The sequence below is a fragment of the Candidatus Binatia bacterium genome, from assembly GCA_036504975.1.
In the GTDB taxonomy this organism is placed as follows: domain Bacteria; phylum Desulfobacterota; class Binatia; order UBA9968; family UBA9968; genus JAJPJQ01.
Genome location: DASXUF010000194.1, coordinates 1 through 55214, shown reverse-complemented (window position 1 = coordinate 55214; position 55214 = coordinate 1). Strand labels below are relative to the sequence as shown.

Below are 55214 nucleotides of genomic sequence, written 5' to 3'. Positions count from 1 at the left end.
TCACGTCGCTCTCCTTTCCGCCTCGCTTATGGGCGCGGGGCATGGCGGGTGAATCTAACTCAATAAATTCAGCAACGGTCATGCCAAATAAATTAAGTAATAATATCGCGCTTGTAGCCGACAACCCCTGTAACCGGCAAGTCAAAAAGTATTAATAGTGGGAATATTTACGTGGGTTCGTGAAGCTGGTTTTAAGCTCAGTGATATGTTGGAGCTCCGCCGGCTATCGGGTGAAAAACTTCGCCGGCGCCGCGTTTCACGAGGGCGTCCAAAAGACTCAGTACATCGTCCGGACTTCCCAATTGAAATCGCGCCCGGGTTAGACCTCTGCCGACCCGAATCGAATAGGCCTTTTCAGGCAGCACGCCGAACGCATCTTCGTCGGTCCGATCGTCGCCGATCGCCAGGACAAAATCGAAACCGCCTTTGGCGAGCCAGCGCTGGCTGGCGATTCCCTTGTGGACGCCCGGATTTTTTACTTCCACCGCCTTATTGGCCTGCAGCACCTGAACGTCGATGTTGGCGGTAAATGCCAGCAGATCGTCGGTCAATTCGTGCGCCGCCAGAGAGCCCCGTTCCGGATCGGCGTTGCGATAATGCCAGACCGCGGAAAATTCCTTCTCTTCGATGAACGTTCCCGCCACGCGATCCGCATACGTTTTCAGTATCGGGATCAACTTTGTTTTCCAATGGGCGGTCAGCGGCTTGACCAGTTCCCACGGCTGAGCGTGTTCTTTGACCAATGCGCCGTGTTCGGCCACAAGATCTATCTTCACGGACCCGAACCAATCTTCAAGCGTCGCCTTGTCCCGGCCGCTCAGCAGGACCAATTGATTTCTTGGGTCCGCAGAAAGGCTGTCGAGTAGCCTCAGCAGTTTGGGCTCCGGCTTCGCGAGATGAGGATGGCTGGCGAAGGGCACGAGGGTGCCGTCGTAGTCCAACAAGAACAGCCGGCGGGCGCTTCGGTCGTAGTGGCGGAGCATTGCGGTTCTCGCCGCGGCGCCGAGCGGCTTCGCGTCCGGTCTCTCCCGGAGGCCGTTGATAGCAACGACCTCTCTCATAAAGCCCATCGCCCAATGGGCTACGTCGGAACGCCTGAGCCGGTTCTGCATGGTCCGATTGCGCCGAATCTGTTCTTTGCAGGGCATCTCCAGCGCAAGCTTCAACGCCTCGGCGATCTCTTCCCGATGGTTGGGATTCACGATGATCGCTTCTCCCAGCTCCTTGGCCGCGCCCGCCATTTCGCTGAGAATCAAAACCCCGGTTCTGTCGGTCCTTGAGGCGATGTATTCCTTCGCCACCAGATTCATGCCGTCCCTGAGAGGCGTCACCAACGCGACGTCGCTCAGGGCATACAAGGCCACCAGCGTGTCGAAAGGCACCGAGCGGTAATGATAGTTGATCGGCGCCCAATGGATCGCGCCGAATTTCCCGTTGATCCGCCCGACCAGCTCTTCGATCTGTTTTTTCATCCCTTCGTAATCCTGAATGCCGATCCGCGAAGGCACCACGATCATGAACAGCGTGACCTTGCCGTGCCAGTCGGGATTCCGCTCGAGCATCGTCTCGAAGCCCTGGAGCCGGTGGATGATCCCTTTAGAATAATCCTGTCGGTCGACGGAGAGGATGATCTTCGTATCGCCGAAGGTTTTTCTGAGCTCGGTCTTTTTCTTGAGCCCCTCCGGACTCTTGGCCGCGGAGTGAAACTTCTTGAAGTCCACGCCCATGGGAAAAGCGCCCACCTTGACCATGCGGTTGCCGACGGCGAGGTGCCCGATCCGGTGTTTATAGCCCAGAATGCGCTGCACGCAGCGGAGGAAGTATTCCATGTAGTCGTGCGTGTGAAAACCGATCACGTCCGCGCCGAGCAGGCCTTCCAAGATTTCCCGTCGCCACTTCGCCGGCAGCAGCCGGAAGATTTCCAATTGGGGAAACGGAATGTGGAGGAAGAAGCCGATCCGGACGCGCGGCAACTTCCGCCGGAGCAGGTCCGGCAAGAGCATCAGATGATAGTCGTGAATCCACAAGATGTCGTCTTGCCGGGCGACTTCGAGGAGCGATGCGGCGAAGACTTCGTTGACCTTTTTGTATTGCAGCCAGTAATTTTCGTCGTATCCGGCGTTGGCGGGGAAATAATGAAACAACGGCCAGATGGTCTTGTTGCAAAACCCCTGGTAAAAATTCTCGAAGTCCTCTTCGGAAAGAAATACGCCGTGGGAGCGAAACTCCGAACGCGCCTTGGCCTGGACTTCGCTCTTTTGCCGATCGCTGATGGCGCCGCCCGGCCAGCCGACCCAGAGATAATCGGGCTTGGTCGATAACAGCGGCGGCATCGTTTCCAGGAGCGATTTAAGGCCGGTCGCCACCCCGCCGGCGCTCTCTCTGAACCTGACCTCCCCGTTCTCTTGCTCGACGGTAAAGGGAAGCCGATTGGAGACGATGATGATTCTCCGGCCGGGAGTATTTCCCGTTTTCATGAGGGGCGGCCTCTACGATCCTAATTTGTAGCTCTTCTGCGGGAATTATGGAAGGCAATAATTGGCAATAATTATCGATTTCAACGGCCGGTCAGAGAGCGGCTCAGGACTGCAATTTCTCCCGCTCCGCGGCGATCAGCTCAAGCGCTTTGTTCCGGAGCTCGTCGTCGGCATTCACCAGCGCAAAGGTCCTTTGAAAACTGTCCGGCGTGAAACCGTACACGTCGAGAGTCTGCTCCACCTTGGCCACCGCCTCGCGCTCGAGCTTCCGAGCTTGCTCGGTCTTCTGACCCTCTCGCACAGGAAGCTCATACTCTTCGATCAGCCTGCGGATCGCCACATAGGTCCGGGCGAACGCCTGCAGTCTTTGGCTTACGAAATCGGTTTTTTCGCTGGGCCGCTGTTCCATTGCCAGTTCTTGGGACGGTCCCTGGGGCATATTTTGGACCGCGGTTCCCCTCGAGGACCACGGGCCCAAAAAGCCGACGACGATGGCGAGAACGATGTTCCACAGAATGAATTGTCTCATGATCCTACCTCCGACGATAGCCGAGCTTTTTGGCTCGGCTCCCGGCGGAAGGCGGTGTCGTGTGACCCCGCCTTCCGCCCCTCCTACTGCAAAACTGCAAACCGACCAGCCTAGCGTGGCGCGACTTGAACCGTGCCGCCTTCTTGCCTGGTGACCGCGATCACTTTGGGCTGGCCGTCTTTCTCGGTAAATTTAATCGTGACCCTCGCTCCTTCTTTGGCCTTGTCCATCCCCTTGCTGCTGCTGTTGACCAACAGCGTTTCCTCCCCTTTATCGGTCTTCACCACCAGGTGATTTTGACCTTTATCCACCCTCACCACCGTCCCCTTCATCTCAGCTTCGGCGAAAACCCACGCTGGCAATAACGCCATGGCGAAGATCATTGCGGCGACTTTTTGAATCATGACCGCGACCTCCTTTTCTCCACGAACAGGTTGCGGCCGATTCTTATCCAGGTCTGCCGGGCTGATCCTGCTGCGGACCCGCTCCGGGGCGCTCCTCGGGCTGCGGCTGAGGGGCCATCGGTGCCTCGCGTTTCTCAGGCTGTCCGGCCAGAGACCGCGATTGGTCCTGAGGGGCCTGAGAAGACTCGTCCTTCTTCGCTTCGCAGCCCGCAAGAAAGGCCGCCAAAACGAAGCCGGAAAGAATACCCATAGTCCAGTTGTGTTTCATCGTTTTCACCTCCTTTCGTTTTAGTATCCGATCAAATGGCACGAGAGTTCAGACCACTACCCTTAAATGACAATATTGCCGCGACGGTCTCGGCCTTGCTCGCGATAATTGCGCGATACTGAGAGGACTTTTTTAGCATACTCTTCGGGCAGCGTGATTTTACTTTCGATTTGCTTCTGCACCCACGTAGGCCCGTGGCTATAGGCTGTCAGCGCGACTTTTAAATCCCCGAACTTTTTTTTCAACCGGCCCAAATAAAAAGCTCCCAGCTTGATGTTGGTTACGGGATCATGGAGGCTTCTTTCACCTTCCCATAAATCTACGTCCGCGTCTTCCACCAGGGAGTGGGCCACGACGGGGAGCAATTGCATCAAACCCCGCGCGCCGTATGACGAGATCGCCGCGGGACGGAATTCGCTCTCTACTTTGATGATTGCCAGGACCAACATCGGGTCGAGCGCATGCTTTTCACTCTCACGCCAGATCGTCTCCGCCACTGCGCTGGCGGAGGAATGATTCAAATCCCGGTTGGATAACCTGAGCGTCAGATAAATCTCGGCTGTTTCATGCAGCCGCCTCGCTTTCGACTCCGCCAGCGGCTGGCTCGGAAAGAGCCAGGGCAATAGAATGAAGCAAGACAGCGCTAAATGGAACGGCGGCTTGAAAGAACGAAGCCAAATGTGTTTTGTGCGCATGGGAGAGTTCAAGCGCCGCGTTGATCGGAAATCAGGCGCAGCAGTTCCTTCTCGCCTGGGTCGATATAACGCCGGACGTTCACGCCTTCCCGGTCGAAGATCGAATAGGCGGACCGGCGATGGATTTCACAGTTCCCTGAGTCACAGGTGGCGTTGAAAATCACCACCGCGAGCTGTCCCTGGTCGCGGCTTACAAACAGCGCCGCGACATAATGTTCTTCAATGAGCGCCGGACTGTCGGGAATCAGCTCGAACCCTTTGAGAAATAGCCAAGGATCCTCCCCGGCGGAGGCGCTGGCGAGCGGAATAAGCGTGAATAACAAGACCGCGATGGCGCACGCGCTCCGGCTTCTCAAGGAAGTTTTCATGGCGTCTCCCGCTGGTTGAGCCCGAGGGCCACCCCAGTTATGAGTTCTTTCGTTCCTCCTCGATCATCTTGAGCGCTTTTCTGCGGAGTTGCTCGTTGTTGTTCACGGCCGTATAAAGCCGGTTGTAAGATTGCGGCGTGAGCCCCTGCTTCTCCAACGCTTTGCTCACTTTGGAATCTCCCTCGCGTTGAAGCTTCTCTTTTTCCTTGGCGTCCTGGACGCTGCCGATCTGCTTTTCATAGGACTGGCGCAGCTTGTGATATTCGACGTACGCCTTGGCGAAGCTCCGGAGTTCCTTATCGCTCAAGTTGGTCGAGGCCTGCTGAGACGGCTTGGGTGAATCTTGAGCCTGAGCGGGCAGGCCCCACAGGCCGATCAGGATCGTCAGCGCACCGAACAAAATCCGACTCGAAAGATAACGGGACATGACATCCTCCTTCAGGGCGAAATTCTCTTCTCACCCTTTTTTAACTCCCGGCGCCTTTAGATCCGGCGCTTTTTGTTGCAATTTTTTCAGCAGCTCATCGAACGACGCGTTGGCTAGAACGCGATTGAATTGCGACCTATAGTTGTTGACCAGGCTGATGTTTTCCACCACTACGTCGTAGACTTTCCACTCTCCGTCGACCGGATGAAGCTTATAATTGATGGAGAATTCTTCGCCTTTTTTCGTGATGATCTTGGTGAACACCTCGGCGTTGTCTTTGTCCTGCTGTTCGCGCGTATAAGCGACCTTTTCCCCGTTATAGCCTTCGATCTTGTCTACGTAAGAACTCTCCAGCAGATCGGCGAAGACCTTGGTGAACTCCTGCTGCTCCTCGGGCGTGCGGCGGGACCAGTGCGGGCCCAGCGACCGCTTGGCCATCTCGGGGAAGTCGAACCTGGAATAGATAGTATCGCGCAATTGCTGGCGCCGTTCTTCCTTCTTCGGGCCCGGTTGTTGCAAAATGCTGATAACTTTATCGACGGTGGCCTTGGTCTGATCGGTCGGCAGCCCCGCCTCGGCCGGGATCGCGAACGGGAGACAAAACAACACAGCGATCCCAGCAAGAAAGAACCGACGCAATTTGTAATCCATACGAAGAAACTCCTTGTGCGACTTGATTGTCATCGCTCGAGCGGTTGTTCCCTCAGGCGCTCGTTCTCTCTGCGTTGCCGTTCGAGTTCCGCCCGGTTGCGATCGATTTGGTGCTGCTGTTCGTCCTGCCTTCTGTCTTGCGCCATCAACTGGTCGCCGATCAAAGCTCCGGCGATCAGCCCGATCGGCCCGCCGATCAGAGCGCCTACTGCTGCGTGGCCGACCGTGCTGCCGATGATGGCTCCGGTGCCGGCGCCCACGCCCGCGCCGATGAGCCCGCCCTGCTCTCTTTTAGACAGCGGCTCGGAACAGCCGCCCAGCACCAGCGTCAGCGCGCCCGCTATCAGTACTCCAAGGATTTTGCTTTTCATCGAATGAGCCTCCTAATCTTTGAAATTCTCGCGCAAACTATCTTCGACCCGGGCGCGAGGGCGTGTTCTCAGCCATCGCCACCGGCGGGATATCGGCCTCGGTAATCTCTCTCGTCTTCTCGACCTCGGCCTGGCGCGCCGACAAGACCCGTACCTGTCCTACTTGCTTCGCGTAGGTTTTAATCAGCCAGACCTTGCCGGTCAGGCGGTTCATCTTGTAGGCCGTATCCACCGGACCGTTCGGCGGCGTAATGGTGTAGAGGCCGCCGGAAAGGAGAAAGAGAAAGAAAAGCAGTATGACCCCAAAAAGCGCCCATAGGGCTCTTTCCCTTATGACGTCTTTCATGAAAGCACCTCCTCGCGGAGTCACGAACGAATCGTCGCATCTATGGCGCTAGAACTCGCGCCGATTGCTAGGACTCGCCACGGCTGTTAGTACTCGCCTTGCTGGCGTCTCAGCCGTTCGATTTCCGCCTGGTTTCTGCGAATCTCGCGGTCCTGCTCGTAATTTCGATACTCCTGACCCTGGAGTTGGTCACCGATCAGCGCGCCCGCGCCCAAGCCCAGTCCACCGCCGATCAGCGCGCCCGCCGCCGGATGACCCACAGCGCTGCCAACAATGCCCCCTGCGGCGGCTCCTCCGAGAGCTCCGATGCCGGCCCCTTTTTCACGCGTGGTCAAAGGCCCGCCGGCGCAGCCCACGGCGAGGAGCGCCGCTACCGTAAGTGCCGAGAAAGTTCTGGTGCAAGCCGTATTTTTCATTTTCTTTCCTCCCTTTTGAGTTACTTTTTTATTCGCGCGAAGATTTATTATTCAAGTAAAGAATAAACGCGTCAGTGCCAGGTTCCGGAGTGGTTCAGAAGATCGCTCAGCATATCGGCCACCAATGCGTTGACCTCATTCTGGTCTTCGGCGACCAAAAAGGCCTCTTCCGTCAGCGCCGCGATCAAGTCACCCAAAGTGGTGTGGATAACCCTTCTTTTCGACGAGATGTTTTCCATCTTCAATAGTCCCAGATAACGCGGCCGGCCTTTTCTCGGGCCGAATTTTCCCCCCGATCGTGCTCGGCCGCGCGGCGCTTTTGTTGCTCCTCCCGCTTATCGCTGCGAATCCAACCCCGCTTGGGGTCGGCAAACCACTTGGAGTTGCTTACGGTTCCCTTGTCACCGGAAGATGCTGCTTTTCCATCGCCTTGTCTGTTGTCCTTCTCGCCCGCGCCGATGTGATATCCCGCCGTGGCAACGAGCAGGAACAGAGCGAAAGCAAGCGCGCCGAAGCGCCATTTTTTTCTCGCACTATTCGCCATAATCGCACCGACACTCAGAGGCTAGAGGAGCAACGGGCATGCCAGCAAAAACTGCTTCTAATTTGGCCTACTTGGAAGGCTCGACTGTAGCGTGGGGCAAGTAAAAAAGTAGGGGTGATAGGGAAAAATTACTTGGCGGTTTCGGGGCCGTACAGCGCGAGCTTGGCGTTGAGCGTCTTGGGGGTGATTCCGAGAATCCGGGCGGCCTGGGTCTTGTTGCCGCCGGTCGCGGCCAGGGCGCGTTCGATCGCCTGGCGCTCCGCCTCGGCCAAGGAGACCGGCTCGGTGTCGGCAGATTCCTCCAGGACTGTGCTCAAGCAAAACTGTTTTACGTCGGCGCCGGTTAAAGTCGGCCCGGAGGCGAGCACGGCAACCCGTTCGAGCGCGTTGCGCAGTTCGCGGACGTTGCCGGGCCAGGAGTGTTCCTTCAAGGCGGATGCAAAATCCGGCACCCAGGGAAGCACCGGCCGGCCGTACTTCTCCGCAAACTGCTCGAGAAAATAGCGCGTCAGGAGCGTGATATCGTCGCTCCGCTCGCGCAGCGGCGGCAGCTCGAGATGAAAAACACTCAGCCGATAAAAAAGATCCGATCTCAGCCGCTCTTCTTTGACCGCTTGCGCGGGCGAGCGGTTGGTCGCGGTCACGACGCGCACCGAGACCGGCACGGCATTGGCCGCGCCGATGCGGCGCACCTGATTTTCCTCCAGCACGCGGAGAAACTTCGCCTGCACCTCGGGCACCATCTCGGTGATCTCGTCGAGAAACAGTGTGCCGCCGTCGGACTGCTCGAAGCAGCCGAGCCGGCGCTCCAGAGCGCCGGTGAACGCGCCTTTCTCGTGGCCCAAGATTTCGCTTTCCATGAGCGTCGGTGGGATCGCCGCGCAGTTAAGAGCCAGAAACGGGCCGTCGCGGCGCGGCGAGAGGTCGTGTAGCGTGCGCGCGACAAGCTCTTTTCCCGTGCCGCTCTCGCCGCTCACCAGCACCGGCGCGTCGGTGGCGGCCACGCGGCTAATGTTCTGGTAGAGTTGGCGCATCGGCGGAGATTTGCCGATGAGCCCGCCGTAAGAGCCGAGCGGGGACTCCAGCCGCTGGCGCAGCGCGTTGGCCTCGCGGGTAAGTTCCACCTGCCGCAGTCCCTTTTCCAACGCCGTTCGAAGTCGGTTGGCTTCCATCGGCTTGGCGAGATAGTCGTATGCGCCGAGCTTGATGGCCTGCACCGCGCTATCGATCGTCGCCTGCCCCGTAAGCATGATCACGGCCATCTGGCGCACCCTGTCTCCCAGAGCCTGCACCAGCTCGAGGCCGGTCATTTCGGGCATGATGAGGTCGAGCACCATGGCATCGGGCTGCGACTCCTCGCACGCCTTGAGCGCGGCTTTTCCGTTGACCGCGGTCTGGCTCTTGTAACCCCATCTTTCCAAGAGCGAAGCCAAACCGTCCCGACTCGCCGGATCGTCATCGACCACCATCACTGTCGGACGCGGGCGGGTCACAGGACGCCTCCGTTCAGCGGTAAGGTCAGGCGAAAAACAGCGCCGGAGTCTGCGCCATTTTCCTCGTACTGAAGCGTGCCGCCGTGGGCCTCGACGATCAACTGGCTCAAGGAAAGACCGATGCCGCTGCCTCCCGGCTTCGTGCTCTGGCCGAAATCGAAAATCGTGGCGAGCTTCTCCGGAGGAATTCCCGGGCCGGAGTCTTTGAAGCGGAGGGTGATTTGATTCCCGTTGTGCTCGCCGCTGACTTGGATGGCGCCGCCGTGGGGCTGCGCTTCCACGGCGTTCCTGAGCAAGTTATCGAACGCCTGGCGCAAGCGGAGCTGATCGCCTTCCAGCATCCACGGCCCGGCGGGGAGATCCATGGTGACGGCGATCCTCTGGGCGGTGCATTGGGCCAACATGGCTTCCACGCTCGCTTCGAGGACCCGGGCCACGTCGAGTGGTTGCCGCTCCAGCGTCACCGGCGTGCTGTAATCGGCGAAATCGCGCAGCAATTGATCGACCTGTCGGGCGCTGGCGTCGAGCGCTTCCAGCGATCGCTGGTGCGTCGCCACTTGGGGCGAGGTGTCGCTGCTTTGGGCGTTTGGAGCGGAGTGGCGCAGCAGCTCCAGATGCACGGTCATGGCGTTGAGAGGAGTTTTGATCTCGTGGACCAGAGTCCGCGCCGCCACGGACACGCGCTGCAAAGGCGCGGTGAGACCGATGTGGCCGCGCTGTTTCATCACCAAACGGTCGATCAAGTCGAGACTGGTACCGATTTCATCCCGGCTGCCGTAACGCGGCCGGGCTTGATACGTGCCGGCCTCCGCTTCGCGCAAGGCCTCGTTGATCAAGCGAAACCGCCGCGTGTACAACGCCGTGGTGAGAAAGGCGGCGAGCAGCGCGACGTCGGCGCCGAGCAGAAACAGCAGGGTGAATTGCCGCCATAGACCCGAGACGAGCCCGGTCCAGTCCGAAGGGTTGATCCATAATCTCAAGCCGCCGGTACCGCGCGCGCCTTCCGGCATCTGCAGCGGCACGAGAACGTCGTAATACGTCTGTTCATCGTCGCTGTACGATTCGATCGTGGTGATTCCTTTGGCAAGGTTTTCGCGCAGCGCCGGTTCCGCCAGCGTTTGGCCTTGTTCCCGGCTTTGGGACGAGTAGAGAATTTTGCCTTCCGAGTTCAGCACCCACATCGCCTGAATGCTGGAGTTGCGGTCGATGTAGGCCTTGATCAAGCCCTGGACCTGCGTGTGACGCCAAGGGGTGGGCGGGGTTTTCGCGGGTGGATTGCTGGCCGCTGGTGGATTGCCTGGGTAGAGCCGCCCAAGAAAATCCCAGAACGATGAAGACGGCTTGTTTTGCTGCTGAGCCGCGGTCGGCGGAGCGTTCGGCGGCGCGTCAGGAGCTTGCTGCAGGCTCTGCGCCAGGGCGATCTCGACTTGCCGGGCCAGAAGCAGGGCAGTCTGGAGCGTGGCTTCCGTAGTCAGCCGCTTCGCGACCAACAAGATGCCTGTGGCGAAGAGACCGAAAATCACCACCACCGTGGCGACAAAGACCATGATCTGCTGTTGGCGCAGGCTCATAAAGCGCTCAATACCATAGCAGATGAACCTTTGCCGTCAACGAGGCGCGCTTGCAGCGCTCCTCCATTTTGTGCGAAGTTAAAGGACGATGGTACGCGACCTATATAACCGCCCGATCAAGGATCTCAGAATCTCGGTTACCGATCGGTGCAACTTCCGCTGCACGTATTGCATGCCGCTCGACGAGTACGAGTGGATCGATAAACGGGAGATCCTTTCTTTCGAAGAGATCGCGCGAGTGGCGCGGCTTTTCGTTCGCGCCGGCGTGGAGAAGATCAGGCTGACGGGCGGAGAGCCGCTGGTGCGCCGCGACGTGGAGTTTCTGGTGGCGGAGCTTTCGCAGCTCGAAGGGCTCAAGGATCTCTGCCTCACGACCAACGGCTCGCTGCTCGCCGAAAAAGCCGCCGCCCTCAAAGCCGCCGGGCTCAAGCGCATCAATGTAAGCCTCGACACGCTCGACCCGGAGAAGTTCAGGCGCATGACCAAGCGCGGCGACCTGGAAAAAGTCCTCGAAGGACTCTTTGCCGTAAAGGTTGAGGGGCTCGGGCCGATCAAGATCAACGCGGTGGTCGAGCGCGGCGTCAACGACGACGACATTATCGATCTGGTCGAGTTCGCGAGAAAGCATGATTTTGCGATTCGCTTCATCGAGTACATGGACGTCGGCAATTCCAACCAATGGACTTCCGACAAGCTCGTATCGAAAAAAGAGATTATCGAAAAAATCCAGGCGCGCTTTCCGCTGCGGGAGATCGGGCGCGACCGGGGCAGCGCGCCGTCGGTCGATTATGAGTTTGCCGACGGTGGGGGGGAAGTCGGAGTGGTGGCGTCGGTCACCGAGCCGTTTTGCTCGACTTGCAACCGGGCGCGGCTTACAGCGGACGGCAAGCTCGTCACGTGTCTATTTTCTTCCGCGGGACATGATATCAAAGTGCTCTTGCGCGGCGGCGCGCCGGACGAGAAAATTTTTGAATTCATCGCCAACGTTTGGGGAAATCGGAAAGACCGCTACTCCTCCGAGCGTCTCGAAGCGCTGCGCTCCTCGACTTACGATCCAGCGAACCACAAGAAAATCGAGATGATTACCTTGGGAGGCTAGATGCCGAGTCCTTCCGGTTCTCTCTTCCGTGAAAGCGCTGCTTCTTCTCTTCGAACTGACCGGTGAAACAGAATTTCGGATCATGGAACGCCACGCGCCGCGTGGGCCTGCTGCTTTTTTCCTTCTACGCCGCGGAGGGCGCAGGCCTGTTGAGCGCACTGGCATGGTACAAGAACGGCGCCAGACCGTTTCTACTGCTTTTAACCGGCCGGTACAGTCCGTTCTTCCTTGGAGGAACGCTGACGTTTCTCGCTTCGAGCGTTTACTTGTTTTCCCGCTATCGTAGGGCGCAGCGAGATAACAGACGAGAGTTTTGGTTTACCCTTGCGCTCAACGTCGTCGTGGTCGGCGCCTTGCTGATTTTTGGCGAGGCTACCGTTCGCCTGTTCCAATCCCGAATATTCTTTGCCACCACATTCATGAATACCGTTTTGCTGCCCCGAAGCTGGGGCGAATCGATCGCGCGCAATCGTGCGCTGCTGGAGCGAGCTCCAAGCAACATTTCTTATTTTATTCCGGACGATCTGTTGGGCTGGACCATCGGGGCCAATCGGCGGAGTACCGACGGCCTCTACTCAAGCAGCGCGGAGGGAATCCGAAGCGCCCGCGCAGGCGAATCTTATGCCGCCCGTACTCGGGCCTATCGCATCGCGCTGGTCGGAGATTCTTTTACTTTTGGCCTTGAAGTTCCGTTCGAGGAATCGTGGGGACATCGGTTGGAACAAGAGTTCGAATCGCGGATTCAAGTTCTCAACTTTGGCGTCGACGGCTACGGCGTCGATCAGGCTTACCTCCGATATTGGAGAGATGTGCGCCCTTGGAAACCCGATCTTGTCATTTTCGGGTTCATCAACCATGACCTCTATCGCAGCATGGCGGTCTACGCTTTCGTCAGCTTTCCAGAGTGGGGCTTTCCGTTTGCCAAGCCGCGATTCGCCGTCGATAGGGGGAAGCTTCACATGGTCAACGCGCCGGTTCTTAGCCCCGAGGCGATCCTGGCACACCGTTCGATCTTCGACCTGCCTTTTATCGAGTACGACAGAGGCTACAACCCGCATGAGTGGGAGTGGCGGCCTTATCATCGCTCTTACTTGGTTCGATTTTTACTTTCCAGATATCCTCGTTGGCCGGAGCAACGCTCGGACGTCGTTTCCGACGAGGCCGTTAAGGTCGTCAACAGCGAAATCCTTACGTCCTTCGCGAAACTGGCCAAAGCGGAAGGTTCGACACCCTTGATCGTTTACCTTCCGAGTCGCATCGGTTTTCAAGACGGCGGGACCGAGGCGAAAGATTCGGTTCTGAGGATGCTACGGGCGAGAGGCATTGAATATGAAGACTTAACCTCCTGTCTCAGGAGATTCAGCGTATCCGAACTTTTCATCGAGGGACGTCCTCATTATTCGCCAAAAGGCAACGCAATGGTGGCGCGATGTTTGAGTCCTATCGTGCGCAGGCACTTGAATAGACGGAGTAGCCAAAAGGTCGACCCGAGCTGATCGCTGCGGACGGTGATTCAGTACATGGTCGGGCGCGGTTCAGCCGGCTTCGGCAATACGCCGCGGCGCTCCAGATCCGCCCGCTCCGCCGCGGTCAGTCTCCCCTCGGGCACGTAACCGTCGGGCTCGTATTTCTTCACGCATTCATCGACCATAACGGTGGCCATTCCCGTCATGAGGCCTGACCCGGAGCCGCCGCATTTTATCGTCGCGCCGGTCCGGGGCTGGACCAGGAGCACGCTGTCACTCGCGCACGCCGCCAGGCCGAGAACTAACCCAACAACCAGAGCCGCATGGATACTCCACATGTTCGTCTCCTTCCATTGAATAATTGTCTAGTGCATGGAGGATGTCTTGGCAATGATCCTTCAGCGAAACGTTGACGCTGACAGCGCGCTGAGATAGCTTTTCACTTCAAAGCGAAGGAGAACGATCATGCTGCTGAAAGACAAAATCGCGCTGGTTACGGGATCGACCAACAACATCGGCCTGGGCATTGCGCGGGCGTTCGCGCGCGAGGGGGCGAAGGTGATCGTCCACTCGCGCCACGGCGACGAAACAAAAAAGATCGCGACGGAAATCGGCGGCGACCACTTTGCCGCGGATCTGTCCCAGCCGGAGCAGGTGGAACGCCTCTTCGCTCATATCAAAACCAATCATCGACGCCTCGACCTTCTCGTCAACACGGTCGCGCATTCGACCAAGAACGACATTTTGGAGACGACGCTGGAAGAATGGAGCCGGATTATGGCGGTGAACGTCACCGGCTACTTTCTCTGCATCCAGCACGGCGCGCGGATGATGAAAGAAAACGGCGGCGGCGCGATCATCAACATCTCGGCTGCATCGGGAGAGAGAGGCAGTCCGGGAACCGCGGTCTACTCGATCTCCAAGGGCGCGATCAACGCGCTCACGCGCCAGGCCGCGGTCGATCTCGCGCCCTATAAGATCAGGGTCAACGGCATTATCTCGGGCATCGTCGGCACGCCGCTCGGAAGAAAAGACATGGGAAACCGGAAACCGGAATACGAGAGCATTCCGCTTAGACGCATCGGCCAACCTGAAGATGTCGGGGAAGCGGCGGTGTTCCTGGCTTCGGAAAAGGCGAGCTACATTACCAACGCGATCCTGCCGGTGGACGGCGGGCGGATGAACTCGATGGGCAGCGCGTCCCGCGGGTAGCCGCTCTTGGGCAGGCCAAATCAATCATCCAGCCGATCCGGCCGTGTGCTGGAGCTTTCGCAAGACGGATGGCTCCTATTGGCCGCCTGCGCCGTCCGCTCATTCGCTTATGGCTTTCTGTCCGTAGTGCTCGGCCTTTACCTTGATGTCATTGGGCTAGGCACGACAGCTATCGGTTGGATCTTTACCGCCGCGCTTGCGGGCGGGGCGATCATGACCGTGGTTCTGACGGGTGTAGCGGACCGCTTCGGTCGCAAGACGCTTCTCGTAATCGGCGCGATGTTGATGGCCCTCGCGGGTCTGGTGTTCGTTGCCACAAACAATCCCCTGTTGCTGGCGGTCGCCGCTATTTTCGGAACCATCAGCCCCTCGGGGAAAGAGGTGGGACCGTTTCTTTCGATCGAACAGGCGATCCTTCCCCAGACGACCGGCGATCAGAACCGAACCGCCGTTTTTTCTGTCTACAATCTTGTGGGCTCGCTCGCCGGCGCTCTCGGCGCGCTGGCGGTCGGGTTGCCGTCGCTCCTGTCGCTGCCTTTGCTCACGGGTTATCGTCTCTTGATCGGAGGTTATGTCGCTGCCGCAGCCCTGATGTTGCTCCTGTTTGCCATGCTCTCACCGGCCATCGAAGCCAGAACCAGACCTACCGAAGTTGCGCGCAGAATCGGCGTCAAAAAGTCACGAGCCATCGTCGCCAAACTGTCGGCATTGTTCGCTCTCGACGCCTTCGCCGGGGGCTTCATCGTTCAGAGCCTGGTCGCCTACTGGTTCTTTCTTCGTTACAAAACCGATATCAAGGCCTTAGGCGGCATCTTCTTCGGCACCAACCTTTTGTCCGCCCTCTCTTTCCTGGCCGCTCCTTTGATCGCGCGGCGGATAGGGCTGTTGAATACGATGGTTTTCACTCACCTGCCGTCGAATTTCCTGCTGCTCCTGGTGCCGCTGATGCCCAACGTGCAGTCGGCGGTCGTCGTGCTGCTGGCACGCCACCTGCTCTCGCAGCTCGATGTGCCTACCCGTCAGTCTTACACGATGGCGATCGTCGATTCCGGCGAGCGGGCCGCCTCAGCGGGCATCATGTCGGTGGCTCGAAACACCGGCGCCGCCGCCGCACCGCTGTTCGCGAGCGCGATTCTCGCGATCCCGTCTTTGGGCTTGCCGTTTTTACTCGCCGGCGGGCTCAAAATTATTTACGACGTTTGGATCTTCGCAGTCTTCCGCCACGTACGGCCGCCGGAAGAGATTGTCGGGAGAAGTTCCTAGCCGGGTCTCCCCGCCACACGCGGCCCACAGCCTCCCCCCGACGGCGGTCAGGACGACCACGAGCCAGAGGAACAAATTGCCATTAGCGCAGTCTCTATGTCCGTACTCGGCCAAGCCGTATGTGGGAGAGTTTTCTCGATGGAATGTTCAGGCAAGCCCTAGCCGCCAGCGGGTCCGTTGGTTCCAATGGGGGAGACCAGCACTTTATCGATCCGCTTCCCATCCATGTCGACAATCTCAAAGCGCAGATCGTTCCACTCGAAATGGTCGGAGACCGACGGCACGCGGCCCATATGGGTAAAGAGAAACCCGCCCAGGGTTTGATAGGCGTCTCTATTTTCTCCCGGCAGGCTCTCCAGATGAAAGATCTCTTTGAACTCATCGACCGACAGCATGCCATCCAGAAGCCATGAGCCGTCGTGACGTTGCACGGCCTTGGATTCCGCCGGACTTCCCTCCAGGGCGATCTCTCCGGCGATGGCTTGCAAAATGTCGTGGTGTGTCAGCAAGCCGTTGATGCCGCCGTGCTCGTCCACGATGAGTGCGATATGGTTCCCGGTCCGCTTGAAAAATTCCAGCAGATGCAGCGCGGACATGGTCCGCGGCACGAACGCCGGCTGCTGGGCCGACGCCTTCAAGTCGATCGGTTCCGCCGCGAGAGCGCGGGCCAATAGATCCTTCGCCTGGACCACACCGACGATATTGTCGAGGTTGCCGTCGCTCACCGGAAAACGGGAATGGCCGCTATCGCTTATTTTCTTCAGAATCTGCTCGGGTGAATCGCTCAAGTCCAGCCAGGCGACCCGGGTTCTCGGCGTCATCAAAGCCCGCGCCGTCCTGTCGCCCAGGCGGAATACGGCTTCGACCATGTCTTGCTCGGTCTCCTCGAAGACGCCGGCCTCGGTGCCTTTCTGCACCAACGTTTTGATCTCTTCCTCCGTAACCGGACGCTCCCGGTGGGGCGCCGCGCCGAACAGCCGGAACAGCGCGTCGGTCGATACGCTCACCAGACGAACCGCCGGCCAAAAAACCGTCGCCAGCGCGCGGAGCGGCAGCGCCACCAACACCGCGACTTTTTCCGGATCGATGGCCGCAAGGCGCTTCGGGATCATTTCACCCAGCGTAAGTAAAAGAAATGCGATCACGACCACGGCCGCGCCGAAAGCGATCACCTGGCTATAGGGCTCGATCACCGGGACGACGCCAATGTATGCGGCAAATTGCTCGGCGATGATTCTGCCGCCGAGCGCGCCGGCCAGGACGCAAACCAGGGTGATGCCGATCCGAATGGCGTGAAGGTAGCGGTAAGGCGCCTCGACGAGCTCCAGAGCTACGCGCGCCATTTTACTGCCTCGGTTGACCCATTCCACAAGCCGGGATTTACGCGCGGTCGTTACGGCAACCTCAGCCATGGCAAGCAAGCATGCGACGATAAGAAGAACCAGAATTACGATTTCGTATCCCATATCGACTGCCTACAACCTCCTAAGCCTTGCCGCACCGGACCGATGGCGGACGCGAGGGAAACCGGCCGTGCAAACTATTGGCGCATTAGGATTCAAGGACATTTTCGGGCAGGAAACCAAGATTAACGTAAAATCATTCGCTTGGCTAGTTGATTGATAAGAACGCTCTTGGTTCCGCTTACATTCCCGAAAGAAGCTTGTAAATAAATCCCGCACTCCCTCCGGCGAGCACGAGCCAGGCCGAGTTGATCTTGAGACGGAAGACCAGCAGCGCCGACAGGAGCGCGAGGGTGAGCGTGAAGGCATCGATCAAAGCCGACCGGCCGAGTTGCCACGTTACCACAGCCATCAGTCCTAAAGACGCCGCGTTCACGCCGTCCAGGAATCCCCCGGCCCACGGCGAACGGCGCAGGCGCGGAATCAGCGGACTGCTGGCGGCGACGAAGACAAAGGCCGGCAAAAAGATGCCGATCGTGGCGAGAACCGCTCCGGGAGAACCGGCGATCAGATAGCCGACAAAAGTCGCGGTGGTAAAAACCGGTCCGGGCGTGAACTGACCGATGGCGACCGCGTCCAGCAATTGCTGGTCGGTGAGCCAGTGCCAACGATCGACCAAATCGGCGCGGAGAAAAGCGAGCAGTACATAGCCGCTGCCGAACAGAACCGAGCCGATCTTGAGAAAAAAAAACGTCAGGGCGGTCAGTGTGACGGGTTTGAGCGCCATGGTAACCGATGGGTCGCCGGCCAATGTAAACAACGGTGAAAGGGCCGGTGCCGTCAGTCCCGCGAATCCGCACATGGTCGAGCCCTGCCTGAGGTTCTGCAAAGCCATCACGACAAAGCCGGCGGCGAAGAGCAGCAGGATCTCGTTGGCGCCGAAGAAAAAGAAAACGATCACGGCAAATCCGGCGAGGGCGGTCAGCGGTCCTTTGACGGCTGCCTTGCCCAATCCCCAAAGCGCCTGAACGATGACGGCGATAATCACGGGCTTGATGCCGTAGAGGAGCCAGGTCGCTTCCGGCATGGAGCCGTACCGGACGTAGAGGGCAGCCAAGCCCCAGACGATGAGCATCGCCGGCAGGATGAAGCAAGTTCCGGCCACGACGAGACCTTTCCAGCCCGCGCGCAGCCAGCCTATATGGATCGCCATTTCCGTGGAGTTGGGTCCGGGAATGAGATTCGTCGCGCCGAGAAGATCGAGAAATTGTTCGTGGCTGAGCCAGCGCCTCCGCCGCACGATTTCTTCTTCCATAAGCGCGACGTGCGCGGCGGGACCGCCGAAAGCGATCGTGCCGAGTTTCAGGAACAGAGTTGCAAGCTCTACGATAGCAGCGCGCATGTTTTATCCCGTCTGCTGTTGTCTTTTATGGACGCGCGACGGTCACCCGGCCCGGACCAACGGCCAGAGTATCAATCCCACCAGTCCCGAAACGGTCACCAGCACCGGCTCCGGCACTTTGAAACGCCACAGGACCGCGAGGCTGACGACTCCGATCGCCGCCGTAGGCAGATCAATGATTGCCCGCGCGCCCAACACGATCACTGCGCCCGTGATCGCGCCGGTCGCGGCCGCCGTCGCGCCGTCAACAAAGGCCTTAAGCTGAGGATTGTCCCGGTGGCGCTTGAACCAGGGCGCTGGGAGAATCGTAAAAAAATAGACCGGCAGGAAAATGCCGATCGCCGCCATGATGGCGCCGGCCTGGCCGGCGACGAGAAAGCCGATGAAAGCGACGGTGATAACCACGGGTCCGGGGGTAATCATCGCCACGGCCACGGCGTCCAGGAATTGGTGCTCGGTGAGCCAGCCGAATTGCTGCACCACTCCCTGGTGCAAAAACGGAATGATCGCCAACCCGCTGCCGAATACAAAAGCGCCGGCCTTGGTAAAAAAAAACAGAATCTGAGCCAGCACATCCGCGGAATCGGCCGCCGTCCCGGCCTGGCGCAGCCAGGCCTCCATCAGCCAAACGGCGAAACCGAGCGCTCCGCCTCCGAGCGCCATGAGAAGACCGCGCCGCCAACCCGGCCACGCGTGGGTGAGCAGAACCAGCAACCCCGAAAGAATAAAGAATTCCGCCAGCTCGGCCTGAGTCCACACGGTCACCGCCGTGAGCGCGACGAAGATGCCCCAGAGCAGCGGATCGCGCTTGTTGGTGCTGCGGGCGAGCTTGTAAGCGGCGATGGCGATGATGGCGATGACCGTGGCGCCGATCGCGTAGAAAAGCGCCTGCATCCACCACAGCCCGCCGTACGCGACGTAGGCCAACGAGATGGCGACCACCATCAAAAACGAAGGCAGCACGAAAGCCAGACCGGCGAGCGTTGCGCCCAGCACGCCGGCCTCGAAATATCCAATTGCGATTGCGACTTGTGCCGCTAACGGTCCCGGCATGATCTGAGCGAGCGCGAGGGACAGCTTGTAGGTATCGTCGGTGATCCAACGTCGTTGCTCGACCAGGTTCCTGTGCATGAAGCCGACCAGCGCGACCGGCCCGCCGAAACCGAAAGTGCCGAGGTAGAGAAAATAACGGACCAGCTTCCAGAGCGGCATGAGCCTGCTTCTATCATATTCGTGCCGGCGAAAGACAACCCACGTTGGAAAATTAAATGGGAGAGCGATATATAAAGAACCGTGCTCGTTCGAGAGATTTATGCTTAAGGTGATACCCGTAGAAGAAGCGGTCGGCCTGCCGTTGGCTCATGATATCACAGAGATCGTTCCGGGGAAGCACAAAGGACCGGCGTTTCGCCGCGGCCACGTGATCCGGCCCGAAGACGTGTCCAAGCTACTCGACGTCGGCAAGGCGCACATCTACGTCATGGAGTTGGACCAGGACGAGCTTCACGAAGAGGACGCCGCGAAAAGGTTGGCCAAGGCGGCGGCGGGGCCGAATATCCGTTTGACCGAGCCGGTGGAAGGCAAGGTCAGCCTTATCGCCGAGTCCCCCGGACTGTTAAAGATCGACGCGGCGCGTCTCACCCGGTTCAACGCTTTAGGAGATTTGATGCTCGCTACGCTCACGACCGACAGGCACGTGAAGAAGGGCGAGGTGATAGGCGGCACGCGGACGATTCCCGTCGTCGTGAAAGAAGAATTGGTCAAGCGGGCCGAGGCGATCTGCAAAGGAAAACCGATCGTGATGATCGTCCTGATTCCGCCGCGACGGGTTCATTTAATCGTCACGGGCAGCGAGGTGTATACCGGCAGGATCAAAGACGGCTTTGAGCCGGTGGTGCGGCGGAAGCTGGCGGATATGGGGACCGAGTTGGAAAGCGCCAAGCTCGCGCCCGACGATCCGGACGTGATCGCCCGGAACATCAAAGAGGCAGAGGCGGCAGGCGCCGACCTTATTTTGGTTAGCGGCGGCATGTCGGTCGATCCGGACGATCTCACACCCGAAGGCATCCGGCGTAGCGGCGCTCAGGTCGAATGCCATGGCTTTCCCGTACTTCCCGGCTCGATGTTCCTCATGGCGTACTTAAAAGAAATTCCGATCCTGGGACTCTCCGGCTGCGTGATGCACGATCCGATCACGGCTTTCGACGTGCTCCTGCCGCGCCTGCTCGCAGGCGAAACAATTACACGCGCGGATATCGTCGCGATGGGTCACGGCGGATTGCAAAGAAAGCACGAACACTAAAACAGCAATCAGGCTGAAAGCTTAACTTTAAGGAGGAACTCATGCTGGTGCTTAAAACTCCAACGGAAAGATGGGATCCGCGCTGGTCGGCGCTTCTCGTCGTCGACGTGCAGAATGACTTCGTGAGCCCGAAGGGCAGCGCGGCCCAGCGCGGCGAGGACGTGAGCGCGTCGGTAGTGATGGTGCCGAGGCTCATCCGTCTCATCGACGAGGCGCGGCGCGTCGGCCTGACGGTCGTCTATATCAAAACGACGCACGGCGAGTGGACCGACACGCCGAGCTGGATTTATCGCAAGTCGCAGCAAAAAGTTTTAAATACCTGCCGAGAGGGAACGTGGGGCGCCGAGTTCTACGAGGGCATTTCACCGCTGCCATCCGAGAGGGTGGTCATCAAGCATCGCTATAGCGCGTTTATCAACACCGACCTCAACACCGTTCTTAAGGCAAAGGGCATCGAGAGTGTGTTAACTACGGGCGTGGCGACCAACGTCTGCGTCGAGACCACGACGCGGGACGCCTACATGTACGATTATTACGTAACGATGGTGGGCGATTGCTCGGCGGCGTACGATCTTAAAATGCACGAATCGACGCTGGAGAATATGCGCCGCCACTTTGGCCTCGTGGCGACGTCGGACGAGATCATTCAAACCTGGCGGGGACTGGGACAGAAGAAAGCGGCGGTTTCTTAACCTTCCGGCATCAAACGACTAGAAACCTTGGCGCCAAGAACGTGGCGGATGCAAGGCGCCGCGAAGCCTCGCGCCGGAGCATATTTCCCTCACCCTTCCCTCTCCCACAGGGAGAGGGTTGGGGAGCGGGGATAAGAAAAATGCCAGGCTGAAGCGGCAACGTAGCAGGCGCCCGTTATCGGCGCCAAGGATTACTTCATGAAGTCGGCGTTGATGCGGTCGAGCAATTCCGCCGGCGGCTGCAGCACGCTCTCCTCCAGCTCGGCGAGCGGCGTGTCGCCGAGATTCAGCTCCGTGGCAAAATCCAGCCGGTTGGGATCGTAGTAGATAAGCCCGGTCAAGAATTTTCCTTCGGCCACCGACGCGTGGATCATTTGGAGCGCCTGCATCCTGCTGGTCGGGTCGTAGTCCTTTCCGAGCTTGTGGAGAACGATGCGCGAGCCGTCGTGCAGCGTAACCGGATGTTCCGTCCCTTCTTTATAATCCACTTCGATATTCTGATAAGGTGGGATGAAGTCGATGTCGTGGATCGGGTCTAAATGCTCCTTCACGTACTTGAGGCTCTTGGTCGAGCCTTCGTGGTTGTTGAACGTCACGCACGGGCTGATCACGTCGAGAATGGCGCTGCCTTTGTGCGCCAGCGCTCCCTGAATCAGCGGCGATAACTGCTTGCGATCACCGGAAAAACTCCGCGCGACGTAGGTCGCACCGAGGATAATAGCCAGCTCGCAGATGTCGAGCGCGGGAATGTCGTTGACCTTGCCCCCCTTCATCACGCTGCCTTTGTCCGCCGTGGCTGAAAACTGGCCTTTGGTAAGACCGTAGACGCCGTTGTTTTCCACGATATAGGTAATGTTCACATTGCGCCGCATCATGTGGCAGAAGTTGCCGAGTCCGATAGCCGCCGTGTCGCCGTCGCCCGATACGCCGATCGGAATCAGCGCGTGGTTGGCGAGATTGACGCCGGTCGCCACTGCGGACATGCGTCCGTGTACGGCGTTGAAGCCGAAAGATTGGCTGAGAAAATAAGCAGGGGTTTTCGACGAGCAGCCGATGCCGGAGAGCTTGACGACTCTCCGCGGATCGACGCTGCTCTCGAAAAACGCCCGCATGACCGATGCCGAGATCGCGTCGTGTCCGCAGCCCCGGCACATCGTCGAGGGCGCGCCCTCGTAGTCCTTCTCGGTTAAGCTTAGGCGATTAGCTTTTTCTCCTGCCATTTCTCTTCCTCTTTTTTTAGCTCGCCGCCGTGATGCTGCCGGATCTGGCGCACGACTTCCAAAGTCGTTACGGGGAGGCCGTCGTAGATGAGAACGCTGACGATCTTTGCGCCGAGGTCCGGCCACTCGTCTTTGAAGATCGAAGCCATCTGCGCGTCGCGGTTTTGCTCGACGAGATAAATCACGTCGTGAGCGGCGACGAATTTTCTGGTTTCTTCCGTCAAAGGCAAAGCCCGCAACAACAGGTGATCGGTCTTAAGTCCCGAAGCCTTCAAGCGGTCCCGCGCTTCGCGCACGGCCTCGTAACTCGAGCCGAAGCAGATGACCCCGGTCTTGACGCCTTCCTGCATTTCGACGATCGGCTTGGGAACGTACTTGCGGGAGGTCTCGAACTTTTTTCTCAGCCGGTCGAGAGTCTCTTTGTAGTCTTTTTCGTCTTCGGAGTAGCGCGCGTCGGAATCGTGGCCCGAGCCGCGGGTGAAGTAAGAAGCTTTTCGATTCGGATTTCCGGGAATCGTCCGATAGGGAATCCCGTCGCCGTCCTGGTCGAAGTAACGGCGGAATTTTTTCCCTTGCTTCTCCCATTGTTCGAGCTGCTCCGCCGTAAGAAGCTTGCCCCGGTCGAAAGGTTCTTTCTCGAGCTTCAGCGGCTCCGAAGACCAGAGGTTCATGCCGAGGTCGAGGTCCATCATGACGAAGACCGGCGTCTGAAAGCGCTCGGCGTAGTCAAAGCTTCGGCGCGAGAGATCGAAGCAGGATTTCATGTCGTGAGGAATCAAAATGATGTGGCGGGTATCGCCGTGCGAGGCGTAGTACATAAGCTGGATGTCGGCCTGCTGCGTCCGCGTCGGTAGCCCGGTCGAGGGTCCGCCGCGCTGGATGATGAAGTAGACACAGGGGATCTCGGCAAAGTAGGCCAGTCCGATCGTCTCGTTCATGAGCGAAAGCCCCGGCCCGGAAGTGGAGGTCATGGAGCGCGCCCCCATCCATCCCGCGCCGACGACCATGCCGGCGGCGGCGATTTCGTCTTCCGCTTGAACGATCGCGTAAGCTGCCTTGCCGTCGGTCTTCCTGAGGCGCGGCATGTAGTACTCGATGGCTTCGGCCAGCGAGCTTGAGGGAGTGATAGGATACCAGCAGATGACCGATGCGCCGCCGTAGATGGCGCCCAAGGCGCAGGAAGTGTTCCCCTCGGTGATGATCTTGCCCTTGTTGCCGTTGGGGATGGGTTCCAGCCGGCCGATGTTCTGCGTGTAGCCTTTTTCTTTTACGTGGTTGAATCCGGCCTCGATGCAGACGAGGTTCGACTCGATAACCGCCGGTTTTTTGCCGAAGGTGTCTTGCAGGACAGCTTTGATCGTCTCCATGTCAATGCCGAAAAGCGCGGCCAGGGCGCCGACGTAAACCATGTTTCGCTGCTTGACGCGGAGCGGCGAGGCGGGCACGATTTTTTGGATGAGCTTGTTGGCCGGGACGCCAAAATACTGGACGCCGTCCCTCTTGAGAGTAGGGGAAAGCGGTGTGGAGTCGTCGTAAATAATGATGCCGCCGTCCCGGACGCGATAAATGTCCTTCGCGGCGGTCGCGTCGTTGAACATGACCACGACGTCGATCACGTCCTTGCGGGCCATGTAGCCGTCGGCGGAGGCCCGAATCTGATACCAGGTCGGCAAGCCCTGAATGTTCGACGGGAACATGTTCTTCGAAGAGCAGGGGATTCCCATCTTGAAAATCGCCTTGAACACGATGTTATTGGCCGACGCGCTGCCGGTCCCGTTTTCGGTCGCAATGGATATGCTGAGATCGTTGATGGTTGATGTTTCCATAATTGAACCGCTGAGTTACCTCCCCCTCCCTAATTTTATTAACTTACCAGGGATCGCCCGTAAAGACAACAAAAAGGGACCCATTACCCCGGGGTATAATGCTCATCGGACTCCCAAAACTCCTCGATTTCCTTCCATGTGCTGCGCACGTTTTCATCCACGTCGAGAGCCTTCGCATACTTGAGGACGTCGCGCATCGAAACAATCCCGACGAGTTGATTTCCCGCCCCCAAGATCACCATATGACGAAACCGCCGCTTGTGCATCTCTTCCAGAACTTGTCCGATCAGGGCCGTCTCAGGCAGGGTCACCAAATTGGTCGTCATGACCTTCTGAACGGGCGTGTTTTTTGTGTCGAGTCCTTTGACGGCGACGCGCTTCAATACGTCGCGTTCGGTAACGATCCCCGCGAGCTTCCCTTGGCTCATGACGGCGACACAGCCCTTGTCCTTCTTGATCATGAGATCGATCGCGTCTTGAATCGACTGCGCAGCCTCGATCGTGACGAGGTCCTTCGACATGATATTGCCGACGGTCTGGCTTTCCGCCAGGCGCTGTCCCAATTCGACGGCGAACTCAAGAATGCGCCGCATCGAGATGATGCCGACGATCTTCCCTTTTTTCTCGCGCACGAGAAGATGGCGAAACTTCGAGCGGTACATTTTCGCCAGCGCCTCGATGATGTGCGTGTCTTCCGGAACGGAACGGACCGGGCTCGTCATAACCTTTTTGATCGGGGTGGATTTGGGGTCGAGCCGGGAGCTCATCACGCGCTTGAGGACGTCTTTCTCCGTAAATATGCCGACCGTGGCTTGGTTTTCCGTGATGATCGCGCGTCCGATATTTTTTGCCGCCATCAGCTCCATGACCTCGAAGATCGTGCTTGACACGGAGACGGTGATCGGGTCGCGCGTCATGAGCTCGTGAACTTTGTTGGACAGCATAGGAGGAACCTCCAGTGATTAGTTCTTCGACTTCGCGTGAGCGGAACAAAGGAAGCTGCTTCAAATATCTCTTTTTTCAACGGGTGCTGCAAGAGGATGGGTTGCAAGATTGCACGGTCTTTAGAAGCGTGTTAGCTTACATTCAGGTTTCGCGAGGAAGGCGACACATGAGCCGCCGGGAAGTAGAATTCGATCATGAGGTTGTCACCGAGACCGAGAAGAAGCTCAAAAAACCTCCGCTCTACAAGGTCCTGCTGCACAACGACGATTACACCACCAAAGAATTTGTCGTCCAGGTACTCCAATATGTCTTTCACAAGGAGCAAACCGAAGCCGTTCAGATCATGCTCCACGTCCATCGCAAGGGGATCGGCGTCGCGGGCGTCTATACCTACGAGGTCGCCGAGACCAAGGTGGCTCTGGTCGAGAGTTTAGCGCGGCAGAATGAATATCCCTTGAAGTGCACGATGGAAGAGGCGTGATGTTCACCAAGGAGCTTAAAACCACCCTGAGCTTGGCCTTTTCGGAGGCTAAGCGGCGGCGGCATGAATTTGTCTGTGTCGAGCACCTGCTCTTCGCGCTCTTGCAGGACAAAGACGCCAGCTCGGCCATCGTTCATTGCGGCGGCGATCCGGCGCGCCTCAAAAAAGGCCTGGAAGATTTTTTTACCACTCACCTCGAATCCGTCCACCACGGGCTCGACCACGAGCCGCAGGAGACCATCGGCTTTCACCGTGTGCTGCAGCGGGCGGTGATTCACGCCCAGTCGGCGGAAAAAAAGGAAATTAACGGCGGCAATCTCCTGATCGCGATTTTTCGCGAGCCGGACTCTTACGCCGTCTATCTCCTCGAAGAGCAGGGGCTCAACCGCTTCGACGTGGTGAGCTACGTCTCTCACGGCATCTCGAAAATTCCGGTCAGCGAAGAAGAGCCGGCGAGTCCGATGGAGACGCCGGACGACGAGCGCCCGGCGCCGGTCAAAAACCCGCTCGAAGCGTTCACCGTCAACCTGGTAAAAAAGGCGCGCGAAGGACACATCGACCCGCTGATCGGGCGCGAGACGGAGATCGAGCGGACGATCCACGTGCTTTGCCGGCGGCGGAAGAATAACCCCATTTACGTCGGCGATCCGGGCGTCGGCAAGACGGCCATCGCCGAAGGCCTGGCGCTGAAGATTCACCAGGCGGAAGTTCCCAACGTTCTGAAGGACGCGGTGATTTACGCCCTCGACATGGGCGCGCTTTTGGCCGGGACGAAATTCCGCGGCGACTTCGAGGCCCGTCTGAAAGGCGTGTTGAACGCGCTCAAAAAACAGCCCAACTCGATTCTCTTCATCGACGAAATTCATACGGTCGTCGGCGCCGGGGCGACCAGCGGCGGTTCGCTCGACGCGTCGAATATTTTAAAGCCGGCGCTCGCTTCCGGCGCGCTTCGCTGCATCGGCTCGACGACCTACCACGACTACAAGAGCTATTTCGAGCGCGACCGGGCGCTGGCGCGCCGCTTTCAGAAGATCGAAATCTCCGAACCGAGCCTGGAAGAGAGCTACAAAATACTGCTCGGGCTAAAGCCGCATTACGAGAAGCACCACGGCGTCCGCTACAGCGCCGGGGCGCTGCGCGCCGCGGTCGATCTTTCCGCCAAGCATCTGAACGACCGGCGGCTCCCCGACAAGGCGATCGACGTGATCGACGAGGTCGGCGCGGCGGTCAAGTTGATGCCGGAAGAGAAACGCAAGAAGGTCGTCGGCACCAAGGATATAGAACAGATCGTCGCCAAGATCGCCAAGATCCCGCCGCGCAGCGTATCGTCTTCGGACCGGTTGCAGATCCAGAACATCGAACAAGAATTGAAAGCGGTCGTTTTCGGTCAGGACCAGGCGATCGAGAGCCTCGCCAGCGTCATCAAGCTGTCGCGCTCCGGCCTCGGCCAGCCGGAAAAGCCGATCGGCTGCTTTCTTTTCTCCGGGCCGACCGGCGTCGGCAAAACCGAGGTGGCGAAGCAGCTCGCGCGGATTCTCGGCGTCGAATTTATGCGCTTCGACATGAGCGAGTACATGGAGAAGCATACGGTCTCGCGGCTGATCGGCGCACCACCGGGTTATGTAGGGTTCGACCAGGGAGGACTCCTGACCGACGGCGTAAACCGGAATCCCTATGCCGTGCTGCTGCTCGACGAGATCGAAAAAGCGCATCCCGATCTCTTCAACATTCTCCTCCAGGTCATGGACCACGCGACGCTCACGGACAATAACGGCAGGAAGGCGGACTTCCGCAATATTATCCTGATCATGACGACCAATGCCGGGGCGCGCGAGATGAGCGGAGCGCCGCTCGGGTTCGGCGCGGTCACCAACATCGGCAAAGGCAAAGAGGCGATCGAGAAGATGTTCAGCCCCGAGTTTCGGAACCGCCTCGACGCGGTCATCGCGTTCAACGCGCTTAACCCCGAAGTGATTCTCTGCGTGGTGGACAAATTCGTGGGCGAGCTGAACCAACAGCTCCTGGAGAAAAAAGTCTCACTGTCGCTCACGCGGCGCGCGCGCGAATGGCTGGCCCGGCGAGGATACGATCCGATCTTCGGCGCACGGCCGATGGCGCGCTTGATTCAGAACGAGGTCAAGCGGCCGCTGGCCGACGAGATCCTCTTCGGCAAGTTGCAAAGCGGCGGCAAAGTCGAGGTCGACGAGAGCGACGATCGTCTCACCTTCAACTATATCGACCAACCGGCTCCCGCTGAACCCGTTACCGCGGAGCAGTAAGCCGGGGCCAATTGACCCCCCAGTTCATCATCGGCCTGGTTCTCGTCCTCTTCTTCCTTGAATTTTTCGTCGAATTTATTCTCAACGAACAGAACCTCGCCTACGTCAGGAGGCGATCGGCCGAGGGTAAAATCCCCGACTTCTTTGCCGGCGTCATGAGCCGCGAGGATTATGAAAAGTCGGTGGAATACACCGTAACCAAAGGGCGCTTCCAGCGCTGGGCGGCGATCTACGGTGCGCTGGTGACGCTTTGGATCCTCTTCGGCGGCGTCCTTCCCGCCCTCGACCGCTTCGCGCAAAATCTCGGAGCGCATTTTCCCGCGGCGACTTATGCGACGGGAATTATTTTTTGCCTGAGTGTCGGCCTGATCGTTTCTATCCTGAGCCTTCCCGTCGATATCTACTCGACCTTCGTCCTCGAAGAGCGCTTTGGCTTTAACAAGACGACGCCCCGTCTTTACGTTCTCGACAAAATTAAAGGGCTCGTGCTCACGCTTCTGATCGGTATTCCGTTTCTCTTCGTTATCCTCCGGCTGATGGATGCCGCGGGCGCCTACTGGTGGTTCTGGGTTTTTCTCTTTGTGATCGGATTTCAGCTTTTGATGGTCGTGCTCTATCCGAGCTTGATCGCGCCGCTGTTCAACAAATTCGAGCCTTTGCCGGAAGGCGAGCTGCGACGGCGGATACTGGCGTTGGCGAATCAGTTGGGTTTTAAGACAAGCGGTATTTTTACCATGGACGGGTCGCGCCGCTCGGCCCATTCCAATGCCTATTTTACCGGCTTGGGCAAATCCAAGCGCATCGTGCTTTTCGACACGCTGGTCGAGCAGATGACGGTGGATCAAGCCGTGGCGGTATTGGCGCACGAGATCGGCCATTACAAGATGAAGCACATTCGCAGGATGCTCGTGCTGCAATCGGTTTTTCTTTTGGCCGGCCTGTATGTTTTGAGCTTCCTGATCGACTACGAGCCTCTATTCACTGCCTTTGGATTCGAAAAAGCCTCTCATCACGTAGCTCTGGTGCTGGCGAGCTTGCTTTCCGGCCCCGCCACGTTCTATCTCCATCCATTGCTGAACTATCTTTCGCGGAAGCATGAATACGAGGCCGACCGCTTCTCCGTAGAAGTGCTGAAAGATCCAGAACCGATGGAAGAGTCGTTGATCAAGCTCACAATTAAAAATCTTTCTAACCTTACGCCACATCCGTGGTATTCGGCTTATCATTATTCCCATCCATCGCCGGCGGAGCGAATCGATGCGCTCCGGAGGATATCGAAGCAAGGGGAAAGCAAATGAACCTCCGAAAGAAACTACGCGAACTGCTCGCCCGAAAACGGTTGCTGCTGACACCGGGAGCGTTCGACGGGCTATCCGCGCGCCTGGTGGAAGAAGCCGGGTTTGAAGCGGTCTATTTGAGTGGTGGCTCTGTCGCGCGCAGCACCGGCGTGCCGGACCTGGGACTCATGACGATGTCGGAGGTGATCGAACGAGCGCAACAAGTCGTCAGCGCGGTAAAAATTCCCGTCATCGCCGATGCCGATACCGGCTACGGCAACGCGCTCAATGTCGTACGGACGGTGCGTGAGTTCGAGCGCGCCGGCGTAGCGGCGATACACATCGAAGATCAGGTCACGCCCAAACGCTGCGGCCACCTGGAAGGAAAAGAAGTTATTCCTCTTGCTGAAATGGAAAATAAGCTCACGGCAGCGCTCGAAGCCCGCACCGATAAAGACTTTACGATCATCGCCCGCACCGATTCCCGGGCGATTCACGGTCTCGACGACGCGATTCAACGCGGCAACGCCTTTGCGCGACTCGGGGCCGATGCCGTCTTCATCGAAGCCGCCGAATCCGAGGCCGAGCTTGAGGCCATTGCCAAGTCGGTTCGCGACGTGCCGCTTATGGTGAACATGTTCAAAGGCGGCAAAACGCCGCTTCTCCCCGGTTCGCGCCTGGAACAAATGGGCTACCGCATCGCGATCTTTCCCTCCGACACCCAACGGGCGGCGATTTACGCGATTAAGGAGGCTTTGAGCGTCCTAAGGCGCGACGGCTCGACGGCGACTATCGACGACCGGCTTACGACGTTCAAAGAGAGGGACCGGCTGGTTGGGCTGGGAGAGTGGGAGAAGCTGGAAGAGCGTTATCTGAAAGGTATTGACAAGAAAAAGTGAGATTTAAAAATGGTCGGGGCGACTGGATTTGAACCAGCGACTTCACGGTCCCGAACCGTGCGCTCTACCAAGCTGAGCCACGCCCCGACATCACTATCTCTACAACCCCAAACCGTGCTTTGCAAACCGGAAAGTTATGTTTATTGAGTTGGTTGGGTTTTTTGAGTTCTTTGGGTTTTATTGAGTTTGTCGGGTTATTGGGTTCTGGTGCGGAGATAGGTAATCAGACGGCTAAGCATTCGGGCAATCAGATCAGTTTGCCGGTAGAGGGAGTCGAATTTTTCCTGACTCAGGTACCTCTGGTCAAGCCCCGCGTAGAGCAAGCTCTGCACCTCGGCACAGGAGCCCTTAGCGATAAAAAGAAATTGCACGAACTCCTTGTTGGTCCGCCGGGAAAATCCTTCTGCGATGTTGCTCATTACTGAGACCGCAGCAGCGTTGATTTGATCCTTGAATCGGTAGTCCTTTCCAAACGTACCGTTTTCCTTTGCTGCCGCATACACCATGGACACCAAACCTCTCGCTTCCTTCCATACCTCTAGATCCTCAAATCTCTGAACCTTCATTAATTTGCGAACCCGGTCGCTTCACCAACTCAACAAACCCGATGAAATCAATGAACCCAAAAAACTCAATCAACTCAACGAACGCTTTCCCGCATTTTGCGGATGGTGGCAGCGTAGTCCGGGGTCTTGAAGATCCCCGAGCCGGATACGATCACCTCGGCCCCTGCCTTGACGACACGGCCGATATTATCGGCTTTGATGCCGCCGTCGGCCTCGATGAGAATCGGGAGCTTTCTTTCGGCTACTATCTTTCTGACTCGTTCGATCTTAGGCAGAACATCTTCGATAAACGCCTGGCCGGCAAAGCCGGGGAAGACGGTCATCATGAGAACCATGTCGACGTAGCCGAAGTAGGATTCCACCTTTTCCAAAGGCACATCGGGATTGACGGCGATCGAGGCCTTGGCGCCCAGCTCGCGTATTCTTGCGAGACTTTTAATCGGATCCTTGCACGTATCGGGATGGACCGAGACCCAGGCGGCTCCGGCCTTGATGAATTCGGGGGCGTACTTATCCGGGTCCGTGATCATCAGATGAACATCGAGCGGCATGCGTGTCACCTTGCGGACGGATTCCACGACCACGGGACCGATGGTGATGTTGGGGACGTAGTGACCGTCCATAATATCCATGTGGAGCCAATCGGCGCCGGCGCTCTCGACCGCCTGGATCTCGTCGCGGAGCCGGCTGAAGTCGGCCGATAAAATAGACGGAGCGATTTTCATTTTAAGCTCTCTTCCTCATTCGCGCGGCAAAAAATCCGTCCGTGCCGTCTCTGTGCGGCAAGGCGAGGAAATAGTTCCCGCGCACCATGTGCCGCGCGCTCTCGGGCAAAAATTCCGCAGCGTTCTCTAACGTGAATTCCCTGTGCCGCTGGAGGAAACCCTCCACGACTGCCTCGTTTTCCTCGCGTATGAGCGTGCAGGTCGAGTAGACCAGGAATCCGCCGGGTTTTAAATAGCAGGAAAGCCGTGCGAGAATTTTTTTCTGCAACCTGCTGAGACGCTCGATATCTTTTTCCTCTCGATGCCACTTCGCTTCGGGATGGGACCGAAGCGTTCCCAGGCCGCTGCAAGGAAGATCCGCCAGGATCCGATCGTAGGGCAAAGCCAGCTCCCCGGTCAACTCCAGACTTACGTCTGCCTGGACGGGCCGCACCGATTTAAGATCCAAGCGCCGGATATTTTGTCTTAGCTTTTCGATTCCTCTGACTGAGATATCGGTAGCTACGACCTCCCCACGGTCCTCCATCAACTCAGCCAGATGGGTTGTCTTCCCGCCCGGCGCGGCGCAAGCATCCAAAATTCTCTCGCCCGGCTTCGGGTCGAGAAGGAGGCCGACCAACTGCGAGGCCTCGCCCTGAACCAGAAACAGGCCTTCCTTAAAACCGGGGACTTGGTCGATCGAAGAAGCGTTTCGCAAGTGAGTTGATTGCGGCGATCGTGGCGCAGGCGTCACGTCGAATCCTGCTGCTTGAAGCCTTTCTATCAGGGACTGCCTGTCTATCTTGAGCCGATTGGCGCGCAGGATAACCGGCGACTCTTCGTTGTTGGCGCGCAAAAGCGCTTCCGTCTCCGCCGCGCCGAAATAAGCAAGCCACTTTCGCACCAGCCACTCGGGATGCGACCAAGAAACGGATAGCCGCGCGACAAGATCCGCGTCGGAATCCAGCGTGGTCAAACGTTCTTTTTCCCGCAGCAATCGGCGCGCGACCGCGTTCACCAATCCCCCGGCGCTCGCGCCGCCGTAGCGCTTGGCAAGCTCCACTCCTTCGTGCACGGCCGCATAGGACGGCACCTTATCCAGAAATAAAATCTGGTAAACCGTCAGACGCAGGATATTTCTGAGATAACCGTCCATGTCGGCGAGCGGCCGATGAACAATTTTGCCGAGGAGCCAATCCAGCTTTCCGCGCCAGCGCAGTGCGCCGTAGACAAGCTGCGTGAGGAGAGCTCGGTTCTGGGCAGAAAGAGAATGTGATTTTAGCGTGTGATCGAGAAGAATGTCCGCGTAAGCCTTTCGGGTCTCAATTTTCAGAAGGGCTTCAACAGCCAGCGCCCGGCAACTTTTGACTCCGGTCGGCTCAGAGGCGCGTGCCTTTTTCAACTCGGGCCCCATTGAGAAACTCTCCGGCGGTCATCCGCTTTTTATTTTCCAACTGGACTTGTTCCAGGCTTAACACGCCGTTGCCGGTGGCTATCCATAAACCTTCTTTGTCCGCCGTCACGACTTCACCCGGCGCCGCTTCGGTTGCCGTCTCGACGACCCGGGCGCGATGGATCTTGAGCAAGTTGCCCGCGAGATAGGTGAAGGCGGACGGCCAGGGGGCGAGCCCACGAACGCGCCGCTCGATCGCCGCCGCCGTCAACTTCCAGTCGACGAGACCGTCTTCCTTTTTGAGTATTGGCGCGTAGCTTACTTCCGATTCGTTCTGGTCTTTGGGCGTCATCTTTCCGGTTTTGAGTCCGGCGATAGTTTCCACCAGCAGCTCGGCGCCCAGCGGCGCGAGCTTCCCCTGAAGCGAAACCCTGGTTTCGTCTTCCGCAAGCGGGATCGCGCGCTGAAGAAAAATCGGCCCGGTATCCATCTTCTCGACCAAACGCATGGTCGTCACGCCGCTTTGTTTTTCTCCGTTGATGATCGCCCATGCGACCGGCGCGGCGCCGCGATACTTGGGCAAAAGCGAGTAGTGCACGTTGAGACAACCGTGCGGCGCAAGCTCAAGGATATGGCGCGGGAGAATGCGTCCGTAGGCGACCACCACGATGAGATCGGGCGCCCATTTTTTTAGAACATCGAGAAAAGACGGATCGCGGATTTTCTCCGGCGCGAGAACCGGAATATCGTGGCCCTCGGCCACTTTTCGGACCGGCGTAGGGACCGTCTTCTGACCGCGTCCGGACGGGCGATCGGGCTGCGTGACGACGCCGATCACCGGGTCGGGTCCCTGTAACAGGCGCTCGAGGGAAAAGGCCGCGACCTCGGGAGTTCCCATGAAGACGATGCGCATCGGACCGGGGAGGAGGTTGAGTTGTAGATCGAGAACCTTGGAAGCCTATATCATCAGCCGCGCATTTTCCGGCTGAGGCTTGCCGCCGCGCGACATCTTTTTCAGCCGGCGCGAATAGAGATCTCTTTTCAAGCGGCTGACGTAGTCGATGATGAGCTTGCCGTTCAGGTGGTCGATCTCGTGCTGGAGCGCGACCGCGAGCAGCCCTTCCGCGTCGATCGAAACTTCTTTCTCCTTCTCGTTCAAGGCCACGACCCTGACATTCGCCGCCCTTTTGATCTCGACCGTGAAGTCAACCACGCTGAGACAGCCCTCTTCCCACATCACTTCGCCTTCGGCGTGAAGGATCTCCGGGTTGATCAGTTTGAGAAGGTTCTTGCCAGGATTTTCATGATCGGGGTCGAGAACGATGATCCGCCGCGACACGCCGACCTGTGGCGCCGCCAGGCCGACGCCCGGCGCTCGGTACATGGTTTCGACCATATCTTCGATCAGGCGGCTCGTTTCCACGGTGACGGATTCCACCGGCGCCGCGGCCTTTTTTAGAATCGGATCAGGGTATTTGAGGATCTTTAGAATCGCCATGATCGACTATTTTCATAGCATATTGTACGGATCTACATCAATGTGAAGACGCGCGCGGTTCGAGCGCGGCACTGTCAATTTCGCGCGGCCGGCGAGCTCCAGAAGCGGCGGGCTCTTTCTCCCCTTGAGGAGAATTTGCCAGCGATAGCGGCCGCGCAGTTTCGCGATCGGCGCGGGCGCCGGGCCGAGCACCTCGATACCGCTGTAGGTGGTCGGCTGTCGCCGGCACTCGGCGCGGAGCCAATCGGCCAAACCCTTGGCCTTGTTTTCGATCTCCTCGGCCCCCGGTCCTTCAAGACGAAGATTCACGAGACGGCTGAACGGCGGATAGTTCAAGGCGCGGCGAAATTCCACCTCGGCGGCGAAAAAACTTTTGTAATCGTGGCTCCGGACGTGTTGAAACACATAATGTTCCGGCGTGTAGGTCTGAATGATCACCCGGCCGGGGTCGTCTCCTCTTCCCGCTCGCCCCGCCACCTGACTGAGAAGCTGGAAAGTCCGCTCCGCGGCTCTGAAGTCCGGGAGATTTAAAGAAAGATCAGCGAGAACGGCGCCCACCAGAGTGACGCCCGAAACGTCGTGACCTTTTGTGATCATCTGCGTTCCGACCAGAACGTCGATCTCGCCTTTTTCCCACTGGCGGATCAAGCGTTCCTGGGCGCCTCTATTTCCGGTCGTATCCCGGTCCATGCGCGCGATTCTGGCGCCGGGCAGCAGCAGGCGAAGCTCCTGCTCCAACTGTTCGGTGCCGGAGCCGATCGGGACAAGAGAAACCTGGCCGCAACCCGGACAAACATCACCGGCAGGCTTGCGCGAGCCGCAATGATGACAAAGAACGCTTTTCTGTCGCTGATGAAACGTCATGGCAACGCTGCACTGGGAGCACCGCAGCACAAAGCCGCACAGGCGGCACTGGAGAAAATTGGCAAAACCCCGCCGGTTAAGAAAAATCAGGCTTTGCCGGCCGCGCGCGAGATTCTCTTCCAACGCCTGTTTTAAGAGCGGCGAAAGTACCCGTTTGTGCAGCGGTCGATGGTCGGCCGAACTTTCCGCGACCGCGGTATTCCACTGCGCGTCTCTCAGATCGACGGTTGCAACTTCGGGCAGGGACCTCCGCTCGACGCGCTCGGTCAGCTCCACACGCCGATAGCGGCCGGCGCGGCAGTTTTCGAAACTCTCGATCGCCGGGGTCGCTGACCCCAAGACGACGGGACAGCCGAGCAGTTTGGCGCGCACGACCGCGAGGTCTCTTGCGTTGTAGCGCAGTCCTTCTTCCTGCTTATAGGAGGGATCGTGCTCTTCATCGACGACGATGAGCCCAAGGTCGGGCACCGGCGCGAAGATCGCGGAACGGGCGCCGACCACGATATCGACAGCGCCGGCTAAAATGCGCCGCCATTGCCCCCAGCGATCCCTCCCCGCAAGGCGGCTATGGAGCACGCCAACGCGACCGGGAAATCGCTCATCCAAGCGGTCGAGCAATTGAGGGGTCAAAGAAATCTCCGGAACGAGGATGAGGCTGCGCTTATTGGCTTTTCGCGCCAGCTCCATGGTGCGAAGATAGATCTCCGTTTTGCCGCTGCCAGTTACACCGTAAAGCAGAAACGATTCGAATCCTCCCCGGTTGAGTCTTTCAGCGATTGCCTGAAGCGCTTTCTCCTGCTCCGATGTGAGAGAAAAATTCCGGAAACTCGGCACACTCACCGGCCCCTCAGGCACTGGATTGAGAATCTTGTCTTTTGCCGGTCGAAACTGTGCTTCATGGATTTTGATCGCGCCGATCTTTGCCAACGCCTCCAGCGCGCCGTAGAAACTTCCGCCGGGAAATCTTCGCGCCAAATCTTTGACCGTGACGGTTCCCTTCCGCGCGCGCAATGCTGCGAGAATTTTATGCTGTAGAGCTCCGGTTGCCGGAAATTCTCCCCGCATGACTTTAATGGTCCTATGGCTTTCGCGTCTCAAACCCGACGGTAGGATGGTTGCGACGACCTCCCCGATCGAGCTTAGATAATATTGGGCGAGCCATTGGGCCATCCGGAGCAAGGCGTCGTCGAAAACCGGCTGTTCGTCCAAAACGTCCGCGACTTCTTTGACTTGCTTCAGGTGAGCTTCGGATGAAAAACCCACCACGACCCCGGTGACGCTCCGCCTTCCCAGCGGAACGATAACTCTCATGCCGATTTTCAGCTTGCCTCGTAGATGGGGCGGTACTTCGTAGGTGAGCGGTTCTCTTAGCGGGGAGGGGACGATGACTTGGGCAAACCCGCCCTCGCGCCGAGGCATGGCAGGTCTATTATCTACTCAAATCTGCAAAAGCAATCTAGTGCAGTTCTAGTCCTGTGCAGTCTGGTTATCCCAATGTCGAGTCTACCCCCTCATAATGACAATAACGTTCAATTTCACTTCGAGTTGGCCATTTTTCGTCTTCGGATAGGCAAATTCCCCCTCAAGATAAACAGAATCGCTGAGATATTTTACCGTCGCATGGTGTGCACACTTATTGCTTGCTGAGCATATTTATTGCTCCAAGGAACGCCAAACGAACCAACGGGACAAAAACAGGCACCTACGTAATTATACATAATTATGTTTTATTCGGTTGACAAGGTCCTATGAACTGGTTCACAATAACTGCCGCTTAGGAAGCCAAAAAATAACGGGTGCGGATGGAAGCAAAAAACAAGGTCAGGAAAATTCGCGAGGCTAAGATGTTGAGCAGGGCAGAACTGGCGCGTTTGGCCGGCATTTCACCGCTGACCCTGGACCGGATCGAGAGGGGCCTTAAATGTCGGTTGGCGACCAAACGCAAAATTGTCCTGGCCCTTGGGCTTAAGATCTCGCAGAAAAACCGAGTCTTCACGCAATAACCTAGAAAATGGCACTCTGGAAAAATCTCGACTTGGCGGCGCTGAATCCTTTTCGTAGCGACGAAGGTTACGTAGCGCTCGATATCGGCTCCAGCTCCATCAAGATGGTCGAAGCGGCCGTGGAAAAAAACGGCTACCGGGTGATCAACGTCGGCATTGTGCCGCTCCCCGCGACGGCCATACAGAACAACATGGTCGCGGATCGGGACGTCGTGGTGCGGACAATTCAGAGCTTGATACAGAACCATGGCGTCAAGGCGACACAAGTTATTTCAGCGGTGCCCGGGAGAGTCGCCATCATTAAAAAGATTCAGCTTCCCTCCCAACCTGAAGAAGAACTCGAAGCCAACGTCGAGTTTCAGGCCAGCCAGGTCATTCCGGATACGCTCGAAAACGTCAACCTCGATTACCAGGTATTGGATTTTCTCGAGGTCGGCAACAAGATCGACGTGCTTCTAGTAGCGGTGAAGAAGGAGATCATCAATAGCTACACGCAGGTCATCAAGGAGGCCGGGCTCACCCCGACCATCGTCGACGTCGACTACTTTGCGATGGAAAATATGTACGAGATCAACTACGAGCCGGAATCCAACGGCGTCGTCGGCCTGATCCATGTGGGCGCGCGTTATACGAGCATCAACGTATTGAAGCACGGGGTGTCGGCGTTCACCGGAGACCTCCCGGTCGGAGGCGAGGCGTTTACTGAAGCGCTCGTCCATTCGCTTCAGCTCTCCTACGATCAGGCCGAGACGCTCAAGGTGACCGGCCAGCCTGAAGGAAAAAAGAGCGCCGACGTCGAGACCTTGTTGAAGCCTACGGCGGATTACCTGGTGGCCGAGATAAGCCGGACGTTGAGCCTTTACCGCGCGGTTGCCGACGAGGAAGGAATTCACAAGGTTTTTCTCAGCGGAGGAAGCGCTCGGGTCCCGGGACTGGCGCGGACTCTGGGGGAACGACTGGGGGTTGAAGTCGAGTTGTCGGAGCCGTTCCGCGGCTTCAACTTAGCCAGGAATATCGATCGAGACTACCTGGCCAATGCGGCCCCCGCTTTGGCCGTCGGCGCCGGACTTTCAATCAGGAGACCGGGAGATAAATGATCCGCATCAACCTGCTATCGGCTCGCGAGATCAAGGCCGAGATCGGCAGACGCCAAGACCTCACGATCGCCGCTCTTGCATTAGGGGCTACTCTGGGGCTGATCCTCATCGTGCTCCTGTATCAATTATACCGCACGACCGCCTTGAGTCGAGAACTCGCAAGCGCGCGCCAGGAAATTGCCGCGATGGAGGCCGAAGCGAGAGAGGTCACGGAACTGCAAAAAAAAGTCGGCGATCTGAAACAGAAAGTCAAAGTCATCGAAGACCTTCGAAAAAAGAAGGTCGGCCCCGTGCGCGTCATGGAGAGCCTCTCCGGGGCGACTCCGCCCCGGCTCTGGCTCACGGAATTCAAGGAAACTTCGGGCAACTTGTCGATGAACGGCATAGCCGTGGACAACCAAACGGTGGCCGATTTTCTCAAAGCGCTTTCCAGCTCCGACTATTTCAAGAATGTGGAGTTGGTGGAGACCAGCCAGAGCGAGCAGGACAAGCTTTTGCTGAAAAAATTTTCCGTGCGGTCGCGCCTGGTCTACCAGCCGTCCGTCGCGGAGCCGGCTAAGGACGCCGGCGCCGCGAGTCCTCCTGGCAAGGTAAAAAAGCCATGAACGAATTTTTGAACCGTATTTTAGAATTGCCGCGGCAACAGAAGCTCGGCATTTTGGCCGGCGTGATTATTCTTTTGCTGTTCTTCGATTACTTCTTTCTCTATACGCGTTTTTCTTTTCAAATCTCGGATCTCAAGCAAAGCGTCGAGCTGGCCAGGACGGAGCGCGACCGAAAAAAGGCTCTGGTGGCGAATTTGCCCCAGCTCAAGCAGCAAATCGTGCTTCTGAACGGCATGCTCAACGAGGCCATCGCCCAGCTTCCGGACCAAAAGGAGATCCCCGATCTTTTGGCGAACATTTCCAGCAAGGCGCGGGAATCCGGTTTGGATATATTGCTTTTCCGCCCCCGGGCGGAAAATCCCCAGGATTTTTACGCCGAGATCCCGGTGGACGTCGTCGTCAGAGGGGAATTTCATAGCGTGGTCGGCTTCTTCGACGAGGTGGGCAGGCTGAATCGTCTGGTCAATATCAACAATATCGAGATGAAAAATCCCAAGGTGAACCAGGAACAGGTCACCATCGATACCGCAACGCTCGTGACAACGTTCCGCTTTTTAGACGAAGCGGAGCGGGCGAAAATAGCGGCGGAGAAGGCAGCAAAAGAAAAGGCGGCGAAGAAGTGATATGAACCGCTGGTGGTTACCCTTGACCTTGGCTGGCATCGTCGCCCTTTCCGGGATCGGAGCGGCTCAGGATGAAAAAGACGCGCCGTCCCAGAAGACCCGAGAGGCGCTCGATAAATTCAAAAAGGCGCCGGAAGTGATCGGGAAGAATCTGGACGCGCTTAGGGGAGCCGTAACGGGGAAGACCGGACAGCGCCCGGAGAGCGAAGCGAAGACGCCGGCCGCCGAATTGCTCGACCTGCCGGAAAAAAAGAGCGAACCGACATCGGCGCCGCGTTATTCCTCGGCCGGAAAGCGCGATCCGTTTCAGGCGTTGCCTTTGAAGACCCAGACCAAACGCCGGTCGCGAGAAAATCTTTCGCCGCTCGAGCGCTACGATCTGGGCCAGCTCAAACTGGTCGGAATCGTGTGGGACGCCAAGGACCCGCGCGCCATGGTCGAGGATTCGGCGGGTCTCGGTTACGTCGTAAGGGTCGGCACTGCGATCGGTTCCAATGAGGGAAAGATCAAGGAGATCAAAGCCAGTGAAGTCGTGATCGAGGAGAGTTACGTCGATTTTTACGGCGCCAGAAAAAGCCGGCAAGTAAGTATGCGAATCGTCTCCGAGTAAACGCCGCAGAAAGGTCGAGACTATGCTGATAAGAGTTTTTCTTTCGACGGTGCGAAGATTTTTCCAAGGCCATGGATTCATCGGTATCGTCTTGATCGCGGCGGCAGCGGCGCTCTCCGCGTGCGTCCCGGCGGCCATGGAGGAAGATGCCGCCGGTAAACGTGACTCGGCTCAGAGACAGCCGGCCGTCCCTCAACCCGCAGTCAAGGAACCCTCCCTGCAAGAACAGCCCTTCAGGCTGCAAGATCTCGCCGTACAGGAAGAGCGGGGACAAACCACCGTCAGGATCAAATTCTCCGACGCCGTCAATCAGTACCGCCATTTCTCAATCGCGCAGCCGTCCCGTATCGTTCTGGACGTATTCGGCCCGGCCAAGCAACTGCCGCAGGTGGAAACTTTTCGTATCGAGACCCACTGGCTCAGCGTGTTGCGAGTCAGCTCGGGCGAGGGGCACCTACGCGTGGTCATGGAGGTCGCCGCGGCCACGGTGCCCGTCTATGTGATCGAACCGGAGAACGGAGGCTTGAAATTGGTTATCGGCCCGGTCAATCCGCAGCACACGGCGAAGCGGGACGTCTATTTGGTCCAAAATGGACGGCGGGTCGACATCAGCATGGCACAGGGGGGTGCGCCTGTCCCGCGCGGCCAGGCTGCTGCCGCCGGCAGGGATCTCAAGGGGGTCAAAACCTATTCGGGACAAAAAATTTCGCTTGATTTTAAAGACGCGGACATCAAGAATGTCTTCCGTCTGCTTGCCGAAGTGAGCGGGCTCAATATCGTGGTGACCGACGAGGTGAAAAAGAGAGTCACCGTGCGGCTGGTGGATGTGCCATGGGACCAGGCGATGGATCTCTTGATCGATACGAACGGCCTGGGCAAAGAGCAGATGGGCAACGTCGTCAGGATTTCCACCGCGGGGCAAATGAAGTCGGAAAGGGACGCGCTATCGGCGGCGCAAAAGGCGCAGGAGAATCTCGAGCCGCTTCAGACCGCCTATTTGAACGTCAACTACGCCAAGGTGAAAGAGCTTGTAGACAAGATCAAGCCGGTGCTGAGTCCTCGCGGCGTCGTATTTCCGGATGACCGGAGCAACACGATCGTGGTGCGCGACATCCGCAAGGGCATCGAGGACGCCAACGAGATCGCCAGCCGGCTCGATACCCGGACGCCTCAGGTCCTGATCGAATCGAATCTGGTCGAAGCCACGCCGAGCTTTTCGCGGGCCTTGGGAACGACTCTCAAATTTGCGCGCGGGGCCGAGATCAACAGCCCTTTTGCCGCCGGCACTCCTTCGAGCGGCATTCCGTTCATTAAGATTTTCCAGAATCGATTCGGCGCTTTTAGAGACTTGGATTTCCAATTGACCGCGGCGGAGAAATCCGGCGACATCCGGATCATATCGCGCCCGTCGGTGGTGACGCTGAACAACGTCGCCTCGACGATTCAGAGCCTGAGAGTTCTAAGAATTACGCTGCCTTCGTCCACCACCAATATCGCCAGCGGCACCGGAGCGGCGGCAGGATCGGCGGCCGCCACCGAGAAAATTCCGGTCGGGGTCATTCTCAGCGTCACGCCGCAGGTTTCCAGCGACGGGTTCGTGCTCATGAGCATCAGCGTCAAGTCGAGCTCGATTGCCGAGTCTCCGACCGTGGCCAGTGTCGCTACCGGGACTGGCGCCGCGAGCAGCGTGATTCCATTCGATGAGCTGACCCGCGAGGCCATCTCCAACGTTTTGGTTCGTGACGGCGAGACCATCGTGATCGGCGGTATTTTGAAAGATACCAAGCTAACCTCCGAATCCGGCATCCCATGGCTCAAAGACATTCCCGTTTTCGGTTGGCTGTTCAAGAATCAGCGTTGGCAAAAAGACTTCGAGGAGCTCATCGTCTTCATCACGCCGCGTATCATCGCCGCGGGTTCCGTCAATCTTCCGAGCGCGGAAGAGCTCTGGCGCGACCGGCTGAGGCAAACCGAAGGCGGATAACATCTATACAAGAGGACTGGAGGATGTGAGATCATCCTTCGGCCCTCTTTCATATTCTCCCCACAGCTAGCCTGTAAAAACAGAATAGAGTAATATACCCCCATGCTGCGCTATTTTACCGCGGGGGAATCGCATGGGCCCTGCCTCACGGCGATTATCGACGGCGTGCCGGCCGGATTCCCGATCGACGTCGCCAAGATCAATCATGACCTCTGGCGCCGGCAGCAGGGCTATGGCCGCGGCGGCAGGATGCTGATCGAGAAAGACGAGGTCGAGATTCGCTCGGGCATCCGCTGGGGCGAAACCCTGGGCTCGCCGGTGGCGCTGGGAATCGAGAATCGCGACTGGAAGAACTGGACCAAGAAGATGTCGTCTCTGCCCGGGGACCGCGACGACAAGATCGCCGTCACCAAGCCCCGTCCCGGGCACGCTGATCTCAGCGGGATTCTCAAATACAACCATTCCGACATTCGCAACGTTCTCGAGCGCGCCAGCGCCCGCGACACCGTCTCGCGCACGGCGGTCGGATCTTTCTGCAAGCAGATCCTGGCGCCTTTCGGCATCAAGGTCATGGGTTATCTGCGCTCGCTCGGAAATATCGAGGCGAAAAGCGACGGCGCGACCTATGAAGAAGTATTTGCCCGCGCCGAGGAGTCGCCGGTAAGAGTCGCCGACAAAGACGCCGAAGAAAAAATGATCGCCCTGATCGACGATTGCAAGAATAAGGGGGATACGTTGGGCGGCGTCTTCGAGATCGTCGCCCTCGGTCTGCCGCCTGGAATCGGCAGCCACACGCAATGGGACCGCAAGTTCGACGGCCGCCTGGCCCGCGCCCTCATGAGCATCCAGGCGATCAAGGGAGTCGAGATCGGTCTCGGCTTCGAGATGGCCCGGCGCCGCGGCTCCCAGGTGCACGACGAGATCTTCTTCGACCCCAATAAAATGGTCAGCGAGGGCACGCCGAGAATCGTTCCCACCGGGTTTTACCGCGGCAGCAACAACTCCGGCGGCACCGAAGGAGGCATGTCCAACGGCGCGCCTTTGATCGTGCGCGCCGCCATGAAGCCGATCTCGACGTTGATGAGCCCGCTCCAGTCCGTCGATTTTAAATCGAAGCAGCCTGCGGACGCTTCCGTGGAACGATCGGATGTCTGTTCCGCCCCCGCCGCCGCCGTGGTCGGAGAGGCGGTGGTGGCCTTTGAGCTTGCGGTGGCCTTCCTGGAAAAATTCGGCGGCGACTCGCTCAGCGAGATCACGCGCAACTACGAAGGCTACCTGGAGCAGATCAAGCAGTTCTGACCCTTGCTTCCCCGCGGCCCAAAAAATATCGCCCTCACCGGGTTCATGGCCGCCGGCAAAACGGTCGTCGGCCGCAAGCTCGCGCTGAGGCTGGAATGGCCTTTTGTCGATCTCGACCGGATGATCGAAGAGGCCGAAGGGATGAAAGTGCGGGAGATCTTCGCGCAGAAAGGCGAAGCCTTTTTTCGCGGCCTGGAGAAGCGGAAATTAAGGGAGGTGCTCGGCCGGGAAGGTCAGGTGGTCGCCACCGGCGGCGGCGCGGTCGTGGATAAAGAAAACCTCCGCCTGCTTAAAGAAAAAAGCCTGCTCGTCTGTTTAAGCGCGACGCCGCGGACGTTGATGCAAAGAGCGGGCAGCGGACGCGGACGGCCGCTGCTCAAGGGAGAGGACCAGAAAGGTAAAATCGAGTCGCTCTTGAGCCAGCGAAAAAAGTTTTACGCCCAGGCGCACGTGATGATCGACACCAGCGCGCTTTCTATCGACGACGTAGTGGAAAAAATCATGGCACAACTCCTGATTACGCAAGGCAAGGTCCAGATTAGGCGGTCGTGAGATGCGCACGTTGACGGTCAATCTCGGCGATCGCTCCCATCCGATCCATATCGGAGAGGATCTTCTTCGGCAAACCGGCGATCTTTTGCAGCGGGCGGGATTAGGAAAGAAAGTCGGCATCATCACGGACGTGAAAGTGGCCGGGCTTTATCTCAAGCCGGTCGAGGATTCGCTTCGTCAGGCCGGCTTTGAGGTCGCCGTCGTTTCTCTGCCCGAAGGAGAGGAACGGAAGAACCTCGAATCGGTAGCCGAGATTTACGACCGGCTCGTGAGCGAAAGATTCGAGCGCGGCTCTTCTTTGCTGGCCTTGGGAGGCGGCGTCGTCGGCGACATGACCGGCTTTGCGGCCGCCACTTTTCTTCGCGGCATCCCATACGTTCAGGTGCCGACCACTCTGCTGGCTCAAGTCGATTCGAGCATCGGCGGCAAGACCGGAGTCAATCATCGGGAGGGAAAAAATTTGATCGGCGCGTTTTATCAGCCGCGGCTCGTGCTCATCGACGTGGCCGTCCTGCGCTCTTTGCCCCGGAGAGAGTTGGCCGCTGGCCTCGCCGAAGTGATCAAGTACGGCATCATCGCCGATCCGGGTCTCTTTGCCATGCTCGAAGCCGAGCTGGAAAATTTATTAGGCTTAAAGATGGCGCCGCTTACTGAAGTCGTCGCGGCTTCGTGCGCGATCAAGGCCAACGTCGTCGAGAAGGACGAGCGCGAGAGCGATGTTCGCGCGGTGTTGAATTTCGGCCACACCGTCGGACACGCGCTGGAATCCCTCACCGGCTATCGCGAATTTTTTCACGGCGAGGCGGTGGCGATCGGCATGATCCAGGCCGCGGCCATCTCCGTGCGCCAGGGCTGCTGCGATCGGGAGAGCTTCGAGCGCATTCGCCGGCTCATCTCGGAGGCCGGCTTGCCGACTGAAATCCCGGCCGGCGTTGAGCCGCGAGAGTTGATCCAACGCTTGGAGATGGACAAGAAATCGGCCGAGGGCAAGATCAAGTTCGTTCTCTGCGAGGGCATCGGCAAGACCAGGTTTCATTCGCTTTCGCCGTCGGAGATCGCCGCGGCGCTGGCGCGGAAAACGAATTGAGCATGGGCCCAAGTCCTAATTTGCCGGACCTCGTTGAGGAGACCGAGTCCATGCGCCGCCAGGGGCGTCTTCACGAGGCGCTCGAAGTTGTGGAGCGCTTTTTGCGGAAGAGTCCGGATCATCCGCGCGCGCTGTTGCTCAGAAGCCGAGTTCTCTATGAATTGGGCCGCACGGGTCAGGCCATTGAGGGGCTGAATAATCTGGGTCGGCTGGTAGGGAATGAGCCGTTGCAGTCCCTGGTTGCGGCCATCGAGCGGGTTGGCGTCGGCGAGCAATCCTCGAGCGCTCCGGCCTTCGCCACCGAGAGCATGGCGAGATTGCTCACCCAACAAGGCTATTTCCTGGAGGCGTTGGAGGTTTATCGCCGGCTCTGCGAGGCCGCTCCCGAGGAGAGCGAATGGCGCGACGAGGTCGCCCGATTGAAGACGACGGTCGAGCAGGAAGGCTCGCGCGGGGCGACAAGGGAAAGAGCGGCACAGGAGCTTGAAGCCTGCGATCACTGGCTCAAGCAGCGTCAACGAGGGTCGTAATGGCAAAAAAGAAAAAAATCCTCATCCTTCACGGGCCCAATCTGAATATTCTCGGCAAGCGGCAGCCGGAGATCTACGGCCGGCTGAGCCTCGACCAGATCAATCGGAAGATCGCGGTGCTCGCGCGCAAACTCGGCGTCGAGGTCGAGATGCGTCAATCGAACAGCGAGGGCGAGCTGGTCGATTGGATTCAAAAAGCGCCCGAAGAATTTTCCGCCCTCGTGGTCAACGCGGCCGCCTACACGCATTCGAGCGTAGCCTTAAGAGACGCGCTGACGGCCGCCGGCATCCCGGCGGTGGAAGTGCACTTATCGAACATCTACAAGCGCGAGGAGTTTCGCAAGCGCTCGCTCATCGCCGAGGCCGTCGTCGGTCAGATCGCGGGCTTCGGCGTGAACAGCTACCTGCTGGGTTTGCGTGCGGCGGTTATCCTTTCAGGGCGGGGTAACGAAAAATAATTGGCGACCCGATGCCGGCTCTATTCTACAGAGGGAAGGCCGGTATCGAAGTTTTTCTGCTTCATCTCTTCGATCAGTCTCTCGCGCTCTTTCACGAGCTGGTTCATTCGACTGCGCAAATCGCTGAGTTCTTTCTCTCGCTCGCTGTAAGCCGGGGGCGGGGGCCGCACTGCGGGCGACGTGACCGGCGGAGTGTAAATGGGAATGCCGGCTGTGTTTAATCCTTCGCCGGGACGAATCTCCGCCTTGCCCGTCGGTTGTCCGGTAAAAGGCGAAGGAACCGATAACCTCACCGGGCCGGCATCGCTGGGCGGTTCGGGATTGTGCTGCAAATCCTTCAGCCGCGAGTTCAAGTCTTCGTTGCGCGCCCGAATCGCCTCGTCGGTCTCGAGCAGCATCGGATCGCGCGAGCTGCTTGCCCGTGTTTCGGCAATATACCGGTCCTTGACCGAATTGAGCTCCGCCGTGACCTCTTCGATTCTTTTTCTGTAGTCCTCTTCCTCTTTGGCCCTCTGGTCGGGCGTTGCTTCCGCGGGAGCCGCCGCAGCGCCCGCCCCTTCCGGCCTCGGTTCTTGACCTTCGGGTCGGCTGACTTCGCCCTCTATCCCCTCGATGCCGCGAAGGTCCAGACCCCGCCCCTCTTCCCCCGCTCTGAGGATCGACTGAACTTCAGCGCGCGGTATTCCGATCTCGCCGCCAATGCCGTAAATCCTGATTGATTGGCCCTCTTCTCTATAGGACTGGACGGTGATGCGCCGGCCGTTTTTAAGCACCAGGGTATACTGGGCCGGCAGGATTGCGGGGTAGGATAAAATAACCGTTATCAGAAGAACGGTCAGTCCGATTCGCCGGGACATATGAAACAATATACACGAAGCTCGGAATAGCGGCAAATGGTGGCTCCATGAGATCACTGGACGGGTGTGACGGAAATGTTGACCAATGTATCGCCGACAAACTTCAACAACGCGGTCTCCTTGTTCAGGCCGGTTTTTATGTAATACCAATCGGATACCCGCGACCACTGGCCGCGCGGTCCCTGATAGTAGGACTCTTCATAGTCGGGCTTGCCGGCGATCGCCAGCACCTGACCCTTGTTCATTCCGACTTGAACGAGCTGGTCGGGATTTTTATAAGGGCGCCAGGCGTTGAAAGTGAGCGGGGTCATTTGCGCCAGCTCGATCTGCTTCGGCTCAGCAGAGAGCGCGCTCGCGCCGGGAACCGCCAGGAGTGGCAAAATCAATAAAAGCATGTCTATCGATCCGGCCATTATCCCTCAACCTGACCATGTCTATTTTTGATCCAATGAAACAGACGGGCGCGGTAAATATAGGCGGCAAACAGCAGGGCGGCGGAGATGACGGCTAAAATGACCGTCGTCCAGTAGTCTTCGTTACGGACGCTGGCGCCTTGCATGGTGAGTAAATAAGTTCCCGGGATGCGGCCGACGGCCGAAACGATAAGAAAAGTTCTGAGCCCCATGCGGCTCAGACCGAGAATGTAGCACAGAAGGTCTTTGGGAAATCCGGGGATCAGAAAAAGCAGGAAAGAGATCGTCGCGCCCGTGTTGGTGGTGAGAAAATCGAATTTATGGAGCAAATCTTTCTTGAAGAGTTTTTCCACAAAGGGCCGGCCGAGGATGCTTGAGAGCTCGAAAGCCACCCACGAGCCGAGAGTCAATCCAAGCGTCGAAAGGATAAAACCGTAGCCCTGGCCGTAAACATAGCCGCCAGCCACGCCCGTCAACTCGCCGGGAATGGGCGAGATCACGACCTGGAGCGCCTGCAGCAGCACGAAGACGGCGGAGGAATAAGGTCCGAAAGAAGCGAGAAACATCGTGATTTGTTCTTTGCGTTCCTGGGATGCCTGGAGATCCTCCAGTTCCTCCCATAGCGGGCTCAGGGCGGTAAACGGTTGCGGGCCGTATTTGCTCAAAACGAAAATCAGAACGACGAGCAGGGCGAAGATAGCTCCGCGAACGAGAAGCTGGCGTTGCTGTGAACTCATGGACGAGGTTCATAGTAGCAACAATCAGGGGTAAAAACGAGCCGTGCTGCGCGGGCTCTGAAACGCAGCGCGACAAACCGGAGGCGCAAAAAAAGCCGGGCAAGATGTAATCCTGCCCGGCTTTATAGGCCGATGCTGATCTCGGTAAGGCCTTAGAGAAAGGTTACTTTTTCTCTTCCTTCTTCTCTTCTTTCTTCTCTTCACCCTTCTTCTCGGCCTTCTTTTTCTCTTCCTTCTTTTTCTCTTCCTTCTTCTTCTCCTCCTTCTTCTCCTCCTTCTTCTCTTCTTTCTTCTCTTGGGCCATCACCGGAGAAGAGATCATCGGAGAGAAGGCCAGAGACGATCCGATCAGGACCGCGACGAGCCAGAGAAATCCACGGCTTTTCATAACAACCCTCCTTTCCCTTCGCCCCTACCGTCGTAGATTTGCCCCCACTCTCGTAGTTGCCAATCGGGGATTAATTGGCCAAGAAGGGGCATTTTGATTGATGCAAGTTTTAGTAAAAGCCCTCTTGCTTGTCAAGGAAAAAAAGCACATGGATTGCCGAGTGGTTTTGCATTAGCATCCCCGACTGTGATTGGATGACGGCAAAGGAGCGAAACCATGGCCAATATCGGCGTCTGCCTGGTCAATCCGTCGCCGCTGATCACTCCGCTCTATGTGACCGTGGCCGCCAAGAAGTGCGAGGAAATGGGACTTCATTCTCTCTGGGTGCTTGATAGGATCGTTTATGACAACCTCGAACCGCTCACGGTCCTTGCCGCAGCGGCGGCGGTAACCTCGAAGATCAGACTCGGCACCTCCGTGCTGCTGGCGGCCCTCCGACATCCCGCTTTGCTGGCAAAAACCGTGGCGACTCTGGATTTTCTCTCCTCGGGGAGGGTGACCTTGGGGATTGGGTTCGGCAGCCGAGAAAACGACTTCGCCTCTGTCGGCATTCCCTTCGAGCACAGAGGCAGCCGCGCGGAAGAGCTTGTGGGATTGATGGCAAGGCTCTGGACGGAGGAGGGCGTGACTCACAGAGGAAAATTCTACCAGGTTGAGAATCTCACCATCGGCCCGCGTCCGATCCAGGCGCCGCACCCACCTATCTGGATGGGCGGAAACGCCGAGTCTGCGCTCAAGCGCGCCGCCCGCCTGGCGGACGGCTATATCTGCGGCAGCTCGGCGGTCCCGGAGTTTTCCGCGCTGTGGGAAAAGATCGCGGGCTTTGCTCTAGCCGCCGGGCGCGACCCGAGCCGGATCGCCAAGGCGGGTCTCACCTTTATGGCCATCGACGACGACAAAACCAAAGCGGTCGAAGCTTGCGCCGCCTATCTCAACCGCTATTACGGTAAAGTCAGACTCGACATCGAAAAGACCTTCGTCGTCGGATCGCCTCAAGAATGCGCCGCGAAAATCCGCGCGGCTTTTTCCCAGGGCATAGAAACTCTTATCCTGGGCGCCGTCGTCCCGGAGGTTCAGCAACTCGATCTGCTGGGAGAAAAAGTCCTGCCGTTTTTGAATCAAAGATAATCAAGCAGAGCAGATTCGACTTATTGCTTACCCATGCTCTTCGACCATTCGTAGTCGCGGTTGGTATAGGCCTCGTCCGGCATGATCGACTTAACGCCGCGCTTGGCCAGCTCTTCTTCGAACTTCTTCCGGATGAACGGATCTTCATCCGTATATTCGATCTGGTCCTTGGCGCGGTCTTCGATCTTTTCCGCGTGGCCGTGGAACTGCATCGGTGGATGGAGCGCGAGATAGCGCGCCGGCCCTCCGCCGGCGTTGAAATGCTGGTGGAACCACTTGTTGGGCGGCACCAGCATGCTGCACTCGTGCCACGGGCAGACGATCTTCTCTTTGCCTTCCTCCCACATGATCGAGTAGCCTTCACCCGCGGGAATCACGATCGCGCGGCCGGGTCCGTGGCGATGGGCTTTTTTATAGGTCAGCGGCGCGAAGACCGACATGTGCGCCGAAACTTCGGAGTTGGGAAACTGGATGTAGACGCTCTTACCTCCGGCGCCTCTGCGCTCGTTGGCGTCGAGCTTGGTCCAGGCCTTCATGTCCGGAAAAAAATTGCCGTACCAGAAAACGCGGAGCCCTAAAGCCTCGTCCACCTCGGCCGCCTGAACCAGTTTGGCCTCGGAGTAATACTCCTCCTGCTCCGCCAGCTCGTCGCCCGACGCGCGCGGGTTGTTGAAGAAGTAGTCGGGATCGGGAACGGCGGACAAAGCTAAGGGAAGATAGCTGTAGTGCAGGAGCCGGACCGGCTTGTCGCCCTGCATGTTGCTGAAGGTATGGTGCGCGCCGTGGGGAATCAAAAACATGCTGTGCTGCTGCCACTCGAAGCTCTTCTTGGCGCTGCTGCCGTCGTACCAGACGGTCGTGAGACCCCGCCCCGCGATGACGTAGACGACTTCGTCGAGAGAAAACTTGAGCGGCTTGCTCGTTTCGCCCGGCGGAATCTCGCTGAGGCGCGTCGAGCTGACGCCCTCCTGGCCCATCAACTGGATGAAAGCCGTCTGCAACCGGCGCTCCGCCCACCAGCCGAGCTTGGCGGTTCTAAGATCGTCGATAAAAAATCCCGTGATGATCGGGACGCCGGTCGATTCCATCCAGAAATCGTAAGTGAATTTTTTGCTCCACATCTGGCGTTGCGGCTTGAACGGGGCCTTGGCCATGTCGGTCTCCTTAAAGGGTCTTAATTCAGCTTGGTTCCGGGGAACATGAGCGACTTGACGGTGACGGGAATGACTTCGGTGATTCCCATCGGCTCGCCGATATCGATATAATCCAGATCTCCCACCTCGATGCCGTCGATCGCGATGATCTCCCGATCGAGCTTAAGCTCTTCTTTTAAAATGGCGCCGAGCGACTTGGCCACGTCGAGATCGAGCGCGAGATAAAGCGGGTTCTGGCCGTCCTTGCTTTTGCAGATTGCGGCAATGCCTTCGGCGATCCCTCGTATGGACTTGTAGTCCAAATCTCCTTCCAGAGACAAGGACAGCGCGAGTCCGGAACGCCAGGAGGTGAGATCGAATTTGGCGAGCGACTGCCGCAAAGCCTCGAGCACGGGCCGGCCTTTTTTTAACGCCGCCCGCACCACCTTCAAGGCGAAAACCGGCAAGACCGCAGGGTCCGAGATGTAGCTCGTGTTACCGCTGGCCTGGACCGTGTACTCTCCGGCGCCGATCACCGTCGCGCGGATGCCTTCGATCGGCTCCCGCAGAACGTCCTTCCTGGGAATTTTCTTGAGATAGTCGCGCACGCATTTCCCCAAGAGCGGGCCGACGTCGCCGTAAGAGTTCCGGTCGCGGTCGTACACGTGCTCGGACACGCCGCCGGAGAAGACGATCGTGTCGATCTGATCGAAGCCGCGGTAATGGGTAAACGGCGGCGTCACCATGAGCCGCTTGGCGAGCAGCGAAGACGGCTCGCGCTCGATCAGCTCGAAGAGAACCTTCGCCATCAACGCGGCGAACTCCTCTTTTTGTTTCTTGCTTATTTTCTTTCCCAGCTCGACCGTATGGCCGAGCTGGCCCATGAGAATTTTTCCCGCGTCTTCGATGCGCGTCACGACATCGTTGTCGTCGAATGCGATCAGACGCGCGCCGACGTTGACCGACGCGGTCTGCGTCACCGCGCCGTTCTCGACCAGGGAGAATTTCGTCGTGCCGCCGCCCATGTCCACGTTGAGCACCGTCTTGTGCTCGGCCTTCGACAGCTCGACCGCGCCGCAGCCGTAGGCGGCGAGCAGCGCCTCGTGATTATGCCCCGCCGCCGCGCAGATGAATTTCCCCGAATACTTGGCGAAGTACTCCACGATCGGCTGGGCGTTCTCTTTTTTCAGCGCCTCGCCGGTGATGATGACCGCGCCGGTGTCGATCTCTTCCGGACTGAGCTTGGCCTGCCTGTAGGCCTCCTCGATGAAGCGCTTGATCTTCTCGATGTCGATCACCGTGCCCGAGAGATAAGGCGTCAGCATGATGTCGGAGCGAAACAAAACTTTTCTCTCCGTGACTCTGAATTTCCCCGAGAGCGACGCGCCTTCGCGGCGCAAGGTCAATTGGGAAAAAACCAGGTGGGAAGTCGAAGAGCCGACATCGATGCCCACGCTCTTGAGCGTGAACATCTCCAGCCCTTCGATGTCTTCGATGATGGCGTCCGGCGGAACTTCGAAATGTTCGTGGTCTTCGTCGAGGTCGTGCATGAAATTACCTTACGCGAGAAGATTTACAGCTTCAAACGTTAACTCTGTTCAGGCGGTTAAAAAAGTCCGGCGAGGCGGGTCGAGTGTGACCGTCGCACCGGCCGGGCAGGGAGTCTCTCGAAGGACCGATGTGTTGTAGGACGAAGAGCACCAAGCATACCTCAAAGAAGCCGTAATTGCGTCGGCGAGCGTAGCGCTGTTGTATCGCATCGGACTGGAGAGAGGCTCCTGGTTTGGCCGGCCTGTTATTCCTTGCCCATGGCCTTGGACCATTCGAAGTCCCTGTTCTTGTAGGCCTCGGCGGGCATGAGCGACGTGAGGCCTCTCTTGGCCAGCTCTTCCTCGAATTTCTTGCGCACGAACGGATCCTCATCCGGGTATTCGATCTGATCTTTGGCCCGGTCCTCGAGCTTCTCAGCGTGGCCATAAAACTGCATCGGCGAATGGAGCGCCAAATAGCGCGCGGGGGTCGCGCCGGCGTTGAAGTGCTGGTGGAACCATTTGTTGGGCGGGACGAACATGCTGCACTCGCGCCAGGGCACGACGACTTTTTCCTTGCCTTCTTCCCACATGATCGAATAACCCTCGCCGGCGGGAATGACGATCACCCGCCCCGGGCCGTGCCGGTGCGCTTTTTTATACGTGCGCGACGCGAAGACCGACATGTGTGCGAAGACCTCGCAGTTGGGAAACAAGATATAGACGCTCTTGCCGCCGGCGCCGCGGCGCTCGTTGGCGTCGAGCTTCTCCCAGGCCTTCATGTCGGGAAAAAAGTTGCCGTACCAGTAAACGGTCCGCCCCTTGGGATCCGCGTCCGCGGGCAGATGCACCGCCTTGGCCTCGGAGTAATAGCCCTCGTGCTCCGCCAGATCGTCCGGGCTCTGGTACGGGTTGTTGATGAAAAATTCTGGATCGGGCACCGCCGAAAGCGCGAGCGGGAGGTAACTGTAGTGGAGCAGCCGGACCGGCTTGTCGCCCTGCATGTTGCTGAGCTGGTGGTGGCAGCCGTGGGGAATCAGAAACATGCTGTGCTGCTGCCATTCGAAACCTTTTTTTGCGCTGGTATCGTACCAGATATTGGTCAGCCCCCGGCCCGAGACCACGTAAACGACTTCGTCGAGCGCGAACTTGAGCGGCGGCAGAGTTTCGCCCGGCGGGACCTCCGTCACCCGCGCCGAGGTGACGCCCTCCTGGCCGACCAGTTGGATGAACGCGCTCTGGCACTTGCGCTCTTCCCACCAGCCAAGTTCGATGGTTCTTAAGTCCTGGACATAAAACCCTTTGTGAATGGGAATGCCGACCGACTCCATCCAGTAGTCGTAGGTGAAGACCTTGCTCCACATCTGGCGCTGAGGCTTGAACGCGGGTTTTGCCATAAAATAGTCCTCTTCTCCCGATTCTACCTTCTCGCCTCTCGACTTGCCACCTGGAGCCGCACCAGAGCGCGCTTGAGCGCGGCGTCGGCAACGGCGAAATCGCGATCTTCGGGATTCAGCGCGGCTACTTTTCGCTCGGCCTGCTCTTTCGCTCTCTGCGCGCGTTCGACGTCGATCTCATCGGCAAACTCGGCGGCATCGGCCAGCACCGTCATGACGTTGTGCAAAACTTCCGCATAACCGCCGCCTATGGCGAGGCGCGTCCGCCGGGCGCCTTGCTTGTAGCTCATCTCCCCCGGAGCCAGCAGCGTCAGAAAAGCAATATGATTGGGCAGGACGCCGAACTCTCCCAACACGCCGGGCGCGGTGGCCTCGTCAACTTCCTCGTCGAGGAGCAAACGGCTTGGGGTCACCAATCGGAGTCTGATTTTATCGGCCATGCTCTTCGTTTAGGACGACGCCATTTTCTTGGCCTTCTCGACCGCCTGCTCGATCGTGCCGACCATGTAGAAGGCCTGCTCCGGGATGTCGTCGTGCTTGCCGTCCACGACTTCTTTAAACCCCCGGATCGTGTCCTTCAACTCGACGTACGCGCCCGGAGTTCCGGTGAATTGCTCGGCCACGTGGAACGGCTGAGACAAAAAGCGCTGGATCTTGCGCGCGCGCGCGACCGTGAGCTTGTCGTCTTCGGAAAGCTCGTCCATGCCTAAGATCGCGATGATATCCTGCAAGTCTTTGTAGCGCTGGAGGATCACCTGCACCTGGCGCGCGACGTCGTAATGCTCCGCGCCGACGACGTGCGGGTCGAGAATGCGGGAAGTCGAGTCCAGCGGGTCCACCGCCGGATAGATTCCCAGCTCGGCGATCTGGCGCGAAAGAACCGTGGTCGCGTCGAGATGGGCGAAGGTTGTCGCCGGCGCCGGATCGGTCAAGTCGTCGGCGGGAACGTAGATCGCCTGCACGGAAGTAATCGATCCTTTGCGCGTGGAGGTGATCCGCTCTTGCAGCTCGCCCAGGTCGGTGGAGAGCGTCGGCTGATAGCCGACGGCCGAGGGCATGCGGCCGAGCAAGGTGGAAACTTCGGAATTCGCCTGGGTGAAACGGAAGATGTTGTCGATGAAGAGCAGCACGTCACGCCCTTCGTCGTCGCGGAAGTACTCCGCCAGGGTCAACGCCGTCAGCGCGACGCGGGCGCGCGCGCCGGGCGGCTCGTTCATCTGGCCGTAGACGAGCGACGCCTTGTTGATGACGCCGGACTCTTTCATTTCGAGCCAGAGATCGTTGCCCTCGCGCGTCCGCTCGCCGACGCCGCCGAAGACCGAATAGCCGCCGTGCTTCATGGCAACGTTGTTGATCAGCTCCATCAAGATAACGGTCTTGCCGACGCCCGCGCCGCCGAAGAGCCCGATCTTCCCGCCGCGGGCGTACGGCGC

Annotated in this window: 60 protein-coding genes and 1 tRNA gene (1 of these 61 running past the window's edge); 22 read left to right on the top strand and 39 right to left on the bottom strand. The window is 58.3% G+C overall.

All coding sequences use genetic code 11. The features are described from left to right. The 16 genes from VGL70_23975 to VGL70_23900 form a co-directional block, all read right to left on the bottom strand. On the bottom strand, positions 1 to 4 hold the 5' portion of the coding sequence (locus tag VGL70_23975; GenBank protein ID HEY3306591.1) for a hypothetical protein. Its footprint begins 203 nt before the window's first position; the window shows 4 of its 207 coding nt (coding positions 1–4); it begins with the start codon at positions 2 to 4; the stop codon falls past the left edge of the window. Between the two features lie 193 nt (positions 5 to 197). Then, positions 198 to 2477, bottom strand: a complete 2280-nt coding sequence (locus tag VGL70_23970) for a bifunctional alpha,alpha-trehalose-phosphate synthase (UDP-forming)/trehalose-phosphatase (protein ID HEY3306590.1) — start codon at positions 2475 to 2477, stop codon at positions 198 to 200. 103 nt (positions 2478 to 2580) lie between these two features. After that, a complete protein-coding gene (locus tag VGL70_23965) occupies positions 2581 to 3006 on the bottom strand; it encodes a DUF4168 domain-containing protein (GenBank protein ID HEY3306589.1) in 426 nt (141 codons plus the stop codon). A 110-nt stretch (positions 3007 to 3116) separates the two neighbouring features. Then, positions 3117 to 3410 carry a hypothetical protein gene (locus tag VGL70_23960; GenBank protein HEY3306588.1) on the bottom strand — a complete coding sequence of 98 codons (294 nt, stop codon included), beginning with the start codon at positions 3408 to 3410 and terminating at the stop codon, positions 3117 to 3119. Positions 3411 to 3453: 43 nt separating this feature from the next. Continuing rightward, entirely contained in the window at positions 3454 to 3678 is a 225-nt protein-coding gene (locus VGL70_23955) for a hypothetical protein (GenBank protein HEY3306587.1), read from the bottom strand. A gap of 62 nt (positions 3679 to 3740) precedes the next feature. Continuing rightward, complete coding sequence (locus tag VGL70_23950; protein ID HEY3306586.1) at positions 3741 to 4373, bottom strand: lytic transglycosylase domain-containing protein; 633 nt, start codon at positions 4371 to 4373, stop codon at positions 3741 to 3743. Positions 4374 to 4381: 8 nt separating this feature from the next. Further along, a complete protein-coding gene (locus tag VGL70_23945) occupies positions 4382 to 4741 on the bottom strand; it encodes a hypothetical protein (GenBank protein HEY3306585.1) in 360 nt (119 codons plus the stop codon). Between the two features lie 37 nt (positions 4742 to 4778). After that, positions 4779 to 5168 carry a DUF4168 domain-containing protein gene (locus VGL70_23940; GenBank protein ID HEY3306584.1) on the bottom strand — a complete coding sequence of 130 codons (390 nt, stop codon included), beginning with the start codon at positions 5166 to 5168 and terminating at the stop codon, positions 4779 to 4781. Between the two features lie 30 nt (positions 5169 to 5198). Beyond that, complete coding sequence (locus tag VGL70_23935) at positions 5199 to 5819, bottom strand: ABC transporter substrate-binding protein (GenBank protein HEY3306583.1); 621 nt, start codon at positions 5817 to 5819, stop codon at positions 5199 to 5201. Between the two features lie 29 nt (positions 5820 to 5848). Further along, positions 5849 to 6190 (bottom strand): glycine zipper domain-containing protein, encoded by a 342-nt coding sequence (locus VGL70_23930; protein ID HEY3306582.1) that lies wholly within the window; start codon positions 6188 to 6190, stop codon positions 5849 to 5851. A 37-nt stretch (positions 6191 to 6227) separates the two neighbouring features. After that, the gene (locus tag VGL70_23925) at positions 6228 to 6536 is read right to left on the bottom strand and encodes a hypothetical protein (protein ID HEY3306581.1); all 309 of its coding nucleotides are present in this window, start codon (positions 6534 to 6536) and stop codon (positions 6228 to 6230) included. Positions 6537 to 6622: 86 nt separating this feature from the next. Further along, a complete protein-coding gene (locus VGL70_23920; protein HEY3306580.1) occupies positions 6623 to 6952 on the bottom strand; it encodes a glycine zipper domain-containing protein in 330 nt (109 codons plus the stop codon). Positions 6953 to 7023: 71 nt separating this feature from the next. Then, positions 7024 to 7191, bottom strand: coding sequence for a hypothetical protein (locus tag VGL70_23915; GenBank protein HEY3306579.1), 168 nt, complete (start codon positions 7189 to 7191; stop codon positions 7024 to 7026). 2 nt (positions 7192 to 7193) lie between these two features. Beyond that, positions 7194 to 7496 (bottom strand): hypothetical protein, encoded by a 303-nt coding sequence (locus VGL70_23910; GenBank protein ID HEY3306578.1) that lies wholly within the window; start codon positions 7494 to 7496, stop codon positions 7194 to 7196. 128 nt (positions 7497 to 7624) lie between these two features. Beyond that, entirely contained in the window at positions 7625 to 8989 is a 1365-nt protein-coding gene (locus VGL70_23905; protein ID HEY3306577.1) for a sigma-54 dependent transcriptional regulator, read from the bottom strand. Further along, positions 8986 to 10560, bottom strand: a complete 1575-nt coding sequence (locus tag VGL70_23900; GenBank protein HEY3306576.1) for a HAMP domain-containing sensor histidine kinase — start codon at positions 10558 to 10560, stop codon at positions 8986 to 8988. Before VGL70_23900 ends, VGL70_23905 begins: the two co-directional genes overlap by 4 nt. An 88-nt stretch (positions 10561 to 10648) precedes the next feature. On the opposite strand from VGL70_23900, the gene moaA reads away from it, so the two are divergent. Beyond that, positions 10649 to 11659, top strand: a complete 1011-nt coding sequence (gene moaA / locus VGL70_23895; protein ID HEY3306575.1) for a GTP 3',8-cyclase MoaA — start codon at positions 10649 to 10651, stop codon at positions 11657 to 11659. 62 nt (positions 11660 to 11721) lie between these two features. Then, a complete protein-coding gene (locus VGL70_23890; GenBank protein ID HEY3306574.1) occupies positions 11722 to 13155 on the top strand; it encodes an SGNH/GDSL hydrolase family protein in 1434 nt (477 codons plus the stop codon). Between the two features lie 17 nt (positions 13156 to 13172). On the opposite strand, the gene VGL70_23885 is transcribed toward VGL70_23890, so the two are convergent. Next, positions 13173 to 13463 (bottom strand): hypothetical protein, encoded by a 291-nt coding sequence (locus tag VGL70_23885; GenBank protein HEY3306573.1) that lies wholly within the window; start codon positions 13461 to 13463, stop codon positions 13173 to 13175. Positions 13464 to 13590: 127 nt separating this feature from the next. Here VGL70_23885 and VGL70_23880 point away from each other — a divergent pair, with 127 nt between their 5' ends. Further along, on the top strand, positions 13591 to 14337 hold the full coding sequence (locus tag VGL70_23880) for an SDR family oxidoreductase (protein HEY3306572.1): 747 nt from the start codon (positions 13591 to 13593) through the stop codon (positions 14335 to 14337). Positions 14338 to 14382: 45 nt separating this feature from the next. Continuing rightward, the gene (locus VGL70_23875) at positions 14383 to 15600 is read left to right on the top strand and encodes an MFS transporter (GenBank protein ID HEY3306571.1); all 1218 of its coding nucleotides are present in this window, start codon (positions 14383 to 14385) and stop codon (positions 15598 to 15600) included. Positions 15601 to 15758: 158 nt separating this feature from the next. Here VGL70_23875 and VGL70_23870 read toward each other — a convergent pair whose 3' ends face one another. From VGL70_23870 to chrA (VGL70_23860), 3 genes are all read right to left on the bottom strand, one after another. Further along, on the bottom strand, positions 15759 to 17066 hold the full coding sequence (locus VGL70_23870; protein HEY3306570.1) for a hemolysin family protein: 1308 nt from the start codon (positions 17064 to 17066) through the stop codon (positions 15759 to 15761). Between the two features lie 178 nt (positions 17067 to 17244). After that, on the bottom strand, positions 17245 to 18405 hold the full coding sequence (gene chrA, locus VGL70_23865) for a chromate efflux transporter (GenBank protein ID HEY3306569.1): 1161 nt from the start codon (positions 18403 to 18405) through the stop codon (positions 17245 to 17247). 42 nt (positions 18406 to 18447) lie between these two features. After that, complete coding sequence (chrA, locus tag VGL70_23860) at positions 18448 to 19617, bottom strand: chromate efflux transporter (protein ID HEY3306568.1); 1170 nt, start codon at positions 19615 to 19617, stop codon at positions 18448 to 18450. 100 nt (positions 19618 to 19717) lie between these two features. Here chrA (VGL70_23860) and VGL70_23855 point away from each other — a divergent pair, with 100 nt between their 5' ends. After that, on the top strand, positions 19718 to 20707 hold the full coding sequence (locus VGL70_23855) for a molybdopterin-binding protein (GenBank protein ID HEY3306567.1): 990 nt from the start codon (positions 19718 to 19720) through the stop codon (positions 20705 to 20707). Positions 20708 to 20748: 41 nt separating this feature from the next. Continuing rightward, on the top strand, positions 20749 to 21399 hold the full coding sequence (locus tag VGL70_23850; protein HEY3306566.1) for an isochorismatase family cysteine hydrolase: 651 nt from the start codon (positions 20749 to 20751) through the stop codon (positions 21397 to 21399). Positions 21400 to 21590: 191 nt separating this feature from the next. On the opposite strand, the gene VGL70_23845 is transcribed toward VGL70_23850, so the two are convergent. From VGL70_23845 to VGL70_23835, 3 genes are all read right to left on the bottom strand, one after another. After that, complete coding sequence (locus VGL70_23845) at positions 21591 to 22619, bottom strand: 2-oxoacid:ferredoxin oxidoreductase subunit beta (GenBank protein ID HEY3306565.1); 1029 nt, start codon at positions 22617 to 22619, stop codon at positions 21591 to 21593. After that, positions 22592 to 24445: a 2-oxoacid:acceptor oxidoreductase subunit alpha gene (locus VGL70_23840; GenBank protein ID HEY3306564.1), complete on the bottom strand. Its 1854-nt coding sequence runs from the start codon at positions 24443 to 24445 to the stop codon at positions 22592 to 22594. Before VGL70_23840 ends, VGL70_23845 begins: the two co-directional genes overlap by 28 nt. Before the next feature lie 83 nt (positions 24446 to 24528). Continuing rightward, positions 24529 to 25389: a CBS domain-containing protein gene (locus tag VGL70_23835; protein ID HEY3306563.1), complete on the bottom strand. Its 861-nt coding sequence runs from the start codon at positions 25387 to 25389 to the stop codon at positions 24529 to 24531. A 167-nt stretch (positions 25390 to 25556) separates the two neighbouring features. Between VGL70_23835 and clpS the strand changes: the two genes are divergently transcribed. From clpS to VGL70_23815, 4 genes are read left to right on the top strand one after another with little or no spacing between them, the layout of a single operon-like run. Beyond that, positions 25557 to 25871, top strand: a complete 315-nt coding sequence (gene clpS / locus VGL70_23830) for an ATP-dependent Clp protease adapter ClpS (protein ID HEY3306562.1) — start codon at positions 25557 to 25559, stop codon at positions 25869 to 25871. Beyond that, positions 25871 to 28150 (top strand): ATP-dependent Clp protease ATP-binding subunit ClpA, encoded by a 2280-nt coding sequence (gene clpA, locus VGL70_23825; GenBank protein HEY3306561.1) that lies wholly within the window; start codon positions 25871 to 25873, stop codon positions 28148 to 28150. Before clpS ends, clpA begins: the two co-directional genes overlap by 1 nt. An 11-nt stretch (positions 28151 to 28161) precedes the next feature. Beyond that, on the top strand, positions 28162 to 29448 hold the full coding sequence (locus VGL70_23820) for a M48 family metallopeptidase (protein ID HEY3306560.1): 1287 nt from the start codon (positions 28162 to 28164) through the stop codon (positions 29446 to 29448). Next, positions 29445 to 30326, top strand: a complete 882-nt coding sequence (locus VGL70_23815; protein ID HEY3306559.1) for an oxaloacetate decarboxylase — start codon at positions 29445 to 29447, stop codon at positions 30324 to 30326. Before VGL70_23820 ends, VGL70_23815 begins: the two co-directional genes overlap by 4 nt. A 10-nt stretch (positions 30327 to 30336) precedes the next feature. On the opposite strand, the gene VGL70_23810 is transcribed toward VGL70_23815, so the two are convergent. From VGL70_23810 to priA, 7 genes are all read right to left on the bottom strand, one after another. After that, a tRNA-Pro gene (locus tag VGL70_23810) sits at positions 30337 to 30413 on the bottom strand. A gap of 107 nt (positions 30414 to 30520) precedes the next feature. Further along, positions 30521 to 30892 carry a four helix bundle protein gene (locus tag VGL70_23805; GenBank protein HEY3306558.1) on the bottom strand — a complete coding sequence of 124 codons (372 nt, stop codon included), beginning with the start codon at positions 30890 to 30892 and terminating at the stop codon, positions 30521 to 30523. Between the two features lie 74 nt (positions 30893 to 30966). Beyond that, complete coding sequence (gene rpe, locus VGL70_23800) at positions 30967 to 31617, bottom strand: ribulose-phosphate 3-epimerase (GenBank protein HEY3306557.1); 651 nt, start codon at positions 31615 to 31617, stop codon at positions 30967 to 30969. A gap of 1 nt (position 31618) precedes the next feature. Then, entirely contained in the window at positions 31619 to 33010 is a 1392-nt protein-coding gene (gene rsmB, locus VGL70_23795; GenBank protein HEY3306556.1) for a 16S rRNA (cytosine(967)-C(5))-methyltransferase RsmB, read from the bottom strand. Continuing rightward, complete coding sequence (fmt, locus tag VGL70_23790) at positions 32976 to 33902, bottom strand: methionyl-tRNA formyltransferase (GenBank protein HEY3306555.1); 927 nt, start codon at positions 33900 to 33902, stop codon at positions 32976 to 32978. The genes rsmB and fmt overlap by 35 nt, the downstream gene beginning before the upstream one ends. 45 nt (positions 33903 to 33947) lie before the next feature. After that, positions 33948 to 34487, bottom strand: a complete 540-nt coding sequence (gene def / locus VGL70_23785; protein ID HEY3306554.1) for a peptide deformylase — start codon at positions 34485 to 34487, stop codon at positions 33948 to 33950. Positions 34488 to 34499: 12 nt separating this feature from the next. Further along, a complete protein-coding gene (gene priA, locus VGL70_23780; protein HEY3306553.1) occupies positions 34500 to 36770 on the bottom strand; it encodes a primosomal protein N' in 2271 nt (756 codons plus the stop codon). A 383-nt stretch (positions 36771 to 37153) separates the two neighbouring features. On the opposite strand from priA, the gene VGL70_23775 reads away from it, so the two are divergent. The 11 genes from VGL70_23775 to aroQ all read left to right on the top strand — a co-directional run bounded on the left by VGL70_23775 (position 37154) and on the right by aroQ (position 46199). Further along, complete coding sequence (locus VGL70_23775) at positions 37154 to 37354, top strand: helix-turn-helix transcriptional regulator (protein ID HEY3306552.1); 201 nt, start codon at positions 37154 to 37156, stop codon at positions 37352 to 37354. Positions 37355 to 37362: 8 nt separating this feature from the next. Next, positions 37363 to 38451: a type IV pilus assembly protein PilM gene (pilM, locus tag VGL70_23770; protein ID HEY3306551.1), complete on the top strand. Its 1089-nt coding sequence runs from the start codon at positions 37363 to 37365 to the stop codon at positions 38449 to 38451. Next, positions 38448 to 39056 (top strand): PilN domain-containing protein, encoded by a 609-nt coding sequence (locus VGL70_23765; protein ID HEY3306550.1) that lies wholly within the window; start codon positions 38448 to 38450, stop codon positions 39054 to 39056. The genes pilM and VGL70_23765 overlap by 4 nt, the downstream gene beginning before the upstream one ends. Next, positions 39053 to 39679 (top strand): type 4a pilus biogenesis protein PilO, encoded by a 627-nt coding sequence (pilO, locus tag VGL70_23760; GenBank protein HEY3306549.1) that lies wholly within the window; start codon positions 39053 to 39055, stop codon positions 39677 to 39679. The genes VGL70_23765 and pilO overlap by 4 nt, the downstream gene beginning before the upstream one ends. Position 39680: 1 nt before the next feature. Then, entirely contained in the window at positions 39681 to 40289 is a 609-nt protein-coding gene (locus tag VGL70_23755) for a pilus assembly protein PilP (protein HEY3306548.1), read from the top strand. Positions 40290 to 40311: 22 nt separating this feature from the next. After that, the gene (locus VGL70_23750) at positions 40312 to 42273 is read left to right on the top strand and encodes a secretin and TonB N-terminal domain-containing protein (protein HEY3306547.1); all 1962 of its coding nucleotides are present in this window, start codon (positions 40312 to 40314) and stop codon (positions 42271 to 42273) included. A gap of 102 nt (positions 42274 to 42375) precedes the next feature. Next, positions 42376 to 43572 carry a chorismate synthase gene (aroC, locus tag VGL70_23745; GenBank protein HEY3306546.1) on the top strand — a complete coding sequence of 399 codons (1197 nt, stop codon included), beginning with the start codon at positions 42376 to 42378 and terminating at the stop codon, positions 43570 to 43572. A gap of 3 nt (positions 43573 to 43575) precedes the next feature. Next, complete coding sequence (locus tag VGL70_23740) at positions 43576 to 44124, top strand: shikimate kinase (protein HEY3306545.1); 549 nt, start codon at positions 43576 to 43578, stop codon at positions 44122 to 44124. A 1-nt stretch (position 44125) separates the two neighbouring features. Next, the gene (gene aroB, locus VGL70_23735; protein ID HEY3306544.1) at positions 44126 to 45211 is read left to right on the top strand and encodes a 3-dehydroquinate synthase; all 1086 of its coding nucleotides are present in this window, start codon (positions 44126 to 44128) and stop codon (positions 45209 to 45211) included. 50 nt (positions 45212 to 45261) lie between these two features. Then, a complete protein-coding gene (locus VGL70_23730; protein ID HEY3306543.1) occupies positions 45262 to 45741 on the top strand; it encodes a tetratricopeptide repeat protein in 480 nt (159 codons plus the stop codon). After that, positions 45741 to 46199, top strand: coding sequence for a type II 3-dehydroquinate dehydratase (gene aroQ / locus VGL70_23725; GenBank protein HEY3306542.1), 459 nt, complete (start codon positions 45741 to 45743; stop codon positions 46197 to 46199). Before VGL70_23730 ends, aroQ begins: the two co-directional genes overlap by 1 nt. 20 nt (positions 46200 to 46219) lie before the next feature. Here aroQ and VGL70_23720 read toward each other — a convergent pair whose 3' ends face one another. The 4 genes from VGL70_23720 to VGL70_23705 form a co-directional block, all read right to left on the bottom strand. Continuing rightward, positions 46220 to 47056 carry a hypothetical protein gene (locus VGL70_23720; protein ID HEY3306541.1) on the bottom strand — a complete coding sequence of 279 codons (837 nt, stop codon included), beginning with the start codon at positions 47054 to 47056 and terminating at the stop codon, positions 46220 to 46222. A gap of 53 nt (positions 47057 to 47109) precedes the next feature. Continuing rightward, entirely contained in the window at positions 47110 to 47469 is a 360-nt protein-coding gene (locus VGL70_23715; protein ID HEY3306540.1) for a hypothetical protein, read from the bottom strand. Next, positions 47469 to 48206, bottom strand: coding sequence for a VTT domain-containing protein (locus VGL70_23710; protein HEY3306539.1), 738 nt, complete (start codon positions 48204 to 48206; stop codon positions 47469 to 47471). Before VGL70_23710 ends, VGL70_23715 begins: the two co-directional genes overlap by 1 nt. Positions 48207 to 48369: 163 nt before the next feature. Then, on the bottom strand, positions 48370 to 48594 hold the full coding sequence (locus VGL70_23705; protein ID HEY3306538.1) for a hypothetical protein: 225 nt from the start codon (positions 48592 to 48594) through the stop codon (positions 48370 to 48372). A gap of 216 nt (positions 48595 to 48810) precedes the next feature. Here VGL70_23705 and VGL70_23700 point away from each other — a divergent pair, with 216 nt between their 5' ends. After that, positions 48811 to 49722 (top strand): LLM class flavin-dependent oxidoreductase, encoded by a 912-nt coding sequence (locus VGL70_23700; protein ID HEY3306537.1) that lies wholly within the window; start codon positions 48811 to 48813, stop codon positions 49720 to 49722. 20 nt (positions 49723 to 49742) lie between these two features. Here the strand turns inward: VGL70_23700 and VGL70_23695 are convergent, their stop codons facing one another. The 5 genes from VGL70_23695 to atpD form a co-directional block, all read right to left on the bottom strand. Continuing rightward, positions 49743 to 50876, bottom strand: coding sequence for a cupin domain-containing protein (locus tag VGL70_23695; protein ID HEY3306536.1), 1134 nt, complete (start codon positions 50874 to 50876; stop codon positions 49743 to 49745). Positions 50877 to 50896: 20 nt separating this feature from the next. Further along, the gene (locus VGL70_23690) at positions 50897 to 52405 is read right to left on the bottom strand and encodes an ethanolamine ammonia-lyase reactivating factor EutA (GenBank protein HEY3306535.1); all 1509 of its coding nucleotides are present in this window, start codon (positions 52403 to 52405) and stop codon (positions 50897 to 50899) included. 245 nt (positions 52406 to 52650) lie between these two features. After that, positions 52651 to 53781: a cupin domain-containing protein gene (locus VGL70_23685; protein ID HEY3306534.1), complete on the bottom strand. Its 1131-nt coding sequence runs from the start codon at positions 53779 to 53781 to the stop codon at positions 52651 to 52653. Between the two features lie 23 nt (positions 53782 to 53804). Continuing rightward, complete coding sequence (locus tag VGL70_23680; protein ID HEY3306533.1) at positions 53805 to 54221, bottom strand: F0F1 ATP synthase subunit epsilon; 417 nt, start codon at positions 54219 to 54221, stop codon at positions 53805 to 53807. Positions 54222 to 54230: 9 nt separating this feature from the next. After that, a partial coding sequence (gene atpD, locus VGL70_23675) for a F0F1 ATP synthase subunit beta (protein HEY3306532.1) occupies positions 54231 to 55214 on the bottom strand: 984 nt, incomplete at its 5' end.

Coding starts and splice junctions, on each gene's coding strand:
- priA (HEY3306553.1), bottom strand. CDS start 36,770: ATGCCTCGGCGCGAGGGCGGGTTTGCCCAAGTCATCGTCCCCTCCCCG.
- VGL70_23925 (HEY3306581.1), bottom strand. CDS start 6,536: ATGAAAGACGTCATAAGGGAAAGAGCCCTATGGGCGCTTTTTGGGGTC.
- VGL70_23880 (HEY3306572.1), top strand. CDS start 13,591: ATGCTGCTGAAAGACAAAATCGCGCTGGTTACGGGATCGACCAACAAC.
- VGL70_23690 (HEY3306535.1), bottom strand. CDS start 52,405: ATGCACGACCTCGACGAAGACCACGAACATTTCGAAGTTCCGCCGGAC.
- VGL70_23955 (HEY3306587.1), bottom strand. CDS start 3,678: ATGAAACACAACTGGACTATGGGTATTCTTTCCGGCTTCGTTTTGGCG.
- VGL70_23845 (HEY3306565.1), bottom strand. CDS start 22,619: ATGGCAGGAGAAAAAGCTAATCGCCTAAGCTTAACCGAGAAGGACTAC.
- VGL70_23900 (HEY3306576.1), bottom strand. CDS start 10,560: ATGAGCCTGCGCCAACAGCAGATCATGGTCTTTGTCGCCACGGTGGTG.
- def (HEY3306554.1), bottom strand. CDS start 34,487: ATGGCGATTCTAAAGATCCTCAAATACCCTGATCCGATTCTAAAAAAG.
- VGL70_23855 (HEY3306567.1), top strand. CDS start 19,718: ATGCTTAAGGTGATACCCGTAGAAGAAGCGGTCGGCCTGCCGTTGGCT.
- aroQ (HEY3306542.1), top strand. CDS start 45,741: ATGGCAAAAAAGAAAAAAATCCTCATCCTTCACGGGCCCAATCTGAAT.
- VGL70_23750 (HEY3306547.1), top strand. CDS start 40,312: ATGCTGATAAGAGTTTTTCTTTCGACGGTGCGAAGATTTTTCCAAGGC.
- pilO (HEY3306549.1), top strand. CDS start 39,053: ATGAACGAATTTTTGAACCGTATTTTAGAATTGCCGCGGCAACAGAAG.
- VGL70_23680 (HEY3306533.1), bottom strand. CDS start 54,221: ATGGCCGATAAAATCAGACTCCGATTGGTGACCCCAAGCCGTTTGCTC.
- VGL70_23970 (HEY3306590.1), bottom strand. CDS start 2,477: ATGAAAACGGGAAATACTCCCGGCCGGAGAATCATCATCGTCTCCAAT.
- VGL70_23950 (HEY3306586.1), bottom strand. CDS start 4,373: ATGCGCACAAAACACATTTGGCTTCGTTCTTTCAAGCCGCCGTTCCAT.
- VGL70_23815 (HEY3306559.1), top strand. CDS start 29,445: ATGAACCTCCGAAAGAAACTACGCGAACTGCTCGCCCGAAAACGGTTG.
- rpe (HEY3306557.1), bottom strand. CDS start 31,617: ATGAAAATCGCTCCGTCTATTTTATCGGCCGACTTCAGCCGGCTCCGC.
- aroC (HEY3306546.1), top strand. CDS start 42,376: ATGCTGCGCTATTTTACCGCGGGGGAATCGCATGGGCCCTGCCTCACG.
- VGL70_23835 (HEY3306563.1), bottom strand. CDS start 25,389: ATGCTGTCCAACAAAGTTCACGAGCTCATGACGCGCGACCCGATCACC.
- clpS (HEY3306562.1), top strand. CDS start 25,557: ATGAGCCGCCGGGAAGTAGAATTCGATCATGAGGTTGTCACCGAGACC.
- pilM (HEY3306551.1), top strand. CDS start 37,363: ATGGCACTCTGGAAAAATCTCGACTTGGCGGCGCTGAATCCTTTTCGT.
- VGL70_23765 (HEY3306550.1), top strand. CDS start 38,448: ATGATCCGCATCAACCTGCTATCGGCTCGCGAGATCAAGGCCGAGATC.
- VGL70_23870 (HEY3306570.1), bottom strand. CDS start 17,066: ATGGGATACGAAATCGTAATTCTGGTTCTTCTTATCGTCGCATGCTTG.
- VGL70_23720 (HEY3306541.1), bottom strand. CDS start 47,056: ATGTCCCGGCGAATCGGACTGACCGTTCTTCTGATAACGGTTATTTTA.
- VGL70_23805 (HEY3306558.1), bottom strand. CDS start 30,892: ATGAAGGTTCAGAGATTTGAGGATCTAGAGGTATGGAAGGAAGCGAGA.
- VGL70_23705 (HEY3306538.1), bottom strand. CDS start 48,594: ATGAAAAGCCGTGGATTTCTCTGGCTCGTCGCGGTCCTGATCGGATCG.
- VGL70_23940 (HEY3306584.1), bottom strand. CDS start 5,168: ATGTCCCGTTATCTTTCGAGTCGGATTTTGTTCGGTGCGCTGACGATC.
- VGL70_23700 (HEY3306537.1), top strand. CDS start 48,811: ATGGCCAATATCGGCGTCTGCCTGGTCAATCCGTCGCCGCTGATCACT.
- VGL70_23710 (HEY3306539.1), bottom strand. CDS start 48,206: ATGAGTTCACAGCAACGCCAGCTTCTCGTTCGCGGAGCTATCTTCGCC.
- VGL70_23695 (HEY3306536.1), bottom strand. CDS start 50,876: ATGGCCAAGGCCCCGTTCAAGCCGCAACGCCAGATGTGGAGCAAAAAA.
- VGL70_23910 (HEY3306578.1), bottom strand. CDS start 7,496: ATGGCGAATAGTGCGAGAAAAAAATGGCGCTTCGGCGCGCTTGCTTTC.
- VGL70_23775 (HEY3306552.1), top strand. CDS start 37,154: ATGGAAGCAAAAAACAAGGTCAGGAAAATTCGCGAGGCTAAGATGTTG.
- fmt (HEY3306555.1), bottom strand. CDS start 33,902: ATGCGCATCGTCTTCATGGGAACTCCCGAGGTCGCGGCCTTTTCCCTC.
- VGL70_23755 (HEY3306548.1), top strand. CDS start 39,681: ATGAACCGCTGGTGGTTACCCTTGACCTTGGCTGGCATCGTCGCCCTT.
- VGL70_23915 (HEY3306579.1), bottom strand. CDS start 7,191: ATGGAAAACATCTCGTCGAAAAGAAGGGTTATCCACACCACTTTGGGT.
- VGL70_23945 (HEY3306585.1), bottom strand. CDS start 4,741: ATGAAAACTTCCTTGAGAAGCCGGAGCGCGTGCGCCATCGCGGTCTTG.
- chrA (HEY3306568.1), bottom strand. CDS start 19,617: ATGCCGCTCTGGAAGCTGGTCCGTTATTTTCTCTACCTCGGCACTTTC.
- VGL70_23920 (HEY3306580.1), bottom strand. CDS start 6,952: ATGAAAAATACGGCTTGCACCAGAACTTTCTCGGCACTTACGGTAGCG.
- VGL70_23685 (HEY3306534.1), bottom strand. CDS start 53,781: ATGGCAAAACCCGCGTTCAAGCCTCAGCGCCAGATGTGGAGCAAGGTC.
- moaA (HEY3306575.1), top strand. CDS start 10,649: ATGGTACGCGACCTATATAACCGCCCGATCAAGGATCTCAGAATCTCG.
- VGL70_23930 (HEY3306582.1), bottom strand. CDS start 6,190: ATGAAAAGCAAAATCCTTGGAGTACTGATAGCGGGCGCGCTGACGCTG.
- VGL70_23730 (HEY3306543.1), top strand. CDS start 45,262: ATGCGCCGCCAGGGGCGTCTTCACGAGGCGCTCGAAGTTGTGGAGCGC.
- VGL70_23850 (HEY3306566.1), top strand. CDS start 20,749: ATGCTGGTGCTTAAAACTCCAACGGAAAGATGGGATCCGCGCTGGTCG.
- VGL70_23960 (HEY3306588.1), bottom strand. CDS start 3,410: ATGATTCAAAAAGTCGCCGCAATGATCTTCGCCATGGCGTTATTGCCA.
- VGL70_23935 (HEY3306583.1), bottom strand. CDS start 5,819: ATGGATTACAAATTGCGTCGGTTCTTTCTTGCTGGGATCGCTGTGTTG.
- VGL70_23715 (HEY3306540.1), bottom strand. CDS start 47,469: ATGGCCGGATCGATAGACATGCTTTTATTGATTTTGCCACTCCTGGCG.
- rsmB (HEY3306556.1), bottom strand. CDS start 33,010: ATGGGGCCCGAGTTGAAAAAGGCACGCGCCTCTGAGCCGACCGGAGTC.
- clpA (HEY3306561.1), top strand. CDS start 25,871: ATGTTCACCAAGGAGCTTAAAACCACCCTGAGCTTGGCCTTTTCGGAG.
- VGL70_23840 (HEY3306564.1), bottom strand. CDS start 24,445: ATGGAAACATCAACCATCAACGATCTCAGCATATCCATTGCGACCGAA.
- VGL70_23885 (HEY3306573.1), bottom strand. CDS start 13,463: ATGTGGAGTATCCATGCGGCTCTGGTTGTTGGGTTAGTTCTCGGCCTG.
- VGL70_23965 (HEY3306589.1), bottom strand. CDS start 3,006: ATGAGACAATTCATTCTGTGGAACATCGTTCTCGCCATCGTCGTCGGC.
- chrA (HEY3306569.1), bottom strand. CDS start 18,405: ATGCGCGCTGCTATCGTAGAGCTTGCAACTCTGTTCCTGAAACTCGGC.
- aroB (HEY3306544.1), top strand. CDS start 44,126: ATGCGCACGTTGACGGTCAATCTCGGCGATCGCTCCCATCCGATCCAT.